Origin of the sequence: Enterobacter cloacae complex sp. 418I7 (assembly GCF_050030705.1) — a bacterium.
Classification (GTDB): domain Bacteria; phylum Pseudomonadota; class Gammaproteobacteria; order Enterobacterales; family Enterobacteriaceae; genus Enterobacter; species Enterobacter intestinihominis.
In genome coordinates this window covers 1,029,121-1,086,791 of record NZ_JBLGUU010000001.1, presented here as the reverse complement: position 1 = coordinate 1,086,791, position 57,671 = coordinate 1,029,121, and the positions used below count along the sequence as shown (strand labels likewise).

The following is a 57,671-nucleotide window of genomic DNA, read 5'->3' as shown; positions in this document are numbered from 1 at the left end:
TTTAAACCAGTCCCAGTCCATGGGTTTGTTGCTGTTCACCCAGAAAATCTGCTGGGTCAGGATCTCCTGGAGGCTTTTAGACACGCTCACCAGCTGCTGCTGGTTGATTTGCAGGTTAATCGCCATCATCAGCTGGTTGCCCAGCTGCTTATTAAGCTGATCGAGCAGTTCGCGGCGCATATCCACAACCTGCAACAGCGCGTCGTGAACTTCACCGTTTACTTCACTTGAATGGCCTTCTTCCACTTTGGCAACAAACGTATCGCTCTGGAACAGGGCATCGCGCTGCTGGTTAACGTCAAACTGTTCAAGACGCAAATCCGCAATGCGGTTGGTCATGTCTTCCAGCTCGTCGGCGGACGGCAGCGTCTGCTGCTGCTGGTAAAGAATGCGCGACAGCAGCAGGCTTCCCTTCAGGACGGCAATCTGCTCTTTGACATTGCGCTCAGCCTGCAAAGCGCGATCCAGCCAGTTTTTGACTTTAATATTCTGCTGCACCAGCGCGCTGCCGTTTTCAGTCGCCTGAATCAGGCGCTCGCTCAGCTGATGGTTAATTTCCAGCTCCTGCTTCACCAGCGGATTGGCCTGGATACGCGCCGTTTCGTCTGGCGAGACCGCTTCCTGCGCCGTTTTTTCGGTCAGCGTCAGGCGCTTGCTGTTCACCGCCTCCTGCAACAGCTGAAGCTGATGCTCGAGCCGGTTGATATTCGCGTTCACGTAGTCACGCTGTTTTTGCAGCGCATCCTGCAACACCGTGTTGCCTTCCAGACTCTTACGCTGCTGTTCAATCTCCGCGTTCAGCAGCGTCTGCTGGATGTTCAGCAGCGTTTGCTGGGTCGGTCGAAGCGCCCCTTCCCCCACGGTAATGCCATTCAGACGGTTACGTATCTGCTGTAGCTGTTGCGATGCAGAATACATGGCGTTCTGCACGCGCTCAGGCTGGGTTTGCAGCGAAACCAGCTGGCTGTTATAGGTCGAGAGATCGGACTGCGCCGTTTGCAGATCGTCCAGCAGCTGCGCCACGCGCGACTCAAGCTGGCGCAACGAAAGCGTGGCAAGCGTTTTTCGGGTTTCATCGTCGTTATCAACGTCGCTAAGCGCGTTCAGGGCCTCCGTTGCTTTACGCATGTTCTCCGGCGCCTGAGCGACCTTCTGCCGCAGCTGGGCCGTTTCGGCTTTGATGCGATCGATCTTATCCAGCGTATCCAGGGTTTCCGTCAGGTCCTGCTGAACGAGCTTTTCCTGGGCGGAGAGATCTTTTTGTTTATTCAGGGTGTCGAGTTGCGACTGAACCTCGGCACGCGTCGGGACGTCACTGCCGTTGTCTGCACGGGCCCAGGAATGCGGTGCGGCTGCAAAGAAAAACAGCAGGATCAAAAAAACGGCCAGAACAGAATGTGTCGAGCGATAGGTGTGCAGCATAGTCGTGAATGTGATCTGAGAAATGACCGAAAATAGTCGGGCGTGAAGAATATCACGCCCGGCTAAAGCAGAATAGCGGGAAGGTAATCCTCTAAGACATTTCCTGGAAAGATTCAGGCAGTAAGCGGCGCTCCCTCGCTGCGGAGGGTCGGGCAAAGCTGGCACATCTCCAGGAAAATCGCGACGTAGCTGCGCGCCTCTGATTTCAGATCGAACGACTGCGGGGCGAAAAGCCAGTTTTCCATCAGGCCGGAAATATAGCTGCGCATCAGGATCGCCGCCCGGCGCGTTAACAGCGTAGCGGGAAGCATGTCGGCCTGCATACATTCCTTAAGAACTTGCTCGATGCGATCGTAGCTTTCCAGACACAGGTCGCGCTGCGCCTGTTGAACCACCGCCATTTCGCCAACAAACTCACATTTATGGAAGATGATTTCCATCATCAGACGTCGGCGTTCTTCCACAACAGTCGCTTCAAGGATATATACTAATATTTCTCTTAATACTGAGAGTGGATCGTGAGGGAATTTTGCCCGATACTCACTCTCAAGATCGCTGATGCTGGACTCTGAAAGCTCCCAGATTTCACCAAACAGATCTGACTTGTCTTTAAAATGCCAGTAAATCGCTCCCCGCGTGACGCCCGCGGCCTGAGCAATCTGCGCCAGCGAGGTTGCCGAAACACCCTGCTGTGAGAACAAACGCATTGCCACATCCAGAATGTGTTGTCGGGTTTCCAGCGCTTGTTGTTTGGTTTTTCGTGCCATACGTTGATGAATTTACAGGAGTCAGATTTACATACATTTATGAATGTATGTACCATAGCATGACGATAATATAAACGCAGCAATGGGTTTTTAGACTCAGGACCCTTGATCAATTTGAAATCGGACACTCGAGGTTTACATATGAACAAAAACAGAGGGTTAACGCCTCTGGCGGTCGTTCTGATGCTCTCAGGCAGCTTAGCGCTTACAGGATGTGACGACAAAGAGGCTCAACAAGGAGCTCAGCAGGTGCCAGAAGTTGGCGTCGTGACGCTCAAATCCGAACCTCTCCAGATGACAACAGAACTACCGGGCCGCACCAGCGCCTATCGCATTGCAGAAGTACGTCCGCAGGTGAGCGGTATCATCCTGAAACGTAACTTCACCGAAGGCGGTGATGTGAAAGCAGGTGAGTCTCTTTATCAGATTGATCCAGCAACCTATCAGGCGTCTTATGAGAGCGCTAAAGGCGATCTGGCGAAAGCAGAAGCGGCAGCCAAAATTTCGCAACTGACGTTGAATCGTTACAAGAAACTGCTCGGCACGCAGTACATCAGCCAACAGGATTACGATTCTGCCCTGGCCGATGCACAGCAAGCCAATGCAGCCGTTGTGGCGGCGAAAGCGGCGGTAGAAACCGCGCGTATTAACCTCGCCTACACCAAAGTGACCTCCCCTATCAGCGGTCGTATTGGTAAATCAGCCGTCACCGAAGGTGCGCTGGTGCAGAACGGTCAAACCAACGCGCTGGCCACCGTGCAGCAGCTTGACCCGATCTACGTTGACGTTACACAGTCCAGCAACGATTTCCTGCGTCTCAAACAGGAGCTTGCCAGCGGACAACTGAAACAGGAAAACGGTAAAGCCAAAGTTGAACTGGTTACCAACGACGGTATCAAGTTCTCACAGACAGGCACACTGGAATTTTCTGATGTGACCGTCGATCAGACCACCGGCTCTATCACCATCCGGGCTATTTTCCCGAATCCGGATAAAACCCTGCTGCCGGGTATGTTCGTACGCGCCCGTCTTGAAGAAGGGACTAACCCAAGCGCCATTCTGGTTCCGCAGCAAGGTGTGACCCGTACGCCACGCGGCGATGCGAGCGCGCTGGTTGTGGGTGCCGATAACAAAGTCGAAACACGCAATATCACTGCAACGCAGGCGATTGGCGACAAGTGGCTGGTAACGGAAGGTCTGAAAGATGGCGATCGCGTGATTATTACTGGTTTGCAAAAAGTTCGTCCTGGCGCGCAGGTCAAAGCTCAGGAAGTGAAATCTGACGACAAACAACAAGCATCGGCCGCTGGCCAGTCAGAACAAACCAAGTCTTAACTTAAACAGGAGCCGTTAAGACATGCCTAATTTCTTTATCGATCGCCCCATATTTGCGTGGGTGATCGCCATTATCATCATGCTGGCCGGGGGACTTGCGATCCTGAAGCTGCCTGTTGCGCAATATCCAACGATTGCGCCGCCGGCAGTGACGATCTCCGCAACCTACCCGGGCGCTGATGCCAAAACGGTGCAGGACACCGTTACGCAGGTTATCGAACAGAATATGAACGGTATCGATAACCTGATGTACATGTCCTCAAACAGTGACTCAACCGGTACAGTTCAGATTACCCTGACCTTTGAATCAGGTACGGATGCGGACATTGCGCAGGTTCAGGTGCAGAACAAACTGCAGCTGGCGATGCCCCTGCTGCCGCAGGAAGTGCAACAACAGGGTGTGAGCGTCGAGAAATCGTCCAGTAGCTTCCTGATGGTTGTCGGCGTGATTAACACCGATGGCACCATGACGCAGGAAGATATTTCCGACTACGTGGGCGCCAACATGAAGGACGCCATCAGCCGTACGTCTGGTGTGGGTGACGTTCAGCTGTTCGGTTCACAGTACGCGATGCGTATCTGGATGGATCCGAATAAGCTGAACAACTTCCAGCTGACCCCGGTTGACGTGATCAGCGCAATTAAAGCGCAAAACGCCCAGGTTGCAGCCGGTCAGTTAGGCGGCACGCCGCCGGTGAAAGGCCAGCAGCTTAATGCGTCTATCATCGCGCAAACGCGTCTGACCTCGGCGGATGAGTTCAGTAAAATTCTGCTGAAGGTGAATCAGGACGGTTCGCAGGTTCGCCTGCGTGACGTGGCGAAAGTGGAGCTGGGTGGCGAGAACTACGACGTTATTGCGAAGTTCAACGGTAAACCGGCTTCCGGTTTAGGTATCAAACTGGCGACTGGGGCGAACGCCCTGGACACCGCGACGGCTATCCGTGCAGAACTGAAGAAGATGGAACCTTTCTTCCCGTCAGGTCTGAAAATTGTTTACCCGTATGACACCACGCCGTTCGTTAAAATTTCGATTCACGAAGTGGTAAAAACCCTGGTTGAGGCGATCATCCTCGTCTTCCTGGTAATGTACCTGTTCCTGCAAAACTTCCGCGCAACGCTGATCCCAACCATCGCCGTGCCGGTTGTACTGCTCGGCACCTTCGCGGTTCTGGCGATATTTGGCTATTCGATAAACACCCTGACGATGTTCGGGATGGTGCTCGCCATCGGCCTGCTGGTGGATGACGCCATCGTAGTGGTCGAAAACGTTGAGCGTGTGATGGCGGAAGAAGGCCTGCCGCCGAAGGAAGCAACCCGTAAATCAATGGGCCAGATCCAGGGCGCGCTGGTCGGTATCGCGATGGTTCTGTCTGCGGTATTTATCCCGATGGCCTTCTTCGGGGGTTCAACCGGTGCGATTTACCGTCAGTTCTCTATTACCATCGTTTCCGCGATGGCGCTGTCGGTGCTGGTAGCCCTGATCCTGACGCCAGCCCTGTGTGCGACCATGCTGAAGCCGATTAAGAAAGGTGGCCACGGCGAGCACAAAGGGTTCTTCGGCTGGTTTAACCGCATGTTTGATAAGAGTACGCATCACTACACCGACAGCGTGGGGAACATCCTGCGCAGCACCGGTCGTTATCTGCTGCTCTATATCATCATCGTGGTGGGCATGGCTTTCCTGTTTGTTCGTCTGCCAAGCTCGTTCCTGCCAGATGAAGACCAGGGCGTGTTCCTGAGCATGGCTCAGCTTCCGGCGGGTGCGACGCAAGAACGTACGCAAAAAGTGCTGGATGAGATGACCGACTACTTCCTGACCAAAGAGAAAGACAACGTCGAATCCGTGTTTGCGGTTAACGGCTTTGGCTTCGCGGGTCGTGGTCAGAACACCGGTATTGCCTTCGTTTCTCTGAAAGACTGGTCCGAACGCCCGGGTGATGAGAACAAAGTTGAAGCCATTACCAACCGGGCCATGGGTACCTTCTCACAGATTAAAGATGCGATGGTCTTCGCCTTTAACCTGCCAGCGATTGTTGAACTGGGTACGGCGACCGGCTTCGACTTCCAGCTGATTGACCAGGGCGGTCTGGGCCACGAAAAACTGACTCAGGCGCGTAACCAGCTATTTGGCGAGGTGGCTAAACACCCTGACCTGCTGGTGGGCGTGCGTCCTAACGGTCTGGAAGATACGCCGCAGTACAAGATCGATATCGACCAGGAAAAAGCACAGGCGCTGGGTGTGTCCATCAGTGACATCAATACCACGCTGGGTGCAGCCTGGGGTGGCAGCTACGTCAACGACTTCATCGACCGTGGTCGCGTGAAGAAAGTTTACGTCATGTCCGAAGCGCAATACCGTATGCTGCCGAACGATATCAACAACTGGTACGTTCGCGGCAGCGATGGCCAGATGGTGCCGTTCTCCGCCTTCTCAACTTCGCGCTGGGAATACGGTTCGCCGCGTCTGGAGCGTTATAACGGCTTGCCATCGATGGAGATCCTCGGTCAGGCGGCGCCGGGCCGAAGCACCGGTGAAGCCATGAACCTGATGGAAGAGTTGGCCAGCAAACTGCCTGCGGGTATTGGCTACGACTGGACCGGTATGTCCTATCAGGAACGTCTGTCCGGTAACCAGGCCCCTGCCCTGTACGCCATTTCACTGATTGTGGTGTTCCTGTGTCTGGCGGCATTGTATGAGAGCTGGTCGATTCCGTTCTCCGTTATGCTCGTGGTTCCGCTGGGGGTTATCGGTGCGCTGCTTGCCGCAACCTTCCGTGGGCTGACTAACGACGTTTACTTCCAGGTGGGCCTGCTGACAACCATTGGCTTGTCGGCGAAGAACGCGATACTTATCGTCGAATTCGCCAAAGATCTGATGGAGAAAGAAGGTAAAGGCCTGATTGAAGCAACGCTTGAAGCCGTTCGTATGCGTCTGCGTCCAATCCTGATGACGTCCCTGGCGTTTATCCTCGGCGTTATGCCGCTGGTTATCAGCTCAGGCGCAGGCTCCGGCGCACAGAACGCGGTAGGTACCGGTGTAATGGGTGGTATGGTCACTGCGACCGTTCTCGCCATCTTCTTTGTACCGGTGTTCTTCGTGGTGGTACGTCGCCGCTTTAGCCGCAAAAATGAAGATGTGGAGCACAATCATTCGGTAGAACATCACTGATACCGGTTTCACATGATAAAAAGGCCGCATTTGCGGCCTTTTTCATTTTCAGAAAAATTCATAAAATAGTCTTATTGTCGTTTTATTTATTTTCACCCGTCCTGATAAGACTTATCATAATAATCCGATAAGCTAATCGTAGAATTCAGCATTCTTTTTATATCAATTCATCGCCTAAAATATTCGGACAAATCCTAAATCATCGTAAATGCCGAAGACATCTTAATCCGGACTTCAATTGAAACATTGCGCTAACTCAATGAATCTTAAGGAACGGATTAAAAAAAGGGTTTCTCTCGATAAAAGTGTTCGCGTCTGAGGTCACATTTGCGTAAGCGCTCGCAAGGAAACGTTTTAATTGTAATTTTTCGTAATAGCGCGGTGAAATCCTGATCAGAGTGGCTTATAGTTAGAGTTATCAGGAACACAGCTCCCGTGTGGCTAAGCAAGTTGTATCCATCCCGACATGATGTTCGGTGAGTAAAAAATCACTCAGAAGGGGATGCGCTATGGACGAGTACTCGCCAAAAAGGCATGATATCGCGCAGTTGAAATTTCTCTGCGAATCCTTGTACCATGACTGCCTTGCCAATCTTGAAGAAAGTAACCATGGCTGGGTGAACGATCCAACGTCTGCTATCAATTTACAGCTTAATGAGCTGATCGAGCATATCGCAACCTTCGCACTTAATTATAAAATTAAGTACAATGAAGATAATAAGTTGATAGAGCAAATTGATGAATACCTGGACGACACCTTTATGTTGTTCAGCAGCTACGGCATTAACGCACAGGATTTGCAGAAATGGCGTAAATCAGGAAACCGTCTATTTCGCTGTTTCACGAATGTCAGCAGAGCTAATCCGGTTAGTCTTTCCTGTTAAAATTATTACAAATACTAAGGTGAATTTTATGTCTGATAAACCATTAACTAAAGTCGATTATTTGATGCGCCTGCGACGCTGTCAGTCAATTGACACGCTCGAGCGTGTTATTGAGAAAAATAAATACGAGCTGTCTGATAATGAACTGGCGGTATTTTATTCAGCTGCCGACCATCGTCTTGCTGAACTGACCATGAATAAACTCTATGACAAGATCCCCTCTTCGGTATGGAAATTTGTTCGTTAGTCGTTGAAGAGAGACTTTAAGGCACTACGCCCGTTGTTAAGCTGAATTTACCTTTCGTATTACGCTTCAAGTGCAAACGCCAGGTCCCCGTATAAAACGTATTTATACGCAAGAATGTTGTGACTCCTGTCACAGCCACTTTTAGGGAACGTTCCCTTTCTGGCTAATCCTCTTTACGCTACGTAAAACGATTCCAGAGAGGTTCCCATGAGTGAAGAAAAACAGAAGATGATTGCCGGTGAATATTATCGCCCCGGCGATGACACGCTGAGGGCTGACCGTTTACGCGCTCGTCATATTGTTCACCGCTATAACCATACCGCACCCGATGAGAAGGCCGAACGTCGCGCCTTATTAGCTGACCTGCTGGGTCAAAGCGAAGGCGCTTATATTGAGCCGAGCTTCCGCTGCGACTACGGCTATAACATCTATCTGGGCAACAATTTTTACGCCAACTTCGACTGCGTCATGCTGGACGTCTGCCCTATCCGCATTGGCGATAACTGTATGCTCGCACCGGGGGTGCACATTTATACGGCCACGCATCCTTTGGACGCGACCGAACGTAACAGCGGGCTGGAGTACGGTAAATCGGTCACCATAGGCCATAACGTCTGGATCGGCGGACGCGCGGTGATTAATCCGGGCGTGACCATTGGCGATAATGCGGTTATCGCTTCCGGCGCGGTAGTGACCAAAGACGTGCCGGCCAATGCGGTAGTGGGCGGGAATACGGCGAAAATCATTAAAATGATCTAAGCGCATCCTGAGTAACTGTTATGCTTTTTCCTGGCATAACTGTTACTTTCATCGCATAAACCCCTCTCATAAAATAGGCAGATCACCTGTATTTTTAACAATCATAAAGGCAAAAAATGACAGAGATACAGCGCCTGCTTACCGCCACCATCGACGAGCTCAATACCCGCGAAAAGCGCGACAATCGTCCGCGCTTTAGCATCAGCTTTATTCGCAAACATCCCGGATTGTTCGTCGCCATGTACGCCGCCTGGCTGGCAACGCTTATCGTCATGCTGAAGTCTGAAACGCTGGTCGATTCCGTCTGGCTGCTGGTTCTGCTGTTCGTGGTGTTTAACGCGTTTTTCTTTTTCGACGTCAATCCGCGTTACCGGTATGAAGATATCGACGTACTCGATTTCCGCGTCTGCTACAACGGGGAGTGGTACAACACGCGTTACGTGCCGAAGGAGCTGATCGACAGCATCCTGCACTCGCCGGCTGTCGAAGCCGGGCAAAAAGAGAAGTTGCAGAAAATGGTCATCACCAAGGGCCAGCTCTCTTTTTATGATGTCTTTACCCTTTCCCGCCCCGCTGCTGTGTAATGAGCGCCTGAAGACGTCGAATACCCGGCGCAAACTGCGAAGCAGAGGTATTGCCGTAACCTAAAACCAGACCGGTTTGCCCCTGCGTCGTCTCAAGGTAGTACCCGCTCAGTGCAGCGGGTGCCAGCTGAAACGCTCTTGCCTGCTCCACCAGCCGCTGGTCGTCGATACCGTCAATCGCCAGCGCCAGGTGCATCCCTCCTTCTCCGGCAAGAACACGGTGCGGCGTATGAAGCTCTGCGCTTAGCACCTCCCGCAGCTGGCGGTATCGCTTACGATAAAGTCGGCGCATGGCGGCAAGATGTCGCGCATAGTGGCCTTCCTCAATAAATAGCGCCAGGGTGCGCTGTTCAGCGCGATGCCCGCCGCGCAGCAGCGAGCCGATGGCCGGACGCGCCGCCTTCGCCAGCGCTGGCGGTAATACCATGAACCCCATTCTGAGCGACGGAAACAGCGTTTTGCTGAACGTCCCCAGATACACAACGGGCGCATTGTTGACCATTCCCAGCATCGCCGGTACGGGCTCACCGGCATAACGGAATTCGCTGTCGTAATCGTCCTCAATGATCCACGCGCTGTGCTGCCGGGCCAGTTCCAGCAGCGCCAGACGCCGCCGCGCGCTGAGCACGCTTCCGTAAGGGAACTGATGCGATGGCGAGGTAAAAATCAGCGTGGGTGAAGGCGCACACAACCCTTCCCAGCACATCCCCTCGTCATCAACCGGTATGCCGCTCATCGCCAGGCCGGTTTTGACGAAAGCGCTTTTAGCGCCGCTATAGCCGGGATTTTCAACCCAGGCGACATCCCCCGGCTCGCTTAACAGCATCGTGCACAGATTGACGCCCTCCAGTGCCCCTTCGGTTATCACAATCTGGCTGGCATCGCAGTCAATGCCGCGGGAGAGCGCAAGATGGCGGGCAATGGCGGCCCGTAGCGTCGGCTCGCCGGCCGGGTCGCCATACCCTAACAGGGCGCTCCCCTCCTCGCGCAGGACGCGATCGTATAACCGCCGCCACAGCGGCAAGGGGAAATAGTTGATGGCAGGCGTTCCTGGCGTAAATGCCATCACCGGAGTGTCGCGCGGCACAGGCGCGGGCAGCAGGGCAACACGTTTTGTCAGCCTGACGTCCGGGTCCGGTAATGTCCGGGCAATCGTACGATGAGCGAATTGCCCCACCCGCGTACCCTGGCGGCTACGCAGCAAATAACCTTCGAGCGTGAGCTGGTCCAGCGCCGCATTAACGGTGTTTCGTGACACCGAGATCTGCTGCGCCAGCGTTCGCGAGCCGGGCAAATGACTGCCGGACCGAAGCCTTCCGCACAGTATGGCCTCCCGCAAAGCAAGGTAGAGCGCGCGCTGGAGCGTTTCTTCCCCACGTTTTTTCAGCGCAGCATGGAGCAGGGTGTATAGCTCATCACCCGGTATATTCATCTTTACCTCCTCGTGGTACCAGAAAAACATAGCCTGGTGGTTCTTTTTAAGGAACCAGTAATTCACTAATCTGGAGATCTTTTCAACATCGTGGAAATAAAGATGAGTGTATTCAATGAGTTTGGACAACCTGTAGGGGAAAGCCTTACCGACTGGCAGCCTCGCCCGCACCCGTCCCGGGTGGTACTTCAGGGTCGCTATTGTCGGCTTGAGCCGCTGCGCGTGGAGCATGCCCACGCGTTGTTCTCTGCGTATTCCCTGGCCGGAGATACCCGAAGCTGGACGTGGCTGCTGCGTGAACCCGATGCCACCGCAGAAGAGTTTGCCGAATGGGTGGCGAGCGTGAGCAAATTATCCGATCCCATCCACTTTAGCGTTATCGATAACCAGACCCAATCTCCTGTCGGGACGCTGTCCCTTATGCGGATCGATCCTAAAAACGGCGTTGTAGAAGTGGGACATGTTCACTTCTCGTCACTGTTAAGCCGCACGCCCATGTCGACAGAAGCGCAGTATCTGCTGATGCGGTACGTGTTCGATACCCTGGGCTACCGACGTTATGAATGGAAGTGCAACAGCCTGAACGAACCCTCCCGCAAAGCGGCCCTGCGTCTTGGGTTTCAGTTTGAAGGGCGTTTTCGCCAGGCGCTGGTCATTAAAGGCCGAAACCGGGACACCGACTGGTTTTCAATTCTCGACAAAGAGTGGTCAGCGCTGGCGAGCGCGTTTGAAAGCTGGCTTGCCACCGACAATTTTACCGTCGATGGCAAACAGAAAAGATCCCTGGAAAGCTGGCGAGAAACGCGCCTCTAGCGTCTTTTTTTACGCCCCTGCACCGCCTTAAAGCGCGGGTTAGATTTGCAAATCACGTATAAGCGTCCCTTGCGTTTGACTATCTGGCAATCCGGGTGACGCTGTTTTGCACTGCGCAATGAGTTAAGCACCTGCATGATTAGCCTCGCTTCGCATCAAGAAAGCCACCAAAACGCTTGCGGAAGCGTGCCGCGCTGCCATCCGTCGAGAAGGTCTTCTGCTTCCCGGTATAAAACGGATGTGATTTAGAGGAGACATCAAGAGTAACGTAGGGATACGTTTTCCCCTCAAGTTCAATTTCACGGTCTGTCTTAATCGTTGAGCCAACTTTAAAATATTCATTAGCCGTGGTGTCGTGAAACACAACGGTGCGATAGGTTGGATGGATATTCGGTTTCATCTCTGGCCTTCATGTATTGTTATAACATAACAAAATACTATCTGAGCTTTGCTGCAAAAACAACCCCTGTGACGCACAGCCTGTTTTTGAAAGGTTTTTTCAAATACTGCCAGAGACTGTTACATGCTATAACTATATCATTTAGCGATAAAAAATTTTTCATCTGGCGCGCAAACTCCATGCCCTGGTCGGGCATATGGAAAGGATACAGCAGCATGCGAACCCGACATCTGGTCAGCCTGGTGACAGGCGTACTGATCTTCTCTGTGCTGGTCCCTGTGTGCCTCAGTATCTGGCTGGCGCATCGTCAGGCAGAGGCGAAATTTGTGGATGCACTGGACAGATATGCCTCGCGCGTCCTGATCCGTACCGACAGAGTCGTTGCGCAGGCAAAACAGGCGCTCACGCACCTACAGTTGTTCAACGCCCCGCCCTGCACTCCTCCGCACTTACGCGAAATGCGTCGTGTCGCGTTCTCATGGCGCTATATTCAGGAAGTGATGTATATCGATAACCTGAAGCCGCTCTGCTCCTCTCTGGAACAATCCAGTAATACGGCGATCTTACCGCCCCCGATGCGGATCACCGCAGACGGATATAGCGCGTGGCTCACCTCGCAAAACGACCTCGGCATTCACCGTTATATGGCCGTTCTGGGGAAAGGACATTATCTGGTAATGGTCGATCCGGCGTCGCTTGTGGATGTTGTCCCGTTCGGTGACATTTCGATGGATGCCGCCCTGGTGGGCAGCGAAACCCATCGGATATTTGCCAGAAGCAATATTCTCGACCCGTATATTCTTTCTGTCGTTAAGGAGCAGCAGGACGTTAAGCGCGTGCAATACAACGGCTCGATGTACGTGTTGAAACCGGTGCCAGAACTGGGGCTTACGGTTATTGCCTGGGCATCGTTAAAACCGCTCGCGGCATCCTGGCATCAGCAGCTGATCATCTGGCTACCGGCAGGCATACTGATAAGCCTGGTTGCAGCCCTTATTGTGCTTCGCATCCTCCGCCGTTTGCTTTCCCCGCGTAACCGGCTGATCGACGCGATCAACAACCGGGAGATCGAGGTTTACTATCAGCCCATTGTGGCGCTATGCAGTGGAAAACTGGTGGGTGCAGAAGCGCTGATGCGCTGGCCGCAGCCAGATGGCAGTGACCTGTCGCCTAATCTCTTTGTTCCCCTGGCGGAGCAGACGGGGCTTATTTCAACGCTGACACAGCTGGTGGTGAATAAGGTGTTTGAGGATTTAGGTGCCTGGCTGCATCATCACCCGGAACTGCACATTTCTGTCAACCTTGCACCATCCGATTTAACGTCCCCCGAGCTGCCTCGCCTGCTGAGTCAATTGCTCAACAAATGGGGCGTCCACCCGCGCCAGATCGCCCTTGAATTGACCGAGCGCGGCTTTGCCGATCCTGCCGTCAGCGCCCCTGCCATCGCTGCGTTTCGGCGCTCCGGGCATGCCATCTACATTGATGATTTTGGTACGGGTTACTCCAGCCTGAGCTATTTGCAGGATCTTGATGTCGATACCCTGAAGATTGATAAATCCTTTGTGGACGCGCTGGAGTATAAGAACGTGACTCCCCACATCATCGAAATGGCCAAATCGCTTAAGCTGGCGATGGTCGCAGAAGGCATTGAAACTGAAGGGCAGCTCGAATGGTTGCATCGCCACGGCGTGCAGTACGGACAGGGCTGGTATTTCAGCAAGGCGCTGCCTAAAGAAGATTTCATTCGCTGGGCCGAGCACAACCTCAGGAAATAAACCCATTACGCGGTGTTACGTGCGGCCACGGCAGTGGCCGCACGTTTCAGCTCAGCCGTTCTGCTGCCAGCTAAACGTGTAGCGCAGCCTACGGTTTTGCAGAATGAAGGCGGGAGCTACGCTCGGGCTCCATGAGTCGTCCCCCCCCACGCCCATGTGGAAGGCATCAAGATTCAACCAGCAGCCATCCTCTTCCCGTAGCAAATGGTGATGCGTTGTCGTATGCAGTTGCTGCTGGCTGTAACGGCTCAGGGAGAAATGGAACTGTCCCTGGAAGTGATGTGAGCCAAACGTCAGCTCACGGGTGTCGCAGCGTAAACCGTTCTCCGTCGGGAAGATATACGGCGTCTGCATGGCGTCCAGCGGTAACGCCCAGCGCCCCTGCTGCGCCGCCAGTTTTCTGTCCGGATAATTCTCCAGCGGGCCCAGCCCCAGCCAGCGCACCGTTTGCGGGATATCCGCCAGCATAACGCTCAGGCCCACGCGAGCGGGTTCAGGAATGTCAGACGCCACCGTCACCTGCACATCACCGTGCAGTAACCCGTGGTCATCAATCCGCCAGACCTTGTAGCTGATAAACAGCGCTTTACCCTGATGCTCCCAGACGTGCTGCGTGGTCACCACCACCTCACGGGCATGCTGTTCCGCTTCACACTGGATAAGGCGCGAGGATATCTCATACATCCCTGCCGCTTTCCAGCGTTCCACCCACGCGTTCGGATCGATGCGGGTCGCCTCGCTGACGCCAATGTCATTATCCAGCGGCGCCCGGGTAAAGTTATCCGTTAGCGGGGAACGGAGCGTTTCAGCGCCCGCGTTCCACCACTGGGTCAGGTTGCCGGTGAGACGGCTAAACTGCCAGCGCTGCTGCTGATGAGTGATGTCCAGCACCTCGTCCCGCACCGTTAACTGCGGAGGGGTTCCGCCTGCTTTCGGTGGCGTAAGGTACAGCGGAGCCGGGAGCGGCCACTGATCCCAGGCACAACGGTGGCCGGACGGCGACCACGGCGTGGCCTGCGGCTGAACGATCTCCACGTTGAGCCAGACCTCGCCCGGCTCAGCGACAAGTTCAGGCTGCGGGATCTCCACGCGCTGTGTCCCCTGGGGCGCAACAGAAAGGGTTATTTCGCCGGAAGCCAACACCACACCGTCACGCGCCACCGACCATCGCAGACTCTCGTTGTCAGTATGACGGAACAGATAATCGCTCTGGATATCGACGAGCAGCGGAGCAGTGCTCACCAGCGTAAAGGTAAAGAACTGCTGGGCACGCTGTGCCTCGTAAAGGGCGGGATGCGGGGTGCGATCGGGAAACACCAGCCCGTTGAGGCAGAACTGACGATCGTTGGGCTTATCGCCAAAATCGCCGCCGTAGGCCCAGAATGCCGTGCCGTCTTCCGCTTTTTTCGTCAGTGCCTGATCGACCCAGTCCCAGACAAAGCCGCCCTGCAACCGGGGATGGCTGCGGAATGCCTGCCAGTAGCTGGCAAAGCCGCCAAAGCTGTTACCCATCGCGTGGGCATACTCGCACAGGATCAGCGGACGGGTTTCGTCCGGCATACCAATCCACTTTTTAATCGACCACTTTGGCACCGCCGGGAACGGCTGATCCTGATCGACGCGGGCATACATCGGGCAAATAATATCAGTTGCCGCCGTACTGGCCCCCCCGCCTTCGTACTGCACCGGCCGCGTGGGATCGGTGGTTTTCAGCCAGCGGTACAGCGCATCGTGATTCGCCCCATGCCCGGACTCATTCCCCAGGGACCAGATGATGATGGACGGATGATTCCGGTCCCGCTGCACCATACGCGTGACGCGTTCGCTCATGGCAGGCAGCCAGCGCGGATCGTCCGCCAGGCGGCTCATCGGCACCATGCCATGGGTTTCAATATTCGCCTCATCGACCACGTACAGGCCGTAGCGATCGCAAAGCGTGTACCACAGAGGGTGATTCGGATAATGCGAGCAGCGCACGGCATTGAAGTTATGCTGCTTCATCAGTTGGATGTCGCGGCGCATGGTCGCCTCATCCATCACCTGCCCCTTCTCAGGATGATGTTCATGACGGTTCACGCCGCGGATCAGCAGCGGTTTGCCGTTAAGCTTCAGCAGACCGTTGCTGATTTCGACGCGTCTGAAACCGACATCGCAGGCTTCAGTCTCCAGCATGTTGCCCTGCACATCCCGAAGCGACATGGTCAAACGATAGCGTTCCGGTGTTTCAGCGCTCCACAGCGCGGGATTGTTCACGGGTATCGCCACCGTGAGCCGCTCCGCCCAACTGCCGCGTTCGTCCACGATGGCCGATCCGGGCTGTTGCGTGATTTGCGCGCAGGCTTCGCCGTTACGCCACAGGGTAAACGCCACCTCGCATTCGGCATAGCGTAAGCCTTCCAGCGCAACGTCAACCCGGAGCAGCGCCCGATCGCATTCGGCATTCAGATCAGTCACGATCTGATAATCGGCAATCTGCGTTTCCGGCTTGTGCAGCAGCGAGACGTCACGGAAAATGCCGCTCATCCGCCACATGTCCTGATCTTCCAGGTAGCTTCCGTCGCACCAGCGTAACACCATCACCGCCAGGCGGTTCTGCCCCGGTCGCAGCACCGCGCTGAGGTCGAACTCCGCAGGCAGACGGCTGTCCTGGGAATAGCCCATCCACTGGCCGTTACACCACAGATGAAAAGCTGAATTCACCCCATCAAAGATAATGCGGGTTTGCCCGCTGAGCAGCCAGGCATCATCCATCTCAAATGTGAGCGAGTAACAACCGGTTGGGTTTTCAGCCGGTACATAGGGCGGGTTCACATTTATCGGATAGGTGACGTTGGTGTAGATGGGGGTATCGAATCCCTCCATCTGCCAGTTCGACGGCACGGGCATCTCAACGGCATCAGACAGATCGTCCGTTACCCATGCCTCGGGCACCTGCTCTGGTGCCGGGAAAAAGCTGAATCGCCAGATGCCGTTAAGCAGACGCTCGCTCAGCGAAGGCTTATCCTCCCGGGCGAGGGTTTCATCGCGCCAGCTATGAAAAGGCGCGTGTGCGGCCAGACGATTCCACTGCGTCACGCCCGGGTTTTCCCAGTCACGACGAGCCAGAATTGCGCTGAGGGTCAGCGGCAATGTGGAAGACATATCAACCTCTTTGCGAAGCGCTCACAATTTTAGTCAACATGCCATGGTAAACGGTGGCGGTAAAGACTTTGATCGTCACCAGGCGAGCACGATCACAAAAGCGCTAGCTGCGCGCCAGTTTCTCCGCCAGCAGCGCCAGCGTTCTTAGCTGTTGCGCCAGCTCTTCACGATCGGCCTGTTGTACGGCGCGCGGCGCGGTGGAATGACGAACGATCAACGTAACGGGAAGTTGTTGTTGCCAGGGTTCGGCGTGACGGGCAGTTGCCAGGAGCCACTCCACGCTGCGTTCACCGGCCTCGCGGAACGCCTGCCGAACGGTGGTCAGCGGAGGGGAAAACCACGCGCTGTCAGCCGTATCATCAAACCCGACAACCGAGATCTGCCCCGGTACCGCAACGCCTTTTTCCGCACAGGCGCGTAAAACGCCAAGCGCCATCTGATCGTTCGCCACAAGGATCGCTTCCGGCAGCTGTGCGCCCGCCAGAAGCTGATGCCCTTTCTCGTAGCCCGAGGCCGCGCTCCAGTCGCCCTGCGCCACCGCAAACGCCTCAACGCCAGCCTGAGCCAGCGTAGTTTTCCATCCCGCCAGACGAGCCCGGGCAGAGACAGAACTTTCCGGCCCGGCGAGCAGCGCAATTCGCCGGTGCCCCAGCGAAAGCAGATGCTCCGTCCCCAGGGCAGCGCCCTGTTCAGCATTGAAAACGAGGCTGTTAACCCGAGCTGTGGGGGAAACATCAAGAAAAAGAACCGGGGTCGGCGAGGCCATTTCCTGAAGCATTTCTGCCTGTGCATCTTCCAGCGGAACGTTCACCAGCAGCGCCTCCACGCGCTGCGCCAGTAACTCCTGCAAAGCAGCCTGACACTGCGCGGGCTGCTCCACCATAGAGATGAGCACGCCAGCCCCCTGCTCCACTGCCCGGGATTTTACAGCTGAGGCGATTTGCGACGGCGCATGCAGCGCCAGATCGCTGGTCATCAGCCCCAGCGTGCGGGTGCGTTTTCCGGCCAGCTGCTGCGCGCCACGGTTAGGTACATAGTGTAGCGCCGCCATGGCCTGTCGGACCTTTTCCCGCGTACGGGCAGAAACGTGTTCCGCGTCGTTAATCACCCGGGAAACGGTCTGATAAGAAACGCCCGCTACGCGGGCAACGTCATAAAGAGTGATCGCTTTCATAGATTCTGGCGTCGTAAAAGGTAGTCACTATTCTGACACAGTTACGCCATTATAGCCTGTGAGCGCTTCGCAAAATTAAGCAATCCGCTCCGGCTGCGCGGCTTTCTGCATGCGCGGTCTCTGGCGAAACCACGGCAAACAAAGCTGGATCAGCGGGCCGATGGTTAACGCATATAGCACGGTTCCGACGCCAAACGCTCCCCCGAGGAGATAGCCGACGATCAACACGGTCACCTCGATTGCGGTACGCACGCTGCGGATCGACCAGCCCAGCCGGGCGTGTATGCCGGTCATCAGACCGTCGCGCGGGCCTGCGCCAAAACCCGCGCCGATATACATTCCGGTGGCAAGGGCGTTAACCACAATGCCGGAAACCAGCAGGGTGATGCGCACGGGCAGCGAGGTGAGTTCCGGGATCAATGCCATTGACGCATCTGCCGCCAGGCCAATACAAATCACGTTACTGACCGTACCCAGCCCCGGAAGCTGACGCAACGGGATCCATAGCAGCAGCACCGCAGCCCCGGTTAAAATCATCACCGTGCCGATGCTCATTCCGGCCTGGATGGCGACGCCAAGGTGAAAAACATTCCAGGGATCAACACCCAGATCCGAACGAATAAACATCGCGGTTGAAAGTCCGTAAAGGGCTAAACCGACATAAAGTTGTACCAGACGACGCACCATTTTCTCTTCTCCGAAGAACCAGCTTCCATCTTCGCTGAAAATGGCACTATGATTAATGTCCAGTTTTCAAATAGTGGACTGCACATGTCATCACGTCGTTTTGGAAGCCAGTCTCTGGTTCGCCTGTTAGGGCACTGGCAACAAACCTCTTCCCGCACCCCGCGGTGGCGCCAGCTGGCTGACGCGTTACGCCTGTTAATTCTGGATGGCAGGCTGGCGCTAAACACGCGCCTGCCCGGAGAGCGGGAACTGGCCGCCGCACTGGACGTCAGCCGCACCACCATCAGCAGCGCGCTGGCGCATCTGCGTGAAGAGGGTTTTCTGGAGAGCCGTCACGGCAGCGGTTCCCGGGCGATCCTGCCAGACAGCCGGGCCGTGCCCACGCTTTCCACTGCCAGCGCGGCGCTGGATCTCTCAACCGCCGCGCTCAACGCGGGGCCAGAGATCCATCAGGCCTACACCCACGCGCTGACGACCATTACGCCGAATCTGGCGCTGACCGGGTACGATCAGCTTGGGCTTCCAGCGCTGCGTGAAGCTATCGCCGCCCGCTACACCGCACGCGGTCTGCCCACCCGGGCAGACGAAGTGATGGTGGTGAACGGTGCCGTCAGCGGCTTCGCCCTGATCTTAAGAATGATGACCGGGCCCGGGGATCGCGTGGTGGTGGATCATCCCACCTACCCGCTGGCGATAGCCGCGATTCAGGGGGCGCAATGCCGGCCCGTGGGCGTCTCGCTGCCAGAAACGGGCTGGGATACCGATGGTTTTGCCGCAACGCTTGCCCAGACAGCCCCGCGTCTGGCCTATCTAATGCCGGATTTTCATAATCCGACCGGGCGCTGCATGGATGCCGCGACGCGTCAGACAATAACCGACATCGCCGCGCAAACCCGCACCACGCTGGTGGTGGATGAAACCATGGTCGATCTCTGGTTCGATGCTCCCCCGCCGCCGCCGCTGGCCGCCTTTAACCCGGAGGCCGCAGTGATTACGCTGGGTTCCGCAGGCAAAAGCTTCTGGGGTGGGCTTCGTCTCGGCTGGATCCGCGCCTCGTCCCGCACTATCGCCACGCTCGCACAGACGCGCGACACGCTGGATCTGGGCTCTCCGGTGCTGGAACAGCTGGCCACGCTGTGGCTTATCGAAAACAGTGAAACCTTCCTGCCTGCCCGGCGGGAAATGCTGGCAGAACGGCGTGACCGCTGCGGCCAGATGTTACGGGAGCATTTCCCCGAATGGCGGTTTCAGGAAGCGGAGGGAGGACTTTCATACTGGATTGAACTACCCGACATGCTGGCGACTCAACTGGCTGCACGTGCGGAAACGACAGGCATCATTATGGGCACCGGCACGCGCTTTGGGCTTTCAGGCGCGTTTGACCGCTACCTGCGTATCCCCTTCTCACTCAATTCGCCAGAACTTGAAGAGGCATTACTGCGTATCAAACCGCTGTGGCTTGCCTTAAATAAAAGTACACCGCCAGTAAAACGGAGCCTGGTGTAAATTATTCGCCAGAAACAATAAAAACAGCTGACTGTAACGCATGCAGTCAGCTGTTTTCATGAAGAACAACTTAATGTTGAGGAGGAATCGGGAAGCCTTTCAGCGAAATAATGAAATTTTCACCTTCTTTCTTTATTTTTGCACCGGTATCACACCAGTCAGACGCAATTCGAAAGAACTCATCACTTCCTACATTCCAGCCAAGACGAACATGTTTCACATAGCCCGAACGTAACAGATTGCAGGCCTCGTTGTAATCGCTGGCAGTCGATAGTTGTTGTTTCATTTTCTCTTCTTCAGAAGTTTACGTAGTGCTTTGATTTCTTTAGGAGTAAATGGATTTACGCTCTCTTCTTCCGTATGCTGATTATCAACATCCTCTTCCGATACTCCCGCCTCTTCTACTGCTTCAAATGCCAGCAGCAGCAGTTTCTCTGTGGTCACGCTTAAATTCTCATTATTGTCTTCCGCATAGTGGCGGAGTCTTTCTTTTAGCGCTTCATCAATTTTAACGTTTAAAACCGCAGTTACCATGATTGTCACATCCTTTCGGAACACGTGTTTAATTTAATACACGAAGATAAGTTTGTTATCCAGATATATATTTTTTACTTATGACAACAAAAAGACGCCCGATAATAAAATGACAGTCTATTATTACAGGTTTATGACATTATTATTTCAGTTCAATGAAGGATATATTGCACGAACAAAATAGGCACATAATTGAGAAGGTTTATATAGGGGGAAACTTCAGAGAAGAACACAAATGGGTGGGGGCCCTGCCAGCTACATCCCGGCACCCACGTCGTCTGCCCTGGCTGCTTCCTTCCGGACCTGACCTGGTGAACAGAGTAGCGTTGCGGGAGAACCAACAGAGCCCCCATTGAGAGCGTTGATAACCAACGCGCTGGCGCATTATCCCTGTGGAGCACCTCAATTGCAAGCCGCTGGCAACTGGATGCTGGATTATTGCGCAAACTGACCCGACAATCTTCTTTATCTTCGTATAACATTACCCTTCGCTGATTTCCCGCTGGAGAAACAATGGACGAACACGACTCTTTCCCACAGCGAGTGTGGCAAATCGTGGCCTCGATTCCGGAAGGCTGTGTCACGACCTATGGGGAAGTCGCCCGACTGGCGGGCTCTCCGCGCGCAGCGCGTCAGGTTGGCGGCGTGCTAAGAAGGCTTCCGGAGGGAAGTACGTTACCATGGCACCGGGTCGTTAATCGCCATGGCGCCATTTCCCTCACCGGGCCAGACTTGCAGCGCCAGCGTCAGGCATTACTCTCAGAAGGGGTACAGGTGTCCGGGACGGGACAGATAGATATGCAGAAGTATCGCTGGGAATACTGACGCCCTCTCCCGTCAAAATGAAGAGGGCGAAAGAAAGTTACAACTGTGTTGGCGGTGTAGGCAAGGTCGGCTGATTGGTCTGCGTTGCCACAGGCACTTCAGTCTGCTGCACCGGGACCAGGGTCAGGTCGATTTTGGTGCCCCCTTTGTTGACCGCTTCCTGCACGGTATCGGTGATAAAGACCAGCTTATCGTTGATCGTTACCGCCGCGCTCAGGAGGATACGCGCGTTAGGCTGAACGTCAGACGGGTTGTACGGCAGCACGAAGCTGAACGGCGCCTGTTTACCCTCTGTACGAACTGCACGCTGTGCAAGGACTTTAGACGGTGCATCCGCCAGTGACGCATCGGATAACGTGACCGTTAAAACCGCGTCCGGCGGCAGAGCGACTTTCTGTTTGATCCAGATGGTACCGGACACGTTAGGCTGTCGAATAGCTTGCTGTGAAAGAGTGTTAATCCCGTTTGGGGTCGCCGTTGGTACCGCTACATCGGCACTCTTATCCGCACAGGCGGACAACGCCACCGCCATTGCAACACCGCTTAACATAGGCACGAGTTTCATTGAAGTCTCCTTATCATCAATGCACCGGCGGGATCGATCCCATCCGATGTCGTTTTATTCACATAACGTAAACAAGTGTGGCACAAATCACGGATTTATGCCTAATTTTGCCCAGGTATTAAGATAATTCTACCCATCGGACCACTATCGTTTCTGCGTTATACTCAGCGTATCTTTCGCCACGGCGTTTATTGAGGACCACTATGAGTCAGGCACTGAACAATCTGCTGACATTGCTGAACCTGGAAAAAATAGAAGAAGGGCTTTTTCGCGGACAAAGCGAAGATTTAGGCTTACGCCAGGTTTTTGGGGGCCAGGTCGTGGGGCAAGCGCTATATGCCGCTAAGGAGACTGTTCCGGCAGACCGTCTGGTGCACTCATTCCACAGCTACTTTTTACGCCCCGGTGACAGCGCTAAACCGATTGTGTACGACGTGGAAGTTCTGCGTGACGGCCAAAGCTTCAGCGCTCGCCGTGTGGCGGCCATCCAGCATGGGAAACCCATCTTCTACATGACCGCCTCCTTTCAGGCGCCAGAGCCGGGCTATGAGCATCAAAAACAGATGCCGTCTGCCCCATCGCCGGACGATCTGAAATCGGAAACCGAAATTGCCCGTACACTCGCACATCTGCTGCCGCCGCAGGTAAAAGAGAAGTTTCTGTGCGATAAACCGCTGGAGATCCGCCCGGTCGAATTTCATAACCCAATGAAGGGGCATACTGCTGAGCCCACCCGCCAGGTGTGGATCCGCGCCAACGGCAGCGTACCGGCAGACTTGCGCGTGCATCAGTATCTGCTGGGTTATGCGTCGGATTTCAACTTCCTGCCGGTTGCGCTACAGCCGCACGGCGTGGGATTCCTGGAAAAAGGGATGCAGGTCGCCACGATTGACCATTCCATGTGGTTCCATCGTCCTTTCGACATGAACGAGTGGCTGCTTTACAGCGTAGAAAGTACCTCTGCGTCCAGCGCACGCGGTTTTGTTCGCGGGGAGTTTTACACCCAGGATGGTGTGCTGGTGGCTTCTACCGTGCAGGAAGGTGTGATGCGTAATCGCGGGTGAGGTAAAAAGCCCGGTCGCTACGCTTACCGGGCCTGCAAATTTCACTTTTTCAGGCCGGGTAAGGCGAAGCCACCACCCGGCAAGGCACTCAAATTATGCGTTGTACGCATTCTCGCCGTGGCTGTTGACGTCCAGACCTTCGCGCTCCTGCTCTTCCGGTACGCGCAGCCCCACGGTCATATCGGCCAGCTTGTAGCCGATAAAGGCCACAACGCCCGACCAGACAACCGTAATCGCGATACTTTCAAGCTGGACCAGCACCTGATGCATCATGGTCACGCCTTCAGCATAACCCACGCCGCCCAAAGATTGTGCAGCAAAGATACCGGTCATGATACAGCCGATAATGCCGCACACACCGTGTACGCCGAATACATCACACGGATCGTCAACGCGCAGAATACGTTTCAGTGCGGTAACGCCCCACAGCCCCGCCAGACCCGCGACGATACCGATCAGCAATGCGCCGCCCACGCCCACGTAACCGCATGCTGGCGTAATACCTACCAGACCGGCAATCGCCCCAGAACAGGCACCCAGCAGGGATGGCTTGCCGCGAACGGCCCACTCGCCAAATACCCATGAGAGGATGGCCCCGGCAGTTGCCACCACGGTATTCACGAAGGCCAGCGCGGCGATTTCGTTAGCGGCGCTGGCTGAACCTGCGTTGAAGCCGAACCAGCCAAAGTAGAGGATGGCGGTGCCGGTAAAGACCATCGGCAGGTTGTGCGGCTTAAATGCTTCTTTCCCGAAGCCCACGCGCTTGCCAATCAGGTATGCGCCTACCAGGCCGGCTACGGCGGCGTTGATGTGAACAACGGTGCCGCCCGCAAAGTCCAGAGCGCCATGGGAAGCCAACAGACCACCGCCCCAGACCATATGCGCAATCGGGACATAGGAGAGCGTCAGCCAGACCACCACGAAAATCAGTACCGCAGAGAAGCGGATACGCTCAGCCAGCGCGCCCACAATCAGCCCCACGGTGATGCACGCGAATGAGCCCTGGAACGCGACATGAATATACTGATAGAAGCTGCCCATTACCGCGGTCAGTTCGATATTTTTCAGCATCGCCCAGTTAACGTTGCCGAAGAAGGCGTTACCCTCCCCGAAGGCCAGCGAGTAACCGTAAACCACCCACAGCACGCACACCAGCGCGAACGTGACGGCAACCTGCGTCAGCATGGAGAGTACGTTCTTGCCGCGGATCAGGCCGCCGTAAAACAGCGCGATCCCCGGAATCGTCATGAACAGCACCAGCGCGGTGCAAATCATCATAAAGGCATTATCGGCTTTGTCTGCCACAGCAGGTGCAGCCATTGCCAGGCCCGGCAGCAGTGCCAGCGAACCCAGACCTGTTTTCATTGTTGCTTTCATCATTTTCTCGATCCCTATCACTGTGTGCCAGGAGTTACTTACAACGCCGCTTCGTCAGATTCGCCGGTACGGATGCGAATGACGCGCTGTAGTTCGGCAACGAAAATTTTGCCGTCGCCAATTTTTCCGGTGTAGGCCGCTTTGCTGACGACATCAATCACCTCATCAAGCTGATCGTCGGCAATCGCCACATCAATCTTCACTTTTGGCAGGAAGTTAACGCTGTATTCCGCCCCGCGATAAAGCTCGGCATGACCTTTCTGACGCCCAAAGCCTTTCACTTCGGTGACAGTCAGTCCCTGAATACCCATGGAAGACAGCGCTTCACGCACGTCTTCGAGTTTGAATGGTTTGATTACCACCGTAACCAGCTTCATATATCCCCTCCAGTCAGAATTCGGTAATGGCCGCAGCTAACACGAGAGGGATATTGCAAAGGGTGTGCCAGAAGTGAAATGTGAGGAGGAAAGCGCCGCGGCGCGCATGCGCCGCGAAGGGGTGAAAAAAAACGCACCATGGCAGTGCAGGGTGCGTTTCAGTTTTGCACCAACGGTTAAGACTGTTAGCGCATTGCCTTGTTATGGTGCATCAGGCGCTGAGCGACTCCTCCTCGCGCACGCTGGCGGCCAGCTCGTCGCCTGCCAGCTGCAACTGATACATCTGCCAGTAGCGTCCTTTCGCCTCGAGCAGCGCTTTGTGCGTACCCCGTTCAACGGCCTGGCCACGGTGCAGCACCAGAATGGTATCGGCATCGACGATCGTTGAGAGGCGGTGAGCGATCACCACCAGCGTAGTACGATCCCGCACGGCAGCCAGCGCCAGCTGGATCGCCTGTTCGGTACCGGAGTCGATGCTTGCGGTCGCTTCATCCAGAATCAACACCTGCGGCGTCTCAATCAGCACGCGCGCCAGCGCCAGGAGCTGCTTTTGCCCGACAGAGAGGTTATTGCCTTGCTCGCCCAGCCGGGTATTGATCCCCTCGCTTAACCCGCGCGCCAGATCTGCCAGCTGCACCGTTTCCAGCACCTCCCATACCTGCTCAGGCGTGAAAGATCGTCCCAGCGTCACGTTGGCATAAAAGGTATCCGCCAGCACTACCGGATCCTGCTGCACCATCGCGACGCCTTTACGCAACGCGTTGTGGCTAAGCGCGGAAAGAGGCCGTCCATCCAGACGGATCTCCCCCTGCGTCAACGGATAGTAGCCCATCAGCAAACTGGCGAGCGTGCTTTTGCCGCTGCCGGTATGCCCAACCAGGGCGACAAAACCGCGCGACGGTACCTCGAGGTTGATATCCTGCAAGACAAGCTGATCGTCGCGGTAGGCAAACGAGACATGATCAAACGCTATGGATCCACTTTCCAGCGGACGTTCATCATCGCCATAGGTCTGACGCGGCCTGTCCATCAGCTCAAACACACGCTCACCCGCGACTACCGCCTGTTGCAGCATCGATTGCTGCGTAGTGAGTTCAATCAGCGGTTCGTTAAGACGGCCAAGGTAACTGATAAACGCGTACAGCACTCCCACCTCAATGGTTCCACGCGTCGTCAGGCCAAACAGCATCAACATCCCGCACAGCACCAGCGCAGAGAAGAGGCTCAGCAGCGGGCGTAACAGGAAGCCGTCCAGACGTAACGTCTGCATCCGCGCCATATAGTGCGAACGGCTGGCTTCTCCCATTCGCTCGCCAAAACGCGCCTGCTGGCGAAACTGCTGGATAACGCTCATGCCGTTGATCACTTCGTTGAAGCCATCATTGATATCTGCAAGGTAAGCGCGCACGCGACGAACAATCGGCGTGCTGTAGCGCTGATAAATAACCATCACAATCAGCACCGCCGGGAAAATAGCGATCGCCACCAGCGCCATCCGCCAGTCCAGACTGAACATCGCCACCAGCATCGCGCCAATCAATGCGGCACTGCGCAGAACCGTTGCGACAACAGTCACATAAAGGTCGCGGATCACCTCGGTGTCATTGGTGACGCGCGAAATAACCTGCCCGACCGGCTGGGTATCAAACTCGCTCAGCGGCTGGCGCAGCGCGGCATCCATCACATCCGTGCGTAGCTGCTGGACCACGCCCACGGCGGCCCGGTTAAACAGCAGCGACTGCGCATAGTGCAGTCCCGCCGCCGTCAACTGTAGCCCGACATACGCCACACCCAGCCCCGCCACCAGCCCCAGCGGCAGATAGCTTTTCGCCACCATGTTATCGATAAAATAGCTGATAAGCAGCGGACCGGTCACCTCCGCAATCGCGGCGATCCACAGTAACAGCACGGCAATGGAAAGCGGTTTGCGCCACGGTGAGCCATAGGCGAGCAGCCGTTTTAACGTCGGCCACATCTGTCCAAACTTACGCATCGGTGACCTCCTCATCCAGCGCAGCTTCAAGCTGTTGATAGCGGTACATATCCCGATACCAGCCGGCCTGCCCGGCGAGCTGTTCATGTTGACCACGTTGGGCAATATGCCCGTGCTGAAGCACCAGAATTTCACTGGCTTCGGTAAGGGCCGACAGACGGTGCGCGCTGATGATGACCGTGCGCCCCTCCCCCCATTGGCGAAGGTTATGCAGAATTTGATGCTCGGTACGCCCGTCAACCGCGGACAGCGCATCATCCAGAATCAGGATCTCAGCGTCCAGCAGCAGCGCGCGGGCAATAGAGATACGCTGTTTTTGTCCACCGGAGAGCATAACGCCCCGCTCACCCACTTCTGTGTCGTAGCCCTGCGGCAGGCGCAGAATATCCTCATGGACGCTGGCTAAGCGCGCCACATGCTCGATCTGGTCCTGTGTCGCCGTCGGGCACCCGAGCGCGATATTGTTGGCTATGGTGTCTGAAAACAAAAACGGCGTCTGGCTGACGACCGCCAGGCGGCTGCGCCAGTCATCCAGCAGCAGACGTGGCAGGGAAACGTCATGGAAACGGATATCGCCTTCGCTCACGTCAAAATGGCGCTGAATCAGTGACAGAATGGTGCTTTTACCGGAGCCCGTCGGGCCGCAGATGCCCAGCATCTGACCAGGACGCAGCGTGAAACTGACGTTTTCAAGCACCGGATGTTCCGTTTGCGGGTAGATGAAGACGCGGATATCAGCCTTCAGAACACCCGGACCTTCCGGTACCGGCTCGCTGCCATCGTTCACTACCGGTACTTCCGCCAGCATGGCGCGGATACGGCTGTAGGCGGCGCTCCCACGTTCAACGATGTTAAACATCCAGGCCAGCGCCAGCATCGGCCAAATCATCAGCCCGAGGTACATCGCAAAGCTGGTTAACTGCCCGAGGGTCATGGTGCCTCGCACCACCATCCAGCTGCCGCCGCCCACCGCCAGCAGGTTCGCCATGCCAATCGCAATATAAATTGTCGGATCAAAGCGGGCGTCTATACGCGCCACGCGCATGTTTTTCGCGCCGGTATCGGCGGCGTCGGCCGCAAACAGCGCGGACTGCCTGTCTTCCAGACCAAACGCTTTGATCATGCGGATGCTGGTCATGCTCTCCTGGGTGCGATCGTTTAACGACGAGAACGCCGCCTGCGCCAGCTTAAAGCGTTCATGGAGCTGCTCGCCGTAGCGGTTAATCGCCAGCGCCATCAGCGGCATCGGCAGCAACGCCAGCAGCGTGAGCTCCCAGCTAATTTGCGTAGACATCACAATCAGTACCGCACAGCCCATCACCAGGGAATCCACCAGCGTTAACACCCCTTCACCGGCGGCAAACACCACACGGTCCACATCGTTAGTGGCGCGGGCGATGAGATCCCCGGTACGGTGACGCAGATAAAACTCAGGGTGCTGGCGGCTCAGCTGGCGGTAAAAGTCCTCGCGCAGCTCAACGGCAAGCTGATAGGACGCGCCGAACAGCAGCACGCGCCAGACATAACGCAGCAGGTAAACCACCACGGCCGTCAACACCAGCGTACCGACCCACATCATCACCCGTGCGGCGGTGTAATGTTGTTCCGTAACACCATCCACGACGTATCCCACCACTTTGGGCGGGATCAGTTGCAAAATGGCAATGATAATAAGCAGAGCCACCGCGCCGAGGTAGCGTTGCCACTCCCGACGAAAGTACCAGCTTAATTGGGCAAATAATCGCACGCGGTCTTTTCCTGAAGATATTTTATGAAGTTATTCAATGGGTAACGCTGTGGTGTATTTAATCTGTTCCATGGCGAAACTGGAGGTGACATCGGACAAGCCCGGTACGCTATTGACCAGCCGCTTGTAAAAATCATCGTAGCGCTTCATGTCTGCCACCTGAACGCGCATCAGATAGTCGTATTCCCCCGCCATGCGCCAGAAGCCGAGCACCTCGGGCATGTCGGAAACCTGGGTGACGAAGCGGCTGTACCATTCGCTGCTGTGATGCTGCGTTTTTATCAGGACGAAGGCGGTCAGTCCAAGCCCCAGTTTTTCGGGGTCCAGCAGCGCCACACGTCCCAGCAGAATGCCATCGTCTTCCAGCTTCTTGAGGCGCTTCCAGCACGGTGTGGTGGTCAGATTAACGGCATCTGCCAGCGCCTGCAAAGAGAGGGTGCAGTCGCTTTGCAGCAAAGAGAGCAGCTTGCGGTCAATTTTATCTAGCATATCCACCTCCCAGAGAAAATTATTCTCCTTACATTCTATTTTAAAGGCCAGATAGCAACAATTTTTTCTGTGCTTTTCGCTATGCTGGGCACAAAATGACAAACGGATAACTACGATGAATAGCACCTGGGTTAAACATGCCATCAGCGAAATAAATGCCGACTATCAGCGCTCGGCAGACACCCATTTGATCCGCCTGCCTTTGCCTGGATTTCCCGGCATTCAGCTTTACCTGAAGGATGAAAGTACCCATCCTACCGGCAGCCTGAAGCATCGCCTGGCGCGTTCACTCTTTTTATACGGTTTATGTAACGGCTGGATTAAAGAAGGCACCACGATTATTGAATCGTCGTCCGGATCAACTGCCGTCTCAGAGGCCTACTTTGCCCGCCTGCTGGGCCTTCCGTTTATCGCTGTGATGCCCTCCTGCACGGCGAAACGTAAAGTTGAACAGATCGAATTTTACGGCGGACGCTGCCACTTTGTGGAAAGCGCCTGCGAAATCTATGCGGCCTCCGAAATGCTGGCCCGCGAACTAAATGGTCACTATATGGACCAGTTCACCTTCGCCGAGCGCGCCACCGACTGGCGCGGCAATAATAACATTGCGGACAGCATTTTCCGCCAGATGACCCACGAGCCACATCCCGTCCCCTCTTACATTGTCATGAGCGCGGGCACGGGCGGAACCTCCGCCACCATCGGACGTTATATCCGCTGTCAGGGTTATGATACGCAGCTGATGGTGGTTGACCCTCAGAACTCGGTGTTCCTTGATTACTGGCAATCTCGCGATGCCAGCCTGCGCAGCCCTGTGGGGAGCAAGATCGAAGGAATTGGTCGCCCGCGCGTCGAACCCTCGTTCATTCCGGACGTTGTGGATGAGATGCTCCGCGTGCCGGACGCCGCCAGCGTCGCGACGGCGCACTGGCTGGAGAAACAGCTTGGCCGTAAGGTCGGAGCCTCTACCGGCACCAATATGTGGGGGGCGCTACAACTGGCCGCGAGAATGCGTGAAGAAGGCCTTAGCGGCTCTGTCGTCACGCTGCTGTGCGACAGCGGGGAACGCTACCTGGACACCTATTACAACGCAGAATGGGTACAGGCCAATATTGGCGATGTTGAACCGTGGAAAGCGCAGATTTTGCATCTGGTGAAATAAAAAAAAGCCAGGCTTTAGCCTGGCTTGCTGGAAGGATCTCGCTATTCGGGGGAATATGGGAGGTTATTTTTGTCCAGCCAATGCGTCAAAAAATGGGACACCGCTTCGTTACGACAGTGTCCGATAACCGGTAAATGCGGGAGCGCGGCGATAAGTTGCGGCATCGCGTTCCCCATAATCAGACCACGGCCTACGCTGCTCAGCATCTCGTGGTCGTTCATGGCGTCACCAAAGGCCATACAGTCCTGCATCGTCAGCCCCAGACGATCGCTCAGCACCGCCAGCGCAGATCCTTTGTTACAGCCCACCGGCAGCACTTCAAGACAGTCCACCGCCGAGAAGGTCAGGTGCGCCCGGTCGCCCAGCGCCTCGTTAAGCTGAATACGCAGGCGGCAGAGATCGTCGTGATCGCCGCAGAAGCAGATCTTGGTTACCTTGTGTGCCGGAATGCGGCGCAAATCGATGAGCTGATATTTAAAGCCGCTGTAAACGTGAGCGTGCAGCAAGGCCGGGATCTCACGCCCGGTAAACCAGCCTTCATCGTTAAAAACATGCACGCTGGCCTGCGTATCCCAGGTGCTGTGCAGGACGATGTTCGCCACTTCCGGATCCAGATCCTGACGGTGCAGCACATCGCCCTCGACGGAGTGAATGCGCGTCCCGTTGCCGGTGATCAGGAACGCATCGAGGGCAAATGTTCCCAGCAGATGGCGCATCTCCAGCACATGACGACCAGTGGCAAACGTCAGGGTGACTTCACGCTCGCGCAGGCGCTTAAGTGTGTTCAGGGTTTTCTCCCCTAAACGGTGATCCGGCATTAACAGCGTGCCGTCCATATCAAATGCAGCGAGCCGAGCCATAATTACTCCCGAAATGTGATGCGGTTAACTTGTGCATCAGTATTACGTGAGATATACGGAAGTAATAGTGAATAGATGATAATTATTGTTCCGGGTTTTTCATGCGCCAGCTTAACCGTCTTAACCAGTATCAGCGTCTGTGGCACCCCTCCGCCGGCGCAACGCAGCAGGTGACCATCAGTGAACTTGCCAGCCGCTGCTTTTGCAGCGAGCGACATGTACGCACCCTGCTGCGCCAGGCGCAGGAGGCGGGCTGGCTAAGCTGGCACGCCCGCTCCGGACGAGGAAAGCGTGGGGAATTACGCTTTCACGTCACCCCGGATTCGTTGCGTAATACGATGATGGAAGAGGCCCTGAAAAGTGGACAGCAGCACAACGCGCTGGAGCTGGCCCAGCTCGCGCCTGAAGATTTGCGATCGCTGCTGCATCCGTTTATGGGCGGGCAATGGCAGAACGATACGCCGACGCTGCGTATTCCCTACTATCGCTCGCTGGAGCCGCTTCAGCCGGGGTTTCTCCCTGGCCGGGCGGAGCAGCATCTGGCGGGACAGGTATTCTCTGGTTTGACGCGTTTTAATGGTAACAGCAGTGAACCCACGGGCGATCTGGCGCATCACTGGGAAGTCTCTGCTGACGGCCTGCGCTGGCATTTCTACATACGCTCCACCCTGCACTGGCATAACGGCGATAAAATAGAGACGGCACAGCTCAGGCAAAGCCTGACGGCGCTGCTATCGCAGCCCGGCATGGACACGCTTTTCCGCAGCGTCTTACGTATCGAAACCACGCATCCGCAAAGCCTGACGTTTATTCTCCATCAACCTGACTACTGGCTGGCGCACAGGCTGGCAACCTACTGTAGCCGTCTGGCGCATCCCGATTACCCCGTGGTGGGCAGCGGTCCCTTTCGGCTGAGCGTTTTTGAGCCTGAACTGGTGCGTCTGGAAAGCCACGAGCAGTATCACCTTGGTCATCCGTTACTTAAGGCTATCGAGTACTGGATCACGCCCCAGCTTTTTGACTACAGTCTGGGCACCAGCTGTCGCCACCCGGTGCAAATCGCCATTGGCGAGGCCGACGAGCTGGCCAGCCTGCGGCTGGTGAGTAACAGCACCAGTCTGGGCTTCTGCTACCTCACGCTGAAACAAAGTCCGCGTCTGAGCGAACTTCAGGCAAAGCGGCTGATTAATATCATTCATCTCTCAACGCTGCTGCATACGCTTCCCCTGAACGAAGGGCTCATCACTCCTACCGAGGAACTGCTTCCCGGCTGGGCGATCCCCCAATGGCCTGATTTAACCGACGTTGTGCTGCCAGAGGCATTGACGCTTGTCTACCACCTGCCGGTTGAGCTTCACACCATGGCCAGCCAGTTAAAAGCATACCTTGCGCGGCAGGGCTGTGAACTGACCGTCATCTTTCACGACGCCAAGACGTGGGACGGTTGCCAGCAGCTTGCCGATGCAGACATCATGATGGGAGACAGACTGATTGGCGAAGCGCCAGCGTACACCCTTGAGCAATGGCTCCGCTGCGATGCGCTCTGGCCGCATCTGCTGAGCGCACCGGCATACGCCCATTTGCAGGCCACACTGGATGCGGTGCAGACGCAGGCCGACGAACGTGACCGACACGCAGGACTTCAGGCTATCTTCAGCCGATTAATGGAGACAGCCGTCCTGACACCGCTCTTTAACTACCAGTATCAAATCAGCGCTCCTCCGGGCGTCAACGGAATACGCCTTAACACTCGCGGCTGGTTTGACTTCACCGAAGCCTGGCTTCCTCCACCAAACGCGTGAAGAAGCTGGTCGCCGCTTTAGCCAGGCGTTAACATGACGCTTTTACCGTAACTGTCGAGATGATCTATGAAACGTGCCGTCGTCGTGTTCAGCGGAGGACAAGATTCCACAACCTGCCTGATTCAGGCACTTCACCAGTATGATGAAGTGCACTGCGTCACTTTTGATTATGGTCAGCGTCATCGCGCTGAAATCGATGTCGCTCGTGAACTGGCCCTCAAACTGGGCGCCCGCGCTCATAAAGTGCTGGACGTGACGCTGTTAAATGAACTGGCCGTCAGCAGCCTCACCCGCGACAGCATTCCGGTTCCTGATTACGAACCGGATGCCAGCGGCATTCCGAATACCTTCGTACCTGGGCGTAATATTCTCTTCCTGACCCTGACGGCAATCTATGCCTACCAGGTGAAAGCCGAAGCGGTGATCACGGGCGTATGTGAGACCGACTTCTCTGGCTACCCGGACTGTCGGGATGAATTCGTGAAAGCACTCAATCACGCCGTCGATCTGGGTATGGCAAAAGAGACCCGCTTCGAAACGCCGCTGATGTGGCTGGATAAAGCCGAAACCTGGGCGCTGGCCGACTACTGGGGCAAGCTGGATATCGTTCGCAACGAGACCCTGACCTGCTACAACGGCATTAAAGGGGACGGCTGCGGGCAGTGTGCCGCCTGTAACCTGCGCGCGAACGGTCTGAATCATTATCTTGCGGATAAAGCGGGCGTGATGGCCGCGATGCAGAAAAAGACCGGTCTGAAATAAGGGCTAACTGTCCGCGCTGTCGTACAACAGGAGTCGACAGCGCGGGCATTCCTGAATATTACTTATGCGATCATCAGCTCCAGCTTTTCGCGCAACTCCCCTTCCAGCGGCAACGCTTTCTGGGTTTTGAGATCGATACAGACAAAGGTGATCAGCGCATCGGCCACCACCTGCCCTTCTGGCTCAAGCGTGACGACCTGGCTCAATACACCACTTTTGCCATTCAGTTGTTGGACCTCACTGGTCACGGTGAGCACATCCCCAAGCACAGCCGGGCGGCGGTAGTTAATGTTGATGTTGACGACCACAAACGCGATGTTGTGTGCGGTCAGCCACTGGAAGCTTTCGCTGTTCTCCAGGCCATCCCAGCGCGCCTCTTCAAGAAATTCAAGGTAGCGGGCGTTATTGACGTGCTGGTAAACATCGAGGTGATAACCACGGACTTTGATTTGTGTCTGCATAGCGCAATAGCCTTTCGTTGTTATAGGTTCAGAGGTCATAACTGGTATGACCTCTTTATCCTGGCAAATTTTTGCCGCAGTGCAAGTGATTACGCGATTACAGCGTCAGGTGTGCGAGATTGCGCTCAACCAGCGCGCTGCCCATACCCGGCACCTGCTTGAGATCGTCAAGGGTTTTGAAAGGACCGTACTCCTCGCGGTAGCTAACAATGGCCTGGGCTTTTTTAAGTCCCACACCGTTCATCACGCGCGCGAGCTCTTCTGCCGATGCCGAATTGATGCTGACTCGCGTACCGTCATCCTCTGCACTTTTACCGGCATCAGTCGCTTTTGATTGCGTATAAGCCTGCGCAGCTGAGTCTGTTTTGGTCTGTGCAGCCTGCGCTTTAGCCGAGGGCGACGCCGCCAGCGCGCCCGCACTCATCCCGGAAGTGGCAATAGCCAGTGTAATTAACAGTGCTTTGATTCCACATTTCATGCTGTTTTCTCCTTGTTTGTTGACAGCCACGCCACGATAGCCGTACGAGAAAACAGGGACAAACAGCAGATTGCAGAAATGGAAAAGGCCGCGAAAGCGGCCTTTAGTTTTTGCAGAGCGTTACGAAAATCTGCGAGCAGGTACGTAATTATTGCTCCTGGGTCACCACATCACCCAGCTTGATTTTGGCTTCTTTACGCAGGTTGCTCATCATCGCTTCGAAAGCAATCTGGGCATTATTCTGGGTAATTCCCTGAACCATGGCCTTCTTCTGCGCGTCTGGCAGCGTGCCGGCTTTGACTTCATCCAGCGCCAGAATCACCACGTTACCCTGCATATCGGTCGTGGTGCCAAAGACAGGTTTGTCTTTCGCCGGCAGGCTCAGACCAAACGCCGCCTGGCTGACAGGATCCTGACCGGTACGGCTCAGCGTTTTGGCTTCGCCAAAGTTCAGGCCAGCCGCTTTCAGTGCATCGTTCTTACCGGCTTTCAGATCGGCCAGAATTTTCTCTGCATCCAGTTTTGCCTGCTGTGCCGCTTTGTTGTGTTTGACCAGCGCCACCACCTGATCTTTCACTTCCGCCAGGGGCTTCACTGCCTCGGCTTTGTGCTCGCTGACGCGCAGTACGAACGCACGGTCACCGTCAACGGTAATGATGTCTGAGTTACTGCCCGGCGTACCGTTCTCACCTACCAGACCACCATTGAAAATGGCATCTGAAACCGGTTTGAAGTTCAGTTCTTCCGGCAGATTTTCATGGCTGAACCAGCCCGTCTCAACCGCTTTCACGCCAGCAGCCTGCTCAGCGCCCGCCAGTGATTCGTTGTCGTTGCTTGCGGCATCGCTCACTTTCTGTTGCAGAGCATAGAAGGCGTCCAGCGCTTTCTCCTGCTTCACTTTCGCAGCGATATCATCACGAACGTCAGCCAGCGGCTTGGTTTTCGCCGCTACGACATCGTCCAGACGCGCCACCAGGAAGCCAACGGAGGATTTGATTACACCAGACAGTTGGCCTTTCTCTTTAAGACCCGCATTTTTCAGCTCGTCCGGGGTAGTGGAATCTTCCAGCCAGCCCATATCACCACCGTTTTTGGCAGAAATAATGTCGGTGGATTTTGCTTTCGCCACGGTCGCGAAATCAGCGCCTTTGTTCAGCTCGTCCAGCACGGCTTTTGCTTCTGCTTCCGTTTTGGTCTGGATCACGCTGTAACGGTTACGCTGCGGCTGAGTGAACTGATCCTGATGCTGGTCGTAATAAGACTGGATCTCGGCGTCAGTCGCGTTTTTCTGCATCGCGGCAGCATCCAGCTTGATATAGCTTACGCGGAACTGTTCAGGAGAGATGAAGTTGTTCTTGTTTTGCTCGTAGTAAGCATTAACTTCAGCGTCGCTAACCTGCTGTTTCGCCGCCAGTGCATTGACATCAATCGTCGCTTCACGCACCACGCGTTGCTGCGCCACCAGTGCCGCCAGCGCTTCAGTTTCGCCTTTCAGCATGAAATCGGTGCCCACCACCGCGTTGATCAGCTGTTGCGTGGTCAACTGGTTACGCAGCGCCTGTGCGTACTGGTCAGCCGTCATCCCCATCTGGTTAACAATGCTGTTGTAACGCGCGTTGTCGAACTTCCCATTAGACTGGAAAGCCTGCGTCGAGAAGATGGCTTTTTTAACCTGCTCATCGCTGATGCCCAGACCGAGGCTTTTCGCGTACTGGTCCAGCAGCGCTTCGTCGATAAGGCGGTTCAACGTCTGCTGACGCAGGTTTTTCATATAGCCTTCGTTGGCTGCAAGTTCAGAGTATTGGTCGCCCAGCTGTTGCTGCATGCGGTTACGTTCACCAGCAAAAGCGTTCTCGAACTGCCCACGGCTAATTTCCTGGCCATTCACTTTTGCGGCGTAGTTCGCGCCACCGCCGATGAGGTAACTACTCACACCGGTCAATATGAACGACACGATAATGATACCGAAAATAATCTTGAGCACGAGACTGTTAGCAGCCGTGCGTAAGCTGTCCATCATGGTGTAACAACACTCCGCTGTAGGTGACTGGTTACCTGACGCTGACGGAAAATCCTGACCGTCGCGCGTAAAGGCGTATTGTGACAAGAAAACAGGGCAATTGTCAGCCCACAACTCGCATAAACTCGCACAAATCAGGTCTGGACAAACAAAAAAGGCACATCAAACGATGCGCCCTTGTACTTTTCAGCTTCCCTGGAGCGGGAAAGCAATCAATTTACTGCGTCTTTCAGCGCCTTACCTGCACGGAAACCCGGCACTTTAGCGGCAGCAATGGTGATCTCTTTACCGGTCTGCGGGTTGCGGCCAGTACGGGCAGCACGCTCTTTAACCGCAAAAGTACCGAAGCCTACCAGTGCAACGTCGTCCCCAGCTTGCAGAGATTCAGTAACAGAAGCAATTAAAGCATCTAAAGCACGTCCAGCTGCAGCTTTAGAAATATCAGCACCCGCAGCAATTTTGTCAATCAGTTGAGATTTATTCACTGTTCTCTTCCTCTCTTTATAATTTATATCGCACCTGAATCCTTCACAGCGCGACCGCGCAGCAGTTATATCAGTCCTGCTATGACCTTACAACACCCGTTGTTGATGGCTAACCCAATCAGCAATCTAAATTAGCTATACAAAAAAAGGCTGGCAAGTACGAAATGACTTACCAGCCTTGTTTTTATTAGCGCTCTTTGCGCGAGGTCACTATTTTGCGGTTACAACCTGCATTCCGGACGGTTCATTTTGCAGTGCGAGAGTCAGAACTTCCTCAATGCGTTTCACCGGATGGATCTGCAAATCGGCAATAACGTTGTCCGGAATCTCTTCCAGATCGCGTTTATTCTCGTAAGGAATCAATACGGTTTTGATCCCACCACGGTGTGCCGCCAGCAGTTTTTCTTTTAACCCGCCGATGGGCAGTACCTGACCACGCAGCGTAATTTCACCAGTCATGGCCACATCAGCACGGACCGGGTTACCCGTCAGGCAGGAAACCAGCGCCGTACACATAGCAATACCCGCGCTTGGGCCATCTTTCGGCGTCGCCCCTTCCGGAACGTGAACGTGAATGTCGCGTTTTTCGTAGAAATCCGGGTTAATACCCAGTTTTTCCGCGCGCGCACGCACCACGGTCAACGCTGCCTGGATGGACTCCTGCATCACTTCACCGAGCGAGCCAGTGTAGGTCAGCTTGCCTTTACCCGGTACACAGGCGGTTTCAATGGTCAGCAGATCGCCACCCACTTCCGTCCACGCCAGTCCAGTCACCTGACCAACGCGGTTTTCGTTGTCCGCACGGCCATAGTCGAAGCGCTGAACGCCGAGGTAAGCATGCAGATTGTCGCCGTTAATCACGATGTGCTTCAGGCTCTTATCCAGCAGCAGCTGCTTAACCGCCTTACGGCACAGTTTAGAGATCTCACGCTCAAGGCTACGCACGCCCGCTTCACGGGTGTAGTAACGAATAATGCCGACAATAGCGCTGTCCTCAACGGTCAGCTCGTTAGCTTTCAGCGCGTTACGCTCAATCTGCTTCGGCAGCAGGTGCTGCTTAGCAATGTTCAGCTTCTCGTCTTCGGTATAACCGGACAGACGGATCACTTCCATACGGTCCAGCAGCGGTGCCGGAATGTTCATGGAATTCGACGTCGCCACGAACATCACATCGCTCAGGTCGTAGTCGACTTCCAGGTAGTGATCGCTGAACGCCACGTTCTGCTCTGGATCAAGCACTTCCAGCAGCGCCGACGCCGGATCGCCACGCATGTCCGAAGACATTTTGTCGATCTCGTCGAGGAGGAACAGCGGGTTTTTGACGCCCACTTTCGCCATCTTCTGGATCAGCTTGCCCGGCATAGAACCGATATAGGTACGGCGGTGACCGCGGATTTCCGCTTCATCACGCACGCCGCCCAGCGCCATACGGATGTACTTACGTCCGGTCGCTTTGGCGATGGACTGGCCCAGAGAGGTTTTACCCACCCCTGGAGGCCCTACCAGGCACAAGATTGGACCTTTGATTTTGTTCACACGGCTCTGTACCGCGAGGTACTCAAGAATGCGGTCTTTCACACGTTCCAGGCCATAGTGGTCGGTATCGAGGATTTCCTGTGCCTGACGCAGGTCTTTTTTGACCTTGCTGCGGGCATTCCATGGAACCTGAACCATCCACTCAATGTAGCCGCGTACAACGGTCGCTTCCGCCGACATCGGAGACATCATTTTCAGCTTCTGCAACTCAGCTTCGGCTTTCTCTTTCGCCTCTTTCGGCATCTTCGCCGCGTCGATCTTACGCTTCAGCGCTTCGTTTTCATCCGGCGCATCGTCCATCTCGCCGAGCTCTTTCTGAATGGCTTTCATTTGCTCGTTCAGATAGTACTCACGCTGCGATTTTTCCATCTGCTTTTTGACGCGGTTGCGAATGCGCTTCTCAACCTGGAGCAGATCGATCTCAGACTCCATCATCGCCATCAGGTATTCCAGACGTTCGTTAACGTCGGACATTTCCAGCACGGACTGTTTGTCAGCCAGCTTCAGCGGCATGTGCGCAGCGATGGTATCCGCCAGACGTGCAGGATCGTCGATGCTGTTCAGCGACGTCAGCACTTCAGGTGGGATTTTCTTGTTCAGCTTGATGTAGCCTTCAAACTGGCTGATCGCGGTGCGTACCAGCACTTCCTGCTCGCGCTCATCAAGTTCCGGTGAATCAAGGTACTCTGCCTTCGCAGAGAAGTGCTCGCCATCGTCTGACAGAGTGGTAATACGCGCGCGCTGTAAGCCTTCCACCAGCACCTTCACGGTGCCATCTGGCAGCTTCAGCATCTGCAAAATAGAGGCCACGGTCCCGACGGTGAAAAGATCGTTTACACCCGGCTCATCCGTTGATGCTTCCTTCTGCGCAACCAACATGATTTTTTTATCATGATCCATGGCGGCTTCGAGGCAACGGATAGATTTTTCCCGCCCTACAAATAAGGGTATGACCATGTGCGGATAAACCACCACATCGCGCAACGGCAATACGGGGATTTCAATGCGTTCAGAACGCTCAGGATTCATAGAGCTCTCTCTTAGTTTAGTGTCCGCCAGGTAAACTGGTCATGTAACTGTGCTTCACACAACCATTAACATGTAATCCAGTATATGGGGATGTTTCCCATACATTCAACGCCATGAATACGGAAAAAGTAAAGGGGAGATAAAATCCCCCCTTTTTGATTAACTGATTGTATGAAATGGTGAATTATTCGCCAGATGCCTGCTGCGCTTCCGGTTTACCGTAAATCAGTAACGGCTTGGTCTGGCCACCAATGACGGACTCGTCGATCACGACTTTTTCGACATCTTCCATAGAAGGGAGATCGTACATCGTGTCGAGCAATGCTGCTTCCACGATAGAACGCAGGCCACGGGCACCGGTTTTACGCGCCATCGCTTTCTTGGCAATCGCGTCCAGTGCTTCGTCACGGAATTCCAGCTCAACGCCTTCCAGATTAAACAGCGCCTGATACTGCTTGGTCAGCGCGTTTTTCGGCTCTTTCAGGATCTGAATCAGCGCGTCTTCGCTCAGTTCGTTCAGGGTCGCCACAACCGGCAGACGGCCGATAAATTCCGGAATCAAACCAAATTTGATCAGATCTTCCGGTTCAACCTGCGCCAGCAGCTGGCCTTCGTTTGGTTTTTCAGACGTAGCTTTCACCGTTGCGCCAAAACCAATGCCGGAGCCGGTTTCCACACGGTGTGAGATCACTTTATCCAGGCCTGCAAACGCACCACCACAGATAAACAGGATCTTGGAGGTATCAACCTGCAAGAATTCCTGCTGCGGATGTTTACGCCCACCCTGCGGTGGAACAGCCGCAACCGTACCTTCAATCAGCTTCAGGAGCGCCTGCTGCACGCCTTCGCCCGAGACGTCACGGGTGATGGATGGGTTGTCTGATTTACGGGAGATTTTGTCAATCTCATCGATATAGACGATCCCGCGCTGGGCTTTCTGTACGTCGTAATCGCACTTCTGGAGCAGCTTCTGGATAATATTTTCAACGTCTTCGCCCACATAACCGGCTTCGGTCAGGGTGGTGGCATCCGCCATGGTGAACGGAACATCCAGCAGGCGCGCCAGCGTTTCCGCCAGCAACGTTTTACCGGAACCCGTAGGCCCGATCAGCAGAATGTTACTTTTGCCCAGTTCCACGCCATTGCTGGTATCGCCGTTACGCAGACGCTTGTAGTGGTTGTATACCGCCACCGCCAGCACTTTTTTCGCCTGCTCCTGACCAATGACATAGTCGTCCAGGTGGTGGCGAATCTCGTGTGGCGTTGGTAACGCGCTGCGCTCACGGTGCGGCGCGACTTCTTTAATCTCTTCGCGAATGATGTCGTTACATAAATCGACGCATTCGTCGCAGATATACACGGACGGCCCGGCAATCAGTTTACGCACTTCATGCTGGCTTTTGCCGCAAAAAGAGCAGTACAGCAGTTTGCCCGAACCATCTTTGCGTTTATCTGTCATGAGTCCAAACCTCTTTTTAAGTTCTATGTGCCGCACATGACGACGCAAATGCCATACTCAGACGCAAGCTGCTTACAGGCAACGTGCCGCCCTAAATTAGTATAGCGGCACACTCGCGTCGCGGGCATCAATTACGATGGGTCAAAATGGAGTCGACTAAGCCGTACTCAACTGCCTCAGGTGCAGACAGGAAGCGATCGCGCTCGGTATCGCGCTCGATCTGCTCGAGTGGTTGACCCGTATGCTGCGCCATAAGTTCATTCATGCGCGCTTTTACTTTCAGAATTTCTCGGGCGTGGATTTCAATATCCGTCGCCTGGCCCTGGTAACCACCCAGCGGCTGGTGAATCATCACGCGGGAGTTAGGCAGGCAGAAACGCTTACCTTTCGCCCCTGCGGTTAACAGGAAAGCCCCCATGGACGCCGCCTGTCCCATACAGATGGTGCTGACATCCGGCTTGATGAATTGCATGGTGTCATAAATAGACATGCCCGCCGTAATCACACCGCCCGGCGAGTTGATGTACAGGTAAATGTCTTTTTCCGGGTTTTCCGCTTCCAGGAACAGCATCTGCGCCACGATCAGGTTAGCCATATGGTCTTCCACCTGGCCGGTCAGAAAGATAACGCGTTCCTTGAGCAGACGGGAATAGATATCGAAAGATCGCTCACCGCGTGAGGTCTGTTCAATAACCATTGGCACCAGCGCCATATGGGGTGCAAAGTTATCTCGTTCGCCACTGTATGACATTTCCGTCTCCTGGTTCAAAATTGAAAACACCTGCTGTACTGATTGTAACCTTATGGACGGATTATCAGCCAGTCTCAATCATCGTGATTACATACTAATGGGGGTCGCCATGCCCTATTTCAAGCATAACAACGTTTTGTTGTAACGCTAACACTGAAAGGGCGTTTTAGCACCCTTCCAGGACTAAAGCTGTGATAAAAAAAACCCGTCGCCGGAGGGCAACGGGTTTTTTGTTCAAACTTTAAACCGTTGGGGCGAAATTACGCCTGCTGGTTCATCAGTTCGGTGAAAGAGGTCTCTTTTTCGGTTACTTTCGCTTTCGCCAGTACCGCTTCAACAGCCTGCTCTTCCAGTGCAACGTTGCGCATGTTGTCCATCAGCTCTTTGTTCTTACCGTAGAACTCGATCACTTCTGATGGATCTTCGTATGCAGAAGCCATCTCTTCGATCAGGCCTTTCACACGCTCTTCGTCAGCTTTCAGCTCGTGGGTACGAATCACTTCGCCCAGCAGCAGGCCAACAACAACGCGACGTTTCGCTTGCTCTTCGAACAGCTCGCGTGGCAGTTCCATCGCTTGCTGCTGGTTGCCACCGAAGCGCTGTGCAGCCTGACGGCGCAGAACGTCGATTTCGCTGTCGATCAGGGCAGCAGGAACGTCGATGTCGTTCGCTTTCACCAGACCTTCAATCGCCTGAGACTTCACGCGGTTACGTACAGCGCCGTTCAGCTCGCGCTCCATGTTTTTACGCACTTCAGCACGCAGACCCGCAACAGAACCATCTTCCACGCCGAAACGCTTGATGAATTCTTCAGTCAGTTCTGGCAGTTCGCGCTCTTCAACTTTCTTCAGGTTGATGACGAACTTCGCTGCTTTACCTTTCAGGTTTTCAGCGTGGTATTCTTCAGGGAAGGTCACGTCGATGGTGAACTCTTCGCCTGCTTTGTGGCCTTTGATACCGTCTTCGAAGCCTGGGATCATACGACCCTGACCCATCGCCAGTACGAAATCAGACGCTTTACCGCCTTCGAACTCTTCGCCGTCTACTGAACCGGTGAAGTCGATGGTTACGCGGTCTTCCGCGTCAACAGCGCCTTCTTTCTCTTTCCAGTTCGCCTGCTGCTTACGCAGGGTATCCAGCATGCCGTCAACGTCTTCGTCAGTCACGGAAACGATCGGTTTTTCAACTTCGATTGATTCCAGACCTTTCAGCTCAACTTCCGGGTACACTTCGAACTCTACGGAATAGGTGAAGTCTTCGCCCTGCTTGTATTCACCTGGAACGTAGTTTGGCGCGCCGGCTGGATTGATTTTTTCTTTGATGATCGCGTCGATAAAGTTGCGGCTCATCAGTTCACCCAGCACATCCTGACGCACGGAAGCGCCATAACGCTGAGCAACAACATTCATTGGTACTTTGCCCTTGCGGAAGCCGTCAATACGTACTTTTTTTGCTACGTTGACCAGCTCGCTTTTCACAGCAGTTTCGATGCTGTCAGCAGCGATAGTAATCGTTACACGGCGGCCAAGGCCTTGAGTGGTTTCAACTGAAACTTGCATCTTGTTACCTCAAAAAAATCACAGTGCTCGGTCAACTCTGAATCTGTCTGTTATACCGGGATGCTCTCTTATGTGCAGATTCACATTCCCTGTCGCCAGAATCATCCCGAAGACATTCAATAAGACGCGGCATTATAGCGGCATCACTTAGGTGAGTCGAGAACGGTTGGAGCATGTTGCTGCGGCTTTTTTCACACTTTAAGGCTATTTTTAGCCTTAAAAACGCGCCATCCGCTCAAAACTCAGACAAAACAAAACGGCCCGAAGGCCGTTTTGACGAAATCTGTAAGCAACATACTGGAAAAACTCCGGCGGTTGCAAATCCGATTTATCAGGCGATGGTGCCTGCACCCCTACAAGGCGGTGATGCGAATACCGTATCCTGCAGCCCTTCCCATTCCTTAATGGTGTAGGTATGCAGCGCCAGCGCATGTACGGTTGTGGAGAGTTCTTCCGTCAAGGTGCTGTAGATCAAGCGGTGTCGGTTCAGGAAACGTTCTCCCGTGAAGCGATCGCTGACCAGAACCACTTTGAAGTGGCTTTCAGAACCTGCCGGCACGTTATGACGATAGCTTTCGTCGACAACTTCGAGAAACACAGGGTTGAACGCTGCCCTTAATTTTTCTTCTATCTGTTCACGTATCATCATGAAATCACTCCTCCGACAACGCTAAGATGTCACCCATCCCTTTAAATATTAGCCGCTTTTACCGGTTCCATTACACCGTGACAACAAATATTTAGCTTTCGTCTGATTTTCTCATCCAAACGGATGAAGTTCACTATGAGGTTCATACGTTTTGTCACTTACAGGCAGAGAAAAGCGGAAAGGTGGTCAGTTTTCGGACAAGGCGATGAATTTACATGCGTTGACCACTTCCCCTGGCCGTTGGCGATGTTATGATGGCGGCAATTTTTCTCTCTTTGCTTACGATTCGTTGAGAACCCGAAAATGTTAAAAAAAATCTTCTTTCCGTTGGTAGCACTCTTTATGCTCGCCGGTTGCGCAACCCCGCCGACGACCATTGACGTTTCACCAAAAATTACCCTGCCTCAGCAGGATCCAAGCCTGATGGGCGTGACGGTCAGCATTAATGGCGCCGATCAGCGTCAGGACCAGGCGCTGGCGAAAGTGACTCGCGACAACCAGCAGGTTACGCTGACCGCTTCCCGCGACCTGCGCTTCCTGTTGCAGGAAGTACTGGAAAAACAGATGACCTCCCGTGGCTACATGATTGGCCCAAGCGGCGCGGTTGATCTGCAAATCATCGTGAACAACCTGTACGCTGACGTCTCCCAGGGTAACGTTCGCTACAACATTGCGACCAAAGCCGATATCTCCATCATCGCTACCGCGAAGAACGGCAACAAGATGAACAAAAACTACCGTGCAAGCTATTCCGTTGAAGGCGCATTCCAGGCCTCCAACAAAAATATCGCTAACGCGGTTAACAGCGTGCTGACTGACACCATTGCCGACATGGCACAGGACACCAGCATTCACGACTTCATCAAGCAGAACGCACGTTAATCCTGCTGACTGACCCGGTGCTTCACCGGGTCAGTTCATAAGAACATGTCCAGTCACTACTTACGCATTTTCCAGCAACCGAAATCAGCTATTCTGCTGATCCTTGGTTTCGCCTCCGGTTTACCCCTTGCGCTCACCTCCGGCACGTTACAGGCGTGGATGACGGTTGAGAACATCGATCTTAAAACCATTGGTTTCTTCTCGCTCGTCGGCCAGGCTTACGTCTTTAAGTTCCTGTGGTCGCCAGTGATGGATCGCTATACCCCACCGTTCCTCGGGCGCCGTCGCGGCTGGTTAGTGATGACGCAGGTGCTGCTGTTGCTGGCCATTGCCGCAATGGGTTTCCTTGAACCGTCAACGCAGCTGCGCTGGATGGCCGCGCTTGCGGTGGTCATCGCCTTCTGCTCCGCCTCGCAGGACATTGTTTTTGACGCCTGGAAAACGGACGTCCTGCCAGCAGAAGAGCGTGGCGCCGGTGCGGCAATCAGCGTGCTCGGCTACCGCCTGGGTATGCTGGTTTCCGGCGGACTCGCACTGTGGCTTGCTGACCGCTATCTCGGCTGGCAGGGCATGTACTGGCTGATGGCCGCACTGCTGATCCCCTGCATTATTGCCACCCTATTCGCGCCTGAACCGAGCGATGTGATCCCGGTTCCACGCTCGCTGGAGCAGGCCGTCGCCGCACCGCTGCGCGACTTCTTTGGTCGCAATAATGCCTGGCTGATCCTGCTGCTTATTGTCCTTTATAAGCTTGGCGACGCTTTCGCCATGAGTCTGACCACTACCTTCCTGATCCGCGGCGTCGGGTTTGATGCGGGCGAGGTCGGCGTGGTGAACAAAACCCTGGGGCTGTTTGCCACGATTGTCGGCGCGCTGTACGGCGGCGTATTGATGCAGCGCCTGACGCTGTTCCGCGCTCTGCTGATATTTGGCATCCTTCAGGGCGCATCGAATGCCGGTTACTGGCTGCTGTCGATCACCGACAAGAATATGATCAGTATGGGGACGGCGGTATTCTTTGAGAACCTGTGCGGCGGTATGGGCACTGCGGCATTTGTCGCCCTGCTGATGACGCTGTGCAATAAGTCATTTTCCGCTACCCAGTTTGCGCTGCTCTCTGCCCTTTCCGCCGTCGGGCGCGTATACGTTGGCCCCGTCGCGGGCTGGTTTGTTGAAGCCTACGGTTGGCCGACCTTTTATCTCTTCTCGGTGGTGGCGGCCGTGCCGGGGATTTTATTGCTGCTGGTCTGTCGCCAGACGCTGGAATATACCCAGCGGACGGAACACTTCATGCCGCGCACGGAATATCACGCTGCCTATCGGTTTGCCCTGCGTCTGCTAATGGCAGGTTGTTTTGCCCTGGTAGGGTGGCTCACGGTGCTCATCATGAATGCGACTACCGACTTGTCACTTCCTTTTGAAACCCTTCTGCTTGATGCAGGTGTGTTTCTCGCTCTGGCGGGGATCCTGACGGGTGGGATGCTGGATTTCATGTCATTACGAAAGACGCAGATGACATGAAGTAAAAAGCGAAAGGTTATTTCCCGTTGTAATAACAGCCCGAAATTATAACGGTGAAATAACCGCCATCGACAAAAAAAATATTTGTTGTTTTGTGCGGGATAGCATTCGGAAATTATTGGAGCTTATTTCGCTACGCTATTTTTCATTAAACGATTCAGCATTCGAAACATTGAATTTTCGTTTTTTAGTTGTCTTTTTATTGATAATTAATTGTTAACTAATTGTGTGTTTTTCGCAATGGTTATACCAATTGTCCCTTTTGCGGTATGCTGGGGCACCCTTTCGTTATAACGCCCACTCCGTGCGGCTTCCGTCTGGAAATGCGACATAATTTGCAACACTTGTGACATGTGCGGCAGAACCCAGTAACACCTTCCTGACACAGGGCTAATGATGTTTACAGTAATGTAACCTTCCCGTAAAATGCCCCCACACTTTAAACGCCACCAGACTCCCGTGGAATTGAGGTCGTTAAATGAGACTCAGGAAATACAATAAAAGTTTGGGATGGTTGTCATTATTCGCAGGCACTGTATTACTCAGTGGCTGCGATTCTGCACTACTAGACCCCAAAGGACAGATTGGACTGGAACAACGTTCATTGATACTGACGGCTTTTGGCCTGATGTTGATTGTGGTTATTCCTGCCATCTTGATGGCTGTTGGTTTCGCCTGGAAGTATCGTGCGAGCAATAAAGATGCGAAGTATAGCCCTAACTGGTCACACTCCAATAAAGTGGAAGCTGTGGTCTGGACGGTACCTATTCTGATCATCCTGTTCCTTGCTGTACTGACCTGGAAAACCACTCACGCACTTGAGCCGAGCAAACCGCTGGTTCACGATGAAAAACCCATTACCATTGAAGTGGTCTCCATGGACTGGAAATGGTTCTTCATCTATCCAGAACAGGGCATTGCTACCGTGAATGAAATCGCCTTCCCGGCGAACACTCCGGTTCAGTTCAAAGTGACCTCCAACTCCGTAATGAACTCCTTCTTCATCCCACGTCTGGGCAGCCAGATTTACGCGATGGCCGGTATGCAGACTAACCTGCATCTGATTGCGAATGAAGCAGGCACCTACGACGGTATCTCCGCCAGCTATAGTGGCCCGGGCTTCTCGGGTATGAAGTTCAAAGCTATCGCTACGCCAGACCGCGCGACTTTTGACCAGTGGGTTGCAAAAGCGAAGCAGTCTCCAAACACCATGTCTGACATGGCGGCGTTCGAAAAAGTGGCTGCACCTAGCGAATACAACAAGGTGGAGTACTTCTCTAACGTGAAACCGAATCTGTTCAAAGATGTTATTGGCAAATTTATGGATCACGGCATGAGCATGGACATGACCCAGCCTGAAGGCGAGCACAACACGCACCAGGGTATTGAAGGCATGGACATGAGCCACGCGGAAACCGCTCACTAAGGGGCCGAGGAAGAAAATGTTCGGAAAATTGACATTGGATGCGGTGCCGTACCATGAACCCATTATCATGGTTACGATTGCTGCAATTATCATTGGTGGCGCGGCCTTAGTTGGCCTGATCACTTACTTCGGTAAGTGGAGCTACCTGTGGAACGAGTGGCTGACTTCGGTTGACCACAAAAAACTCGGCATCATGTACTGCATCGTCGGTATCGTCATGTTAATTCGTGGCTTTGCGGATGCAATCATGATGCGTAGCCAGCAGGCGCTTGCGTCTGCGGGCGAAGCCGGATTCCTGCCACCGCACCACTACGATCAGATCTTTACCGCTCACGGCGTTATCATGATCTTCTTCGTGGCGATGCCGCTGGTAATCGGTCTGATGAACGTTGTCGTTCCGCTGCAAATCGGCGCGCGCGACGTTGCGTTCCCGTTCCTGAACAACCTGAGCTTCTGGTTCACCGTTGTCGGCGTTATCCTGGTTAACCTGTCACTGGGTGTGGGCGAATTTGCTCAGACCGGCTGGCTGGCCTACCCGCCACTTTCGGGAATTGAGTACAGTCCGGGCGTGGGCGTTGACTACTGGATTTGGGCGCTTCAGCTCTCCGGTGTCGGTACCACCCTGACCGGTATTAACTTCTTCGTGACCATCCTGAAGATGCGTGCACCAGGTATGACGATGTTCAAGATGCCAGTATTTACCTGGGCATCTCTGTGCGCCAACGTCCTGATTATCGCGTCGTTCCCAATTCTGACCGTCACCATCGCGCTGCTGACCCTGGATCGCTATCTGGGTACCCATTTCTTCACGAATGATATGGGTGGCAACATGATGATGTACATCAACCTGATTTGGGCCTGGGGTCACCCGGAAGTGTACATCCTGGTTCTGCCGGTGTTCGGTGTGTTCTCCGAAATCGCGGCAACCTTCTCGCGTAAACGTCTGTTTGGTTACACCTCTCTGGTGTGGGCAACCGTGTGTATTACCGTCCTGTCGTTCATCGTCTGGCTGCACCACTTCTTCACCATGGGTGCGGGCGCCAACGTAAACGCCTTCTTCGGTATTACCACTATGATTATCGCGATCCCGACCGGGGTTAAGATCTTCAACTGGCTGTTCACCATGTACCAGGGCCGTATCCAGTTCCACTCAGCGATGCTGTGGACCATCGGCTTCATCGTGACCTTCTCCGTAGGTGGGATGACCGGCGTGCTGCTGGCGGTTCCGGGCGCTGACTTTGTCCTGCACAACAGTCTGTTCCTGATTGCGCACTTCCATAACGTTATCATCGGCGGCGTCGTCTTCGGCTGCTTCGCAGGTGTGACCTACTGGTGGCCAAAAGCGTTCGGTTTCACCCTGAACGAAAAATGGGGCAAACGCGCGTTCTGGTTCTGGATCATCGGCTTCTTCGTGGCGTTTATGCCGCTGTACGTGCTGGGCTTCATGGGGATGACCCGTCGTCTGAGCCAGCAGATCGATCCGCAGTTCCATCCGATGCTGATGATTGCAGCGGGCGGCGCCGCGCTGATTGCCTGCGGTATCCTGTGCCAGCTGATTCAGTACTACGTGTCTATCCGTGACCGTAACCTGAACCGCGACCTGACCGGTGACCCGTGGGGTGGCCGTACGCTGGAGTGGTCTACCTCTTCTCCACCTCCGTTCTATAACTTTGCCGTAGTGCCGCACATTCATGAGCGTGACGCATTCTGGGAAATGAAAGAAAAAGGTGAAGCGTACAAGCAACCTGAACATTACGAAGAGATCCATATGCCGAAAAACAGCGGTGCGGGCATCGTGATTGCCGCCTTCGCAACGGTATTTGGTTTCGCAATGATCTGGCACATCTGGTGGATGGCGATTGTTGGCTTCGCTGGCATCGTAATCAGCTGGATTGTGAAGAGCTTTGACGAGGACGTGGACTACTACGTACCAGTCCGTGAAGTTGAAAAGCTGGAAAACCAGCATTTTGACGAGATTTCTAAAGCGGGGCTGAAAAATGGCAACTGATACTCTGGCGCACTCGACTGCCCACGCGCATGAACATGCGCACCATGATACAGGACCGACGAAAGTCTTCGGTTTCTGGATCTACCTGATGAGCGACTGCATCCTGTTCTGCTGTCTGTTCGCAACCTATGCCGTTCTGGTGAACGGCACAGCGGGCGGCCCGACCGGTAAGGACATCTTTGAACTGCCGTTCGTTCTGGTTGAAACCGCACTGCTGTTATTCAGCTCCATCACCTACGGCATGGCGGCTATCGCCATGTACAAAAACAACAAAAGCCAGGTTGTTTCCTGGCTGGCGTTGACCTGGTTGTTTGGTGCTGGCTTTATCGGGATGGAAATCTATGAATTCCATCACCTGATTGCGGAAGGCTTTGGTCCGGATCGCAGTGGCTTCCTGTCAGCGTTCTTCGCGCTGGTCGGCACCCACGGTCTGCACGTGACCTCTGGTCTGATCTGGATGGCAGTGCTGATGTTCCAGATCTCCCGTCGCGGCCTGACCAGTACTAACCGTACCCGTATCATGTGCCTGAGCCTGTTCTGGCACTTCCTGGACGTGGTATGGATCTGTGTGTTCTCTGTTGTCTATCTGATGGGGGCGATGTAATGAGTCATTCTAACGATCATGGCGCTTCCCACGGCAGCGTAAAAACCTACATGACAGGTTTCATCCTGTCGATCATCCTGACGGTGATCCCGTTCTGGATGGTGATGAACGGTTCTGCATCTAAGCCGGTTATCCTGGGCGCAATCCTGGTGACCGCGGTGATTCAGATTCTGGTGCATCTGGTTTGCTTCCTGCACATGAACACCAAGTCCGATGAAGGCTGGAACATGACGGCCTTTATCTTTACCGTGATTATCATCGCTATCCTGGTAGTCGGTTCCATCTGGATTATGTGGAACCTTAACTACAACATGATGGTTCACTAAGAGCGGCGAGTATGTTTAAGCAATACCTGCAAGTCACGAAACCAGGCATCATCTTTGGCAACCTGATCTCCGTAATCGGAGGGTTCCTGCTGGCCTCTAAAGGCAGCATTGATTACACCCTCTTTATTTACACGCTGGTCGGTGTGTCACTGGTGGTTGCGTCCGGTTGTGTATTTAACAACTACATCGACATGGATATCGACAAGAAGATGGAAAGGACCAAAAATCGGGTGCTGGTTAAAGGCCTGATTGCTCCTTCCGTCTCGCTGGTGTACGCCACCTTGCTGGGTATTGCTGGCTTTATGCTGCTGTGGTTTGGTGCTAACCCGCTGGCCTGCTGGCTGGGGGTGATGGGGTTCGTGGTGTATGTAGGCGTCTACAGCCTGTATATGAAACGCCACTCCGTCTACGGCACGCTGATTGGTTCTCTCTCCGGCGCTGCGCCGCCGGTGATTGGCTACTGCGCCGTCACGAACGAGTTCGACAGCGGTGCGCTGATCCTGCTGGCTATCTTTAGCCTGTGGCAGATGCCGCACTCCTACGCCATCGCGATTTTCCGCTTTAAGGATTATCAGGCAGCGAACATTCCGGTTCTGCCGGTCGTGAAAGGCATCTCAGTTGCCAAAAACCACATCACGCTGTACATCATCGCTTTTGCCGTGGCAACGCTGATGCTCTCTCTGGGCGGTTACGCCGGATATAAATATCTGGTGGTAGCCGCTGCGGTGAGCGTCTGGTGGCTCGGCATGGCTCTGCGCGGTTACAAAGTGGAAGATGACAAGGTCTGGGCACGCAAGCTGTTTGTGTTCTCGATTGTCGCCATCACCTCCCTGTCCGTGATGATGTCCGTAGACTTCATGGTGCCAGATTCACAAAGCCTGCTGACGTACGTCTGGTAAGAAGACTGAAGTGAAAACGCCGGGTTTAACCCGGCGTTTTTTATTGGTACGGCGTAACCCCTTTCTTTAACAGTATATTGCCGTATTTCGCTGTCTCGCCTGTCACCACAATGGCGTACGCTTTCTGTGCCCGCGCATAAAACGCATAACGGTCAATACGCATAATCCCCTCCCCTTCCGCCTCACCAAAGAGTGCGTTGCAATAGCGTGCTTCTACCTGTATATCGAGCGTATCCCCGTCGACAGGGGCCATCATCACCAGCGGTGGCGCATAGCTGTCGAGTTCAAACAGCGGTATCACCGCGGCCAGCAAATCGCTGATGAGCAGGCCATCTGCGCGGATCGTCTTTGGCCCCAGGCTGTGCGCGGGAAAGTGAGCGTCTGCAAAAATAATCTCGTCACCATGGCCCATCTCTGCCAGCGTTTTCAGCAGCTCGGGTGAAATCAGTGGGGATATCGTTTTAAGCACGGCTTTGCTCCTCAGGATAGAAATAACGGTAACGATAGTGGACCCGATCGCGAGCAGCCTCAGCGCTGGCCGTTTCTCCGACGCCCCACCATCCGTACAAAGACGCCCCCAGCACGGTCGTATCTGCATCTTCAAGCACCTTCACCGGGATCCCAAGCGCATTGGACTTGAGCTGATTCCACAGCATATTGCGGCTACCTCCCCCCACCAGCAGGAGTTCACGCGCCTTAAATTGCGCGATCGCCTCCAGCGCCTGGAGTTTTTCTTGCAGATGCACCGTGAGTCCTTCCAGGGCTGCGCGGTAAAAATGGGCTGGCGTGGTGGTGAGCGTAACGCCCTGCCAGCCGGCGAGCGGAGAATCGAGCAACTGGGTATTCATCGTGACGCCATCCGCCCCGTACGGAATTGCCGCCGCCTGAGCCAGAATAGTGTCCCAGTTGACATCAGGCGACCAGAACAGCGCGCGGATCCACTCCAGTACACCAGACGCCAGATATTGCATTCCCGGATTATAGAGCCCCGTCCGGCTATCCAGTTCGCACGTCGCGCCCGGGTATTGCCCCAGTAAAGCGGTATCAACCTGCGAGGTGCGCGCCATTAAAATCTCCCAGGTTCCCGAAGAGAGAACCGGCTCATTAATTCCCGCACCGGCGCCAAAAAGGGCAAACTGCGTATCGTGCCCGGCGGAGATCACCGGCACACCGCAAGGCAATCCGAGTCTGGATGCAGCGTCGGGCTGCAGTTCACCCATCATCTCTCCGGGGGAAACCAGCGGCGGGAAAAGGGAATGAGGCACGCCGATCTTGCTTAAGATCGTTTCGCTGAAGCACCGCTGATGCAGATCGAACATCTGACTGGTACCGGCCATCGTGAGATCGGTCGTCATTTTTCCGGTCAGGCGATGGTTGATTAGCGAGGAGATAAAAAGCCAGGCGTGAGCACGCTGTAACAGATCGGGATGGTTGTCCTGAAGCCAGCCTAGCTTATACAACGTGTTAAAACTAAACTGCCCAACGCCGGTGATCTGCTGTAGTTCTGCCGGGGAGCATGAACGGGCAACCGCTTCCATCACCGGCACGGTTCGTGGACATTTCCAGCTGATGATCGGGTAAAGCAGTTCTCCCCGCTCATCCACCAGCGCGCCATCCACGCCAAAGGTCGTCACACTCATTCCGCACAGTTGATGCTTGCTCAGCACTGCGCTGATTTTCTGACAACAGACGGCAAAACGTTGCATGATGGCGTCGAGCGACCACTGGTGCCAGGCCGGATTTTCAGCGGCACTTTCGCTTTCGTTCGCCACCGAGGCTCGCGCCACAATATTCCCTTCAGGATCCAGCGCAATGGCGCGCACGTTCGTCGCGCCACAATCGAGAACCAGAAAACATTTTTTCATTGCGGTCCCCACAGGCTGCCAGTCCGCCGGAGCAGGCTGGCAAACCGGCTTATTGTTTGTATAACGGTCCGTAATTTTCACAGGCGCGGTAATCCTGCCCTTCCGGATCCATACCGTGAGCGCCCCAGGCCGTCGGCCGATAAATCAGCGCCTCCGGTACGTTATGCATGCACACGGGAATGCGCAGCATGGACGCCATAGTGATGAAATCAGCACCGACGTGCCCGACGGTTAATACTCCGTGGTTAGCCCCCCAGTTCGCCATCACTGAATAGACGTCGCTGAACGGGCCTTTACCGGTCAGACGTGGGGCAAACCAGGTGGTGGGCCAGGTTGAATCGGTGCGCTTATTCAGAATGTCATGTACTTGTTCCGGCAGCTCAACACTCCAGCCTTCCGCTATCTGTAATACCGGGCCCACCCCCTTGATAAGGTTTACGCGGGTCATGGTAAATGGCACGCCACCTCGGGTGAGGAAGTTTGATGAGAAACCGCCCCCGCGAAAGTATTCATGCACCGCCGGACACCAGTGGGTTGCGGCCAGGCACGCGTTGGCTTCCTGCTCAGTAATGTCCCAGTGTGGTTTCAGGGTCGGTTTCCCCTCGGCATCTTTCTGCTCCGCTGTACCGTCCAGTGCCGCCGAGCCGGAGTTGATCAGATGAATAATGCCCTGCTCAGCCCGTCCAGTGAGTTTCTGGCCGGTAACACGCTCAACCGACTCTGGCGACCAGTAGGTGCGCACGTCGGCAAAGATTTGCGCTGTACCGGTCATCAGATGTCCAAACAGCATTGCTACCCCGTTCAGGCTGTCATTTTCCGTCGCCACCACCAACGGCTGGCGAATACCGTTCCAGTCAAAGGAGCTGTTCAGCAGCGCCTCTGCGGTATCGCCATTTGGATACTGATCCGTCCAGTGGCGCTGTCCCTGGAACCCGGACGCGATGGCGTTATAGCCCAGAGATTCCTCCACGCGGCCCATCGCAGCGAGTTTTGGGTTACCCTGCATCATGTCGCGGATGCACATCGCCATCAGCAGACTCTCCCGCAGGATCGCGGCATTCTCCTGTTCATTGCGACGATACTGCTCCGCGTTTTTATCCTCGCCGAAACGGAAATGTGCTTGCGCCCAGTCCAGGGCCAGCTCAAGTTCTTGCTCGTCGTAAATCTTATGATCGATGCGGCGACGCAGTTCGGTCATATCCACCGCCTGCACCTTCATCCCCAGCCAGGATTCAAAGAAGTTGTGATCGACAATCGAGCCCGCAATCCCCATCGAGACGCCGCCCACCGACAAATAACTTTTCCCCTTCATGCTGGCGACCGCCAGGCCCGCGCGGGCGAAGCGCAACAATTTTTCTTCGACGTCTGCCGGGATGGTCTCGTCGCCCGCATCCTGTACATCGTGGCCATATATGGAAAACGCCGGGATCCCTTTCTGGTTATGCGCCGCCAGTGCCGCCGCGAGATATACTGCCCCCGGACGCTCGGTGCCGTTAAAGCCCCAGATCGCTTTCGGACGCAGCGGATCCATATCAATGGTTTCACTCCCGTAACACCAGCAGGGGGTGACGGTGATCGTCAGACCAACGTGGCACGTGCTGAACTTCTCTTCGCAAGCAGCGGCCTCCGCCATTCCGGCAATGCAGCTATCGGCAATCACGCACTCAACGGGCGTACCGCAGGGGTGGCGTAATTTTTCACTAAGTAGCGCCGCCGTGGCTTTCGCCATGTTCATGGTCTGCTCTTCCAGAGACTCGCGTACGCCCATTCGGCGGCCATCAATAACAGGTCGAATGCCAATACGGGGTAACGCTTTTATCGTTTTCATAGCCCTTCCTCACGTTGGTTAACCTATCCGTCTCAGGGGCATAGCCGTGAAAAAGCGCCCAGGCAGCGCCGTGAACGGAAAGTGGTGAAATTTGCTAACTCGAATTAGCTTAGGGTTCACACTAAAAATGAGACAAGATAAATGTGCAGGATCTGTGAGCAGTTTCACGATGAGAGGTCAAAATTCGATCAGTGTCAGGTATTACGATTCAGCAAAAATTAAACATATCGTTTAAATTCAATTAAATAACAAAATACCTTTGCACGACGTCACAATTTGAATACAAATGATTTGGCTAAATTATAACCCTAAAATAGCTTTTAAGGACGAAAGCTAAGTCGAGTTAGCTTATTAACTAAATCACTGTGGCTTGTGATTCATTGCCTTTCCAACACAGGAATTTTGCAATGTCAGAGACTCTTATTCAGATGACGTGCATTACCAAACGCTTTCCCGGCGTGCTGGCGCTGAATCAGGTTGATTTCGATTTACGCTGCGGCGAAGTTCATGCCCTCTTAGGTGAAAACGGTGCCGGCAAATCGACGCTGATGAAAATTTTATCCGGTGTTTACCAACCTGATGCCGGTGAAATTCGCTTTGAAGGGCAATCCGTATCATTCAGCGATCCGCTAAGTGCTCAGCATGCAGGTATTACGATTATCCATCAGGAATTTAATCTCTTCCCCGATTTAACCGTGGAAGAGAATATCTTTATTGGCCGTGAATTCTGCAAAAATAGTCGCTGGCAGTTAGATAAACGCGCCCAGCGTCAGGCGGTTGAGAAAATACTGCACACGCTGAATTTAAAAATCGCCCCGGACGCCCGCGTCAGTGAATTAACCGTAGCCCAGCAGCAGATGGTGGAAATTGCCAAAGCGATTTCGGTCAATGCCAAAGTGCTAATCATGGATGAACCCACCGCCGCGCTGACCGAAAGTGAAATCGAGAGTTTATTTGACGTCACGCGGATGCTCAAGGCTCAGGGCACGGGGATTGTCTACATCTCGCACCGTCTGGAAGAGCTGGCGCTGATCGCCGATCGCGCGACCGTCATGCGCGACGGACAATACATCGCCACCGTAGATTATGAAACGGTTCAGATCGGCGAGCTTATCGCCATGATGGTTGGCCGCAATCTCGATAACATCTACCCAAAACGCCCGCCGCATCAGCGCAGAGAAAAAGTGCTGGAGGTGAACGGCCTGACGCGTAATGGTGTACTGCATGACATCAACTTTACCCTCTGGCGCGGTGAGATCCTCGGTCTCGCTGGCTTAATGGGCGCAGGCCGAACTGAACTGGGCCGGGCCCTGTTTGGCGCCGATGCTATCGACGCTGGCACCCTGACGCTGAACGGCACCCCCACACGTATTAAAGACGTGGCTGACGCCATTGAGAAAGGCATCAGCTATTTAACAGAAGACCGCAAAAAAGAGGGACTCGCCCTCGGCCTTTCTGTTGAGATGAACATTATGCTCGGCAATTACCCGGACTACGCTGGCGCCGCGGGTAATGTTGATGAAAAACGCTGCCGGGAGTCCAGCCAGAAACTGGTGGATACGCTGCGAATAAAAACGCCACATCTGGAACAGGCGGCACTGAATTTAAGCGGCGGTAATCAACAGAAGATTATTATTGCCCGCTGGGTCTGCAAAGACACCGATATTTTAATTTTTGATGAGCCAACCCGGGGAATTGACGTTGGCGCCAAGCTGGAAATCTACGAATTAATGAATCGCCTTGTCGCTAAAGGTAAATCGATCATCATGATTTCATCCGAACTGCCGGAAGTATTAGGAATGTGCGACCGCATACTCGTGATGCGCAGCGGCCGCATTGCCGGCGAAATAGCGGCTGAGCACGCCACCCAGGAAAAAATCATGCAATACGCCACGCTGGAGGATTAATCATGTCCGTTACCGTTCCATCGCCGCAAAGCGGAAGTCATACGATGAAAATAAATAAAGCGCTCCTGATGCGTCTGGCGCCTCTTTTTAGCCTGGTATTGCTGGTTCTGTTTTTCAGCTTCAGCTCACCGTTCTTCTTTAATACTGAAAATATCATGACTATCGCCCTGCAAACGGCGGTGATTGGCATCATGGCCATTGGCGTGACCTTTGTGATTATTACCGCCGGGATCGACCTGTCACTCGGATCGGTGGTAGCGTTCTCAGGGGTTGCGGTGGGCATCGCCGCCGGGTTTGGTATGCCGTTGCCGGTCTGTATTCTGGCA

52 protein-coding genes and 1 other RNA gene (2 of these 53 only partly in view) are annotated in these 57,671 nt (G+C 54.5%); 23 read left to right on the top strand and 30 right to left on the bottom strand.

Annotated features, from left to right (window positions below; genetic code table 11):
- Positions 1 to 1,422, bottom strand: the start of a protein-coding gene (gene mscK / locus ACQG0S_RS05165; RefSeq protein WP_048966012.1) for a mechanosensitive channel MscK. 1,956 nt of this gene lie to the left of the window's left edge; the window shows 1,422 of its 3,378 coding nt (coding positions 1-1,422); its start codon is at positions 1,420 to 1,422; the stop codon falls past the left edge of the window.
- A 113-nt stretch (positions 1,423 to 1,535) separates the two neighbouring features.
- Positions 1,536 to 2,189 (bottom strand): multidrug efflux transporter transcriptional repressor AcrR, encoded by a 654-nt coding sequence (acrR, locus tag ACQG0S_RS05160; protein WP_032624732.1) that lies wholly within the window; start codon positions 2,187 to 2,189, stop codon positions 1,536 to 1,538.
- Between the two features lie 141 nt (positions 2,190 to 2,330).
- On the opposite strand from acrR, the gene acrA reads away from it, so the two are divergent.
- From acrA to ACQG0S_RS05130, 6 genes are all read left to right on the top strand, one after another.
- Complete coding sequence (gene acrA / locus ACQG0S_RS05155; RefSeq protein ID WP_022647272.1) at positions 2,331 to 3,524, top strand: multidrug efflux RND transporter periplasmic adaptor subunit AcrA; 1,194 nt, start codon at positions 2,331 to 2,333, stop codon at positions 3,522 to 3,524.
- Between the two features lie 22 nt (positions 3,525 to 3,546).
- Positions 3,547 to 6,693 carry a multidrug efflux RND transporter permease subunit AcrB gene (gene acrB, locus ACQG0S_RS05150; protein ID WP_023299464.1) on the top strand — a complete coding sequence of 1,049 codons (3,147 nt, stop codon included), beginning with the start codon at positions 3,547 to 3,549 and terminating at the stop codon, positions 6,691 to 6,693.
- 509 nt (positions 6,694 to 7,202) lie between these two features.
- Entirely contained in the window at positions 7,203 to 7,577 is a 375-nt protein-coding gene (gene tomB / locus ACQG0S_RS05145; RefSeq protein WP_006809850.1) for an Hha toxicity modulator TomB, read from the top strand.
- A gap of 28 nt (positions 7,578 to 7,605) precedes the next feature.
- Positions 7,606 to 7,824, top strand: a complete 219-nt coding sequence (locus ACQG0S_RS05140; RefSeq protein WP_015571250.1) for an HHA domain-containing protein — start codon at positions 7,606 to 7,608, stop codon at positions 7,822 to 7,824.
- Between the two features lie 207 nt (positions 7,825 to 8,031).
- Positions 8,032 to 8,583, top strand: a complete 552-nt coding sequence (gene maa / locus ACQG0S_RS05135; RefSeq protein WP_048966011.1) for a maltose O-acetyltransferase — start codon at positions 8,032 to 8,034, stop codon at positions 8,581 to 8,583.
- A gap of 116 nt (positions 8,584 to 8,699) precedes the next feature.
- Entirely contained in the window at positions 8,700 to 9,167 is a 468-nt protein-coding gene (locus ACQG0S_RS05130; RefSeq protein WP_048966010.1) for a YlaC family protein, read from the top strand.
- Here ACQG0S_RS05130 and ACQG0S_RS05125 read toward each other — a convergent pair.
- Positions 9,139 to 10,599 carry a PLP-dependent aminotransferase family protein gene (locus tag ACQG0S_RS05125; protein WP_023299463.1) on the bottom strand — a complete coding sequence of 487 codons (1,461 nt, stop codon included), beginning with the start codon at positions 10,597 to 10,599 and terminating at the stop codon, positions 9,139 to 9,141. The genes ACQG0S_RS05130 and ACQG0S_RS05125 overlap by 29 nt on opposite strands.
- A gap of 102 nt (positions 10,600 to 10,701) precedes the next feature.
- On the opposite strand from ACQG0S_RS05125, the gene ACQG0S_RS05120 reads away from it, so the two are divergent.
- On the top strand, positions 10,702 to 11,412 hold the full coding sequence (locus ACQG0S_RS05120) for a GNAT family N-acetyltransferase (RefSeq protein WP_048966166.1): 711 nt from the start codon (positions 10,702 to 10,704) through the stop codon (positions 11,410 to 11,412).
- On the opposite strand, the gene ykgO is transcribed toward ACQG0S_RS05120, so the two are convergent.
- The gene (ykgO, locus tag ACQG0S_RS05115) at positions 11,409 to 11,549 is read right to left on the bottom strand and encodes a type B 50S ribosomal protein L36 (RefSeq protein ID WP_003859006.1); all 141 of its coding nucleotides are present in this window, start codon (positions 11,547 to 11,549) and stop codon (positions 11,409 to 11,411) included. The two genes, ACQG0S_RS05120 and ykgO, sit on opposite strands and share 4 nt — an antisense overlap.
- 2 nt (positions 11,550 to 11,551) lie before the next feature.
- Positions 11,552 to 11,812 carry a type B 50S ribosomal protein L31 gene (locus tag ACQG0S_RS05110; protein ID WP_015571255.1) on the bottom strand — a complete coding sequence of 87 codons (261 nt, stop codon included), beginning with the start codon at positions 11,810 to 11,812 and terminating at the stop codon, positions 11,552 to 11,554.
- A 215-nt stretch (positions 11,813 to 12,027) separates the two neighbouring features.
- On the opposite strand from ACQG0S_RS05110, the gene ACQG0S_RS05105 reads away from it, so the two are divergent.
- Entirely contained in the window at positions 12,028 to 13,587 is a 1,560-nt protein-coding gene (locus ACQG0S_RS05105) for an EAL domain-containing protein (protein WP_038415524.1), read from the top strand.
- A 51-nt stretch (positions 13,588 to 13,638) separates the two neighbouring features.
- Here the strand turns inward: ACQG0S_RS05105 and ACQG0S_RS05100 are convergent, their stop codons facing one another.
- The 3 genes from ACQG0S_RS05100 to ACQG0S_RS05090 form a co-directional block, all read right to left on the bottom strand.
- A complete protein-coding gene (locus ACQG0S_RS05100) occupies positions 13,639 to 16,728 on the bottom strand; it encodes a beta-galactosidase (protein ID WP_048966167.1) in 3,090 nt (1,029 codons plus the stop codon).
- Between the two features lie 103 nt (positions 16,729 to 16,831).
- Positions 16,832 to 17,902, bottom strand: a complete 1,071-nt coding sequence (locus ACQG0S_RS05095) for a LacI family DNA-binding transcriptional regulator (RefSeq protein WP_045307885.1) — start codon at positions 17,900 to 17,902, stop codon at positions 16,832 to 16,834.
- 75 nt (positions 17,903 to 17,977) lie between these two features.
- A complete protein-coding gene (locus ACQG0S_RS05090; RefSeq protein WP_022647263.1) occupies positions 17,978 to 18,589 on the bottom strand; it encodes a YczE/YyaS/YitT family protein in 612 nt (203 codons plus the stop codon).
- An 84-nt stretch (positions 18,590 to 18,673) separates the two neighbouring features.
- Here ACQG0S_RS05090 and ACQG0S_RS05085 point away from each other — a divergent pair, with 84 nt between their 5' ends.
- Positions 18,674 to 20,095, top strand: a complete 1,422-nt coding sequence (locus ACQG0S_RS05085; RefSeq protein ID WP_048966168.1) for a PLP-dependent aminotransferase family protein — start codon at positions 18,674 to 18,676, stop codon at positions 20,093 to 20,095.
- A 70-nt stretch (positions 20,096 to 20,165) separates the two neighbouring features.
- Here ACQG0S_RS05085 and ACQG0S_RS05080 read toward each other — a convergent pair whose 3' ends face one another.
- From ACQG0S_RS05080 to ffs, 3 genes are all read right to left on the bottom strand, one after another.
- Positions 20,166 to 20,381 (bottom strand): hypothetical protein, encoded by a 216-nt coding sequence (locus ACQG0S_RS05080; RefSeq protein ID WP_006809861.1) that lies wholly within the window; start codon positions 20,379 to 20,381, stop codon positions 20,166 to 20,168.
- The gene (locus ACQG0S_RS05075; RefSeq protein ID WP_022647261.1) at positions 20,378 to 20,629 is read right to left on the bottom strand and encodes a hypothetical protein; all 252 of its coding nucleotides are present in this window, start codon (positions 20,627 to 20,629) and stop codon (positions 20,378 to 20,380) included. Before ACQG0S_RS05075 ends, ACQG0S_RS05080 begins: the two co-directional genes overlap by 4 nt.
- 246 nt (positions 20,630 to 20,875) lie before the next feature.
- Positions 20,876 to 20,972, bottom strand: an RNA gene (ffs, locus tag ACQG0S_RS05070) — signal recognition particle sRNA small type.
- Between the two features lie 170 nt (positions 20,973 to 21,142).
- Here ffs and ACQG0S_RS05065 point away from each other — a divergent pair.
- Entirely contained in the window at positions 21,143 to 21,454 is a 312-nt protein-coding gene (locus tag ACQG0S_RS05065; protein WP_022647260.1) for an MGMT family protein, read from the top strand.
- A 37-nt stretch (positions 21,455 to 21,491) separates the two neighbouring features.
- On the opposite strand, the gene ACQG0S_RS05060 is transcribed toward ACQG0S_RS05065, so the two are convergent.
- A complete protein-coding gene (locus ACQG0S_RS05060; protein WP_022647259.1) occupies positions 21,492 to 22,019 on the bottom strand; it encodes a YbaY family lipoprotein in 528 nt (175 codons plus the stop codon).
- Between the two features lie 203 nt (positions 22,020 to 22,222).
- Between ACQG0S_RS05060 and tesB the strand changes: the two genes are divergently transcribed.
- Positions 22,223 to 23,083, top strand: a complete 861-nt coding sequence (gene tesB, locus ACQG0S_RS05055; RefSeq protein ID WP_045307883.1) for an acyl-CoA thioesterase II — start codon at positions 22,223 to 22,225, stop codon at positions 23,081 to 23,083.
- A gap of 93 nt (positions 23,084 to 23,176) precedes the next feature.
- Here tesB and amtB read toward each other — a convergent pair whose 3' ends face one another.
- The 5 genes from amtB to ACQG0S_RS05030 form a co-directional block, all read right to left on the bottom strand.
- Positions 23,177 to 24,463: an ammonium transporter AmtB gene (amtB, locus tag ACQG0S_RS05050; RefSeq protein WP_022647257.1), complete on the bottom strand. Its 1,287-nt coding sequence runs from the start codon at positions 24,461 to 24,463 to the stop codon at positions 23,177 to 23,179.
- Positions 24,464 to 24,498: 35 nt separating this feature from the next.
- Complete coding sequence (gene glnK / locus ACQG0S_RS05045; RefSeq protein WP_006809867.1) at positions 24,499 to 24,837, bottom strand: P-II family nitrogen regulator; 339 nt, start codon at positions 24,835 to 24,837, stop codon at positions 24,499 to 24,501.
- Positions 24,838 to 25,048: 211 nt separating this feature from the next.
- Complete coding sequence (locus ACQG0S_RS05040) at positions 25,049 to 26,830, bottom strand: SmdB family multidrug efflux ABC transporter permease/ATP-binding protein (RefSeq protein WP_023299457.1); 1,782 nt, start codon at positions 26,828 to 26,830, stop codon at positions 25,049 to 25,051.
- The gene (locus tag ACQG0S_RS05035) at positions 26,823 to 28,577 is read right to left on the bottom strand and encodes a SmdA family multidrug ABC transporter permease/ATP-binding protein (RefSeq protein WP_023305589.1); all 1,755 of its coding nucleotides are present in this window, start codon (positions 28,575 to 28,577) and stop codon (positions 26,823 to 26,825) included. Before ACQG0S_RS05035 ends, ACQG0S_RS05040 begins: the two co-directional genes overlap by 8 nt.
- A gap of 30 nt (positions 28,578 to 28,607) precedes the next feature.
- A complete protein-coding gene (locus tag ACQG0S_RS05030; RefSeq protein ID WP_022647254.1) occupies positions 28,608 to 29,066 on the bottom strand; it encodes an Lrp/AsnC family transcriptional regulator in 459 nt (152 codons plus the stop codon).
- A gap of 115 nt (positions 29,067 to 29,181) precedes the next feature.
- Between ACQG0S_RS05030 and ACQG0S_RS05025 the strand changes: the two genes are divergently transcribed.
- On the top strand, positions 29,182 to 30,228 hold the full coding sequence (locus ACQG0S_RS05025; protein WP_048966742.1) for a PLP-dependent cysteine synthase family protein: 1,047 nt from the start codon (positions 29,182 to 29,184) through the stop codon (positions 30,226 to 30,228).
- 41 nt (positions 30,229 to 30,269) lie between these two features.
- On the opposite strand, the gene cof is transcribed toward ACQG0S_RS05025, so the two are convergent.
- Positions 30,270 to 31,088: an HMP-PP phosphatase gene (cof, locus tag ACQG0S_RS05020; protein WP_022647252.1), complete on the bottom strand. Its 819-nt coding sequence runs from the start codon at positions 31,086 to 31,088 to the stop codon at positions 30,270 to 30,272.
- A gap of 101 nt (positions 31,089 to 31,189) precedes the next feature.
- Between cof and ACQG0S_RS05015 the strand changes: the two genes are divergently transcribed.
- Together ACQG0S_RS05015 and queC are read left to right on the top strand one after the other, a co-directional pair.
- Positions 31,190 to 32,890, top strand: coding sequence for an SgrR family transcriptional regulator (locus ACQG0S_RS05015; protein ID WP_045622308.1), 1,701 nt, complete (start codon positions 31,190 to 31,192; stop codon positions 32,888 to 32,890).
- Positions 32,891 to 32,956: 66 nt separating this feature from the next.
- Positions 32,957 to 33,652 (top strand): 7-cyano-7-deazaguanine synthase QueC, encoded by a 696-nt coding sequence (queC, locus tag ACQG0S_RS05010; RefSeq protein WP_022647250.1) that lies wholly within the window; start codon positions 32,957 to 32,959, stop codon positions 33,650 to 33,652.
- Between the two features lie 62 nt (positions 33,653 to 33,714).
- Here the strand turns inward: queC and ACQG0S_RS05005 are convergent, their stop codons facing one another.
- The 9 genes from ACQG0S_RS05005 to bolA all read right to left on the bottom strand — a co-directional run bounded on the left by ACQG0S_RS05005 (position 33,715) and on the right by bolA (position 44,079).
- Positions 33,715 to 34,113 (bottom strand): YbgC/FadM family acyl-CoA thioesterase, encoded by a 399-nt coding sequence (locus tag ACQG0S_RS05005; protein ID WP_017694410.1) that lies wholly within the window; start codon positions 34,111 to 34,113, stop codon positions 33,715 to 33,717.
- 97 nt (positions 34,114 to 34,210) lie between these two features.
- Positions 34,211 to 34,591: a helix-hairpin-helix domain-containing protein gene (locus ACQG0S_RS05000; RefSeq protein WP_038415510.1), complete on the bottom strand. Its 381-nt coding sequence runs from the start codon at positions 34,589 to 34,591 to the stop codon at positions 34,211 to 34,213.
- A 148-nt stretch (positions 34,592 to 34,739) separates the two neighbouring features.
- The gene (gene ppiD, locus ACQG0S_RS04995) at positions 34,740 to 36,611 is read right to left on the bottom strand and encodes a peptidylprolyl isomerase (protein ID WP_023299452.1); all 1,872 of its coding nucleotides are present in this window, start codon (positions 36,609 to 36,611) and stop codon (positions 34,740 to 34,742) included.
- 212 nt (positions 36,612 to 36,823) lie between these two features.
- A complete protein-coding gene (hupB, locus tag ACQG0S_RS04990) occupies positions 36,824 to 37,096 on the bottom strand; it encodes a nucleoid-associated protein HU-beta (protein ID WP_002444653.1) in 273 nt (90 codons plus the stop codon).
- Positions 37,097 to 37,306: 210 nt separating this feature from the next.
- On the bottom strand, positions 37,307 to 39,661 hold the full coding sequence (lon, locus tag ACQG0S_RS04985; protein ID WP_006809878.1) for an endopeptidase La: 2,355 nt from the start codon (positions 39,659 to 39,661) through the stop codon (positions 37,307 to 37,309).
- A gap of 184 nt (positions 39,662 to 39,845) precedes the next feature.
- A complete protein-coding gene (gene clpX / locus ACQG0S_RS04980) occupies positions 39,846 to 41,120 on the bottom strand; it encodes an ATP-dependent protease ATP-binding subunit ClpX (RefSeq protein ID WP_006809879.1) in 1,275 nt (424 codons plus the stop codon).
- Between the two features lie 127 nt (positions 41,121 to 41,247).
- Complete coding sequence (gene clpP / locus ACQG0S_RS04975; protein WP_006809880.1) at positions 41,248 to 41,871, bottom strand: ATP-dependent Clp endopeptidase proteolytic subunit ClpP; 624 nt, start codon at positions 41,869 to 41,871, stop codon at positions 41,248 to 41,250.
- 260 nt (positions 41,872 to 42,131) lie between these two features.
- Entirely contained in the window at positions 42,132 to 43,430 is a 1,299-nt protein-coding gene (gene tig / locus ACQG0S_RS04970) for a trigger factor (protein WP_006809881.1), read from the bottom strand.
- 331 nt (positions 43,431 to 43,761) lie between these two features.
- Positions 43,762 to 44,079 carry a transcriptional regulator BolA gene (bolA, locus tag ACQG0S_RS04965; protein WP_003859051.1) on the bottom strand — a complete coding sequence of 106 codons (318 nt, stop codon included), beginning with the start codon at positions 44,077 to 44,079 and terminating at the stop codon, positions 43,762 to 43,764.
- Positions 44,080 to 44,382: 303 nt separating this feature from the next.
- Here bolA and ACQG0S_RS04960 point away from each other — a divergent pair, with 303 nt between their 5' ends.
- The 7 genes from ACQG0S_RS04960 (at position 44,383) to cyoE (ending at position 51,745) form a co-directional block, all read left to right on the top strand.
- Positions 44,383 to 44,961 (top strand): lipoprotein, encoded by a 579-nt coding sequence (locus tag ACQG0S_RS04960; protein WP_022647246.1) that lies wholly within the window; start codon positions 44,383 to 44,385, stop codon positions 44,959 to 44,961.
- Positions 44,962 to 45,006: 45 nt separating this feature from the next.
- A complete protein-coding gene (gene ampG / locus ACQG0S_RS04955; protein WP_048966741.1) occupies positions 45,007 to 46,482 on the top strand; it encodes a muropeptide MFS transporter AmpG in 1,476 nt (491 codons plus the stop codon).
- Between the two features lie 478 nt (positions 46,483 to 46,960).
- A complete protein-coding gene (gene cyoA / locus ACQG0S_RS04950; protein WP_048966740.1) occupies positions 46,961 to 47,908 on the top strand; it encodes a cytochrome o ubiquinol oxidase subunit II in 948 nt (315 codons plus the stop codon).
- 16 nt (positions 47,909 to 47,924) lie between these two features.
- Positions 47,925 to 49,916: a cytochrome o ubiquinol oxidase subunit I gene (gene cyoB, locus ACQG0S_RS04945; RefSeq protein WP_006809887.1), complete on the top strand. Its 1,992-nt coding sequence runs from the start codon at positions 47,925 to 47,927 to the stop codon at positions 49,914 to 49,916.
- A complete protein-coding gene (locus ACQG0S_RS04940) occupies positions 49,906 to 50,520 on the top strand; it encodes a cytochrome o ubiquinol oxidase subunit III (protein ID WP_022647243.1) in 615 nt (204 codons plus the stop codon). The genes cyoB and ACQG0S_RS04940 overlap by 11 nt, the downstream gene beginning before the upstream one ends.
- Positions 50,520 to 50,846 carry a cytochrome o ubiquinol oxidase subunit IV gene (locus ACQG0S_RS04935; RefSeq protein WP_006809888.1) on the top strand — a complete coding sequence of 109 codons (327 nt, stop codon included), beginning with the start codon at positions 50,520 to 50,522 and terminating at the stop codon, positions 50,844 to 50,846. Before ACQG0S_RS04940 ends, ACQG0S_RS04935 begins: the two co-directional genes overlap by 1 nt.
- 11 nt (positions 50,847 to 50,857) lie before the next feature.
- Entirely contained in the window at positions 50,858 to 51,745 is an 888-nt protein-coding gene (gene cyoE / locus ACQG0S_RS04930; protein WP_022647242.1) for a heme o synthase, read from the top strand.
- 40 nt (positions 51,746 to 51,785) lie between these two features.
- Here the strand turns inward: cyoE and fucU are convergent, their stop codons facing one another.
- The 3 genes from fucU to fucI are packed head-to-tail and all read right to left on the bottom strand — an operon-like array spanning position 51,786 to position 55,438.
- Positions 51,786 to 52,214 carry an L-fucose mutarotase gene (gene fucU, locus ACQG0S_RS04925; protein ID WP_048966739.1) on the bottom strand — a complete coding sequence of 143 codons (429 nt, stop codon included), beginning with the start codon at positions 52,212 to 52,214 and terminating at the stop codon, positions 51,786 to 51,788.
- Positions 52,207 to 53,610, bottom strand: a complete 1,404-nt coding sequence (fucK, locus tag ACQG0S_RS04920) for an L-fuculokinase (protein ID WP_048966738.1) — start codon at positions 53,608 to 53,610, stop codon at positions 52,207 to 52,209. The genes fucU and fucK overlap by 8 nt, the downstream gene beginning before the upstream one ends.
- Before the next feature lie 49 nt (positions 53,611 to 53,659).
- A complete protein-coding gene (fucI, locus tag ACQG0S_RS04915) occupies positions 53,660 to 55,438 on the bottom strand; it encodes an L-fucose isomerase (protein WP_038415501.1) in 1,779 nt (592 codons plus the stop codon).
- Between the two features lie 407 nt (positions 55,439 to 55,845).
- Here fucI and ACQG0S_RS04910 point away from each other — a divergent pair, with 407 nt between their 5' ends.
- A complete protein-coding gene (locus ACQG0S_RS04910) occupies positions 55,846 to 57,345 on the top strand; it encodes a sugar ABC transporter ATP-binding protein (protein ID WP_023299446.1) in 1,500 nt (499 codons plus the stop codon).
- A gap of 2 nt (positions 57,346 to 57,347) precedes the next feature.
- A protein-coding gene (locus ACQG0S_RS04905; RefSeq protein WP_022647237.1) for an ABC transporter permease crosses the window boundary here: on the top strand, positions 57,348 to 57,671 show its 5' portion. Its footprint extends 660 nt past the window's final position; 324 of the gene's 984 nt are visible here — the first part of the coding sequence; it begins with the start codon at positions 57,348 to 57,350; its stop codon lies off the right edge, out of view.

Bases quoted from the DNA above. Each gene is read 5' to 3' on its own strand.
- acrR (WP_032624732.1), bottom strand. From the start codon at position 2,189: ATGGCACGAAAAACCAAACAACAAGCGCTGGAAACCCGACAACACATT.
- acrA (WP_022647272.1), top strand. From the start codon at position 2,331: ATGAACAAAAACAGAGGGTTAACGCCTCTGGCGGTCGTTCTGATGCTC.
- acrB (WP_023299464.1), top strand. From the start codon at position 3,547: ATGCCTAATTTCTTTATCGATCGCCCCATATTTGCGTGGGTGATCGCC.
- tomB (WP_006809850.1), top strand. From the start codon at position 7,203: ATGGACGAGTACTCGCCAAAAAGGCATGATATCGCGCAGTTGAAATTT.
- ACQG0S_RS05140 (WP_015571250.1), top strand. From the start codon at position 7,606: ATGTCTGATAAACCATTAACTAAAGTCGATTATTTGATGCGCCTGCGA.
- maa (WP_048966011.1), top strand. From the start codon at position 8,032: ATGAGTGAAGAAAAACAGAAGATGATTGCCGGTGAATATTATCGCCCC.
- ACQG0S_RS05130 (WP_048966010.1), top strand. From the start codon at position 8,700: ATGACAGAGATACAGCGCCTGCTTACCGCCACCATCGACGAGCTCAAT.
- ACQG0S_RS05125 (WP_023299463.1), bottom strand. From the start codon at position 10,599: ATGAATATACCGGGTGATGAGCTATACACCCTGCTCCATGCTGCGCTG.
- ACQG0S_RS05120 (WP_048966166.1), top strand. From the start codon at position 10,702: ATGAGTGTATTCAATGAGTTTGGACAACCTGTAGGGGAAAGCCTTACC.
- ykgO (WP_003859006.1), bottom strand. From the start codon at position 11,549: ATGCAGGTGCTTAACTCATTGCGCAGTGCAAAACAGCGTCACCCGGAT.
- ACQG0S_RS05110 (WP_015571255.1), bottom strand. From the start codon at position 11,812: ATGAAACCGAATATCCATCCAACCTATCGCACCGTTGTGTTTCACGAC.
- ACQG0S_RS05105 (WP_038415524.1), top strand. From the start codon at position 12,028: ATGCGAACCCGACATCTGGTCAGCCTGGTGACAGGCGTACTGATCTTC.
- ACQG0S_RS05100 (WP_048966167.1), bottom strand. From the start codon at position 16,728: ATGTCTTCCACATTGCCGCTGACCCTCAGCGCAATTCTGGCTCGTCGT.
- ACQG0S_RS05095 (WP_045307885.1), bottom strand. From the start codon at position 17,902: ATGAAAGCGATCACTCTTTATGACGTTGCCCGCGTAGCGGGCGTTTCT.
- ACQG0S_RS05090 (WP_022647263.1), bottom strand. From the start codon at position 18,589: ATGGTGCGTCGTCTGGTACAACTTTATGTCGGTTTAGCCCTTTACGGA.
- ACQG0S_RS05085 (WP_048966168.1), top strand. From the start codon at position 18,674: ATGTCATCACGTCGTTTTGGAAGCCAGTCTCTGGTTCGCCTGTTAGGG.
- ACQG0S_RS05080 (WP_006809861.1), bottom strand. From the start codon at position 20,381: ATGAAACAACAACTATCGACTGCCAGCGATTACAACGAGGCCTGCAAT.
- ACQG0S_RS05075 (WP_022647261.1), bottom strand. From the start codon at position 20,629: ATGGTAACTGCGGTTTTAAACGTTAAAATTGATGAAGCGCTAAAAGAA.
- ACQG0S_RS05065 (WP_022647260.1), top strand. From the start codon at position 21,143: ATGGACGAACACGACTCTTTCCCACAGCGAGTGTGGCAAATCGTGGCC.
- ACQG0S_RS05060 (WP_022647259.1), bottom strand. From the start codon at position 22,019: ATGAAACTCGTGCCTATGTTAAGCGGTGTTGCAATGGCGGTGGCGTTG.
- tesB (WP_045307883.1), top strand. From the start codon at position 22,223: ATGAGTCAGGCACTGAACAATCTGCTGACATTGCTGAACCTGGAAAAA.
- amtB (WP_022647257.1), bottom strand. From the start codon at position 24,463: ATGATGAAAGCAACAATGAAAACAGGTCTGGGTTCGCTGGCACTGCTG.
- glnK (WP_006809867.1), bottom strand. From the start codon at position 24,837: ATGAAGCTGGTTACGGTGGTAATCAAACCATTCAAACTCGAAGACGTG.
- ACQG0S_RS05040 (WP_023299457.1), bottom strand. From the start codon at position 26,830: ATGCGTAAGTTTGGACAGATGTGGCCGACGTTAAAACGGCTGCTCGCC.
- ACQG0S_RS05030 (WP_022647254.1), bottom strand. From the start codon at position 29,066: ATGCTAGATAAAATTGACCGCAAGCTGCTCTCTTTGCTGCAAAGCGAC.
- ACQG0S_RS05025 (WP_048966742.1), top strand. From the start codon at position 29,182: ATGAATAGCACCTGGGTTAAACATGCCATCAGCGAAATAAATGCCGAC.
- cof (WP_022647252.1), bottom strand. From the start codon at position 31,088: ATGGCTCGGCTCGCTGCATTTGATATGGACGGCACGCTGTTAATGCCG.
- ACQG0S_RS05015 (WP_045622308.1), top strand. From the start codon at position 31,190: ATGCGCCAGCTTAACCGTCTTAACCAGTATCAGCGTCTGTGGCACCCC.
- queC (WP_022647250.1), top strand. From the start codon at position 32,957: ATGAAACGTGCCGTCGTCGTGTTCAGCGGAGGACAAGATTCCACAACC.
- ACQG0S_RS05005 (WP_017694410.1), bottom strand. From the start codon at position 34,113: ATGCAGACACAAATCAAAGTCCGTGGTTATCACCTCGATGTTTACCAG.
- ACQG0S_RS05000 (WP_038415510.1), bottom strand. From the start codon at position 34,591: ATGAAATGTGGAATCAAAGCACTGTTAATTACACTGGCTATTGCCACT.
- ppiD (WP_023299452.1), bottom strand. From the start codon at position 36,611: ATGATGGACAGCTTACGCACGGCTGCTAACAGTCTCGTGCTCAAGATT.
- lon (WP_006809878.1), bottom strand. From the start codon at position 39,661: ATGAATCCTGAGCGTTCTGAACGCATTGAAATCCCCGTATTGCCGTTG.
- clpX (WP_006809879.1), bottom strand. From the start codon at position 41,120: ATGACAGATAAACGCAAAGATGGTTCGGGCAAACTGCTGTACTGCTCT.
- clpP (WP_006809880.1), bottom strand. From the start codon at position 41,871: ATGTCATACAGTGGCGAACGAGATAACTTTGCACCCCATATGGCGCTG.
- tig (WP_006809881.1), bottom strand. From the start codon at position 43,430: ATGCAAGTTTCAGTTGAAACCACTCAAGGCCTTGGCCGCCGTGTAACG.
- bolA (WP_003859051.1), bottom strand. From the start codon at position 44,079: ATGATGATACGTGAACAGATAGAAGAAAAATTAAGGGCAGCGTTCAAC.
- ACQG0S_RS04960 (WP_022647246.1), top strand. From the start codon at position 44,383: ATGTTAAAAAAAATCTTCTTTCCGTTGGTAGCACTCTTTATGCTCGCC.
- ampG (WP_048966741.1), top strand. From the start codon at position 45,007: ATGTCCAGTCACTACTTACGCATTTTCCAGCAACCGAAATCAGCTATT.
- cyoA (WP_048966740.1), top strand. From the start codon at position 46,961: ATGAGACTCAGGAAATACAATAAAAGTTTGGGATGGTTGTCATTATTC.
- cyoB (WP_006809887.1), top strand. From the start codon at position 47,925: ATGTTCGGAAAATTGACATTGGATGCGGTGCCGTACCATGAACCCATT.
- ACQG0S_RS04940 (WP_022647243.1), top strand. From the start codon at position 49,906: ATGGCAACTGATACTCTGGCGCACTCGACTGCCCACGCGCATGAACAT.
- ACQG0S_RS04935 (WP_006809888.1), top strand. From the start codon at position 50,520: ATGAGTCATTCTAACGATCATGGCGCTTCCCACGGCAGCGTAAAAACC.
- cyoE (WP_022647242.1), top strand. From the start codon at position 50,858: ATGTTTAAGCAATACCTGCAAGTCACGAAACCAGGCATCATCTTTGGC.
- fucK (WP_048966738.1), bottom strand. From the start codon at position 53,610: ATGAAAAAATGTTTTCTGGTTCTCGATTGTGGCGCGACGAACGTGCGC.
- fucI (WP_038415501.1), bottom strand. From the start codon at position 55,438: ATGAAAACGATAAAAGCGTTACCCCGTATTGGCATTCGACCTGTTATT.
- ACQG0S_RS04910 (WP_023299446.1), top strand. From the start codon at position 55,846: ATGTCAGAGACTCTTATTCAGATGACGTGCATTACCAAACGCTTTCCC.